Here is a 55,219-nt window from a genome sequence, read left to right on the forward strand (position 1 = left end):
CGTAGGTTGGCCCGAGCCTGCAAGGCCCAACACAACGAAGCTCCGGGCGGGCCTTATTTGCCTCCCCCCAACCCTCTCCCGCAAACGGGAGAGGGAGTCGTCCGTGCTGAGGCCTGACATGGGAACCATCCCTGTAGGAGCGAATTCATTCGCGATTGAAATCGCTCCCACAGGCCCCAGGGCGCTTTACAGCAAGGTCAGGGTGTAGCTCAGGATCAGCCGGTTCTCGTCCTGGTCGCGGGCTGCGTCGCTGCGCAGTGCGGCGTTGCGCCAGGACACGCCGAGCCCCTTCAGCGGACCGTCCTGCAGCACGTAGTCGAGGCGGAAGTCGCGCTCCCACTCGCCCTGGTCGCTGCCCTGGGTCTCGATGTTGCTGCCCTTCAGGTAGGTGCCCACCGCCTTCAGCCCCGGCACGCCGAGCTTGGCGAAGTCGTAGCCGTATTCGGCCACCCAGGTGCGCTCGCCGGCGCTGAGGAACTTGCCGATCTGGCGGTCGGTGATCAGGTAGGCGGTGGCGCCATCCCCCTGGTTGAGGAAGGGGAAGGCACTGTCGCCGGAGACCTGCTGGTAGCCCAGGCTGGCCGCGTGGCCGCCGAGGGTGTAGGTGAACAGCGCGCTCCAGGTGCGGTTGTCCACTTCATAGCGGTCCGGGTCGTTGGCCGCCCAGTTGCCCGAGCTGCGGAAGCCTTCGCGGCGGCCGGCCACGCTGGCGTTCTTGCCGTCGGAATCGCTGTAGAAGTAGCGCAGGTCGGACTTCAGCGCGCCCACCGGCAGCGCCCAGTTGTGGGTCAGGCCGAGGAAGTGCTGGTTATAGAAGTCTTCCAGGTTGCCGTAGTAGTACTGCGCGAGCAGGTTGTCGCTGACCTTGTAGTCGCCCCCGGCGAAGTAGAACTTGTTGACGAACTGGCCGCTGCGGGCGTTGTTCGCGCCGGCGATCGACAGGCCACGGGCGTCGCTGGAGTTACGCCCCTTGGCGTGTTCCAGCTGGCCACCGACCAGGGTCAGGCCGGCGATCTCGCTGGAGGTCACCTGGCCACCCTCGAAGGTCTGCGGCAGCAGGCGGCCGTCGTTGTAGGTCACCACCGGCAGCTTCGGCAGCAGGGTGCCGATACGCGCTTCGGTCTTGGAAATGCGCACCTTGCCGGTCACGCCGAGGCTGCCGAAATCGTCCTTGGCGCGGCCGTCGTTGTCGGTCGGGAACACGGTGCCGCCGTAGCTGGCGCTGGTCGGGTTGTAGTGGCGGCCCTTGCCGGAATCCAGCTTCACGCCCAACAGGCCGAGGGCATCGACGCCAACCCCGACGGTGCCTTCGGTGTAGCCGGAGGCGTAGTTGAAGAGGAAGCCCTGGCCCCACTCTTCCTGCTTGGACGGCGCGTCGGCGAACTGGCGGTTGTCCGAGTTGATGTAGAAGTTGCGCAGGGTCAGGCTGGCCTTGCTGTCTTCGATGAAACCGCCAGCGGCGGCTTGCTGGGCCAGCACGCCGAGGGCGACAGCCAGGGCGAGGGACGACTTGTTCATGCTCGATGCTCCATTGCGATCTTGTAAGGGTGTGAGATGCCCGGAGCAGGAGCAGACGCGAAGCGCCGCTGCGTGACCTTCGAAGCCACTGTCTTTTTCACAGGCTCCGGTGCAAGTGCGATGCGGCGGTCCGCTTTCGGCAGGCCGCCACTCTAGAAGGCGAAGGCTAATTTCTAAAAAGAATTATTTTTCAGATACAAATAACTTTCAGCAATAAGCAATTTTACGGAGACCACCCCCGCCTCCGATCCAGCTGACCTAAGCTAATGCTAAAAAATTATTTATTTCCGCTTTTTTAGATCATTTAGATTCTCTCCACCGGACCACCGGACATCCCAGAACGCACCACCCTGTCCCGTGGACCGGCCTCCGAGACCGGCCCCCAAGCCCGTTGAGGAGCGCACCATGATTCCGATCCTGTTCCCCCGTCGCCTGCTGGCGGCCCTGACCCTTGGCGGCCTGGCACTGAGCGCCCAGGCTGCGGACTTCACCGTCGCCTACCAGACCACTGTCGACCCGGCCAAGGTGGCCCAGGCCGATGGTGCCTATGAGAAAGCCAGCAAATCCGAGATCGACTGGCGCAAGTTCGACAGCGGCGCTGAAGTCATCACCGCCGTCGCCTCCGGTGACGTGCAGATCGGCTATGTCGGCTCCAGCCCCCTGGCAGCCGCCGCCACTCGCCAGCTACCAATCCAGACCTTCCTCATCGCCACCCAGATCGGCGATGCCGAAGCCCTGGTGGCACGTAACGGTGCCGGCATCACCAAGCCCGAAGACCTGATCGGCAAGAAGATCGCCGTGCCCTTCGTTTCCACCGGCCACTACAGCCTGCTGGCGGCCCTCAAGCACTGGCAGATCGATCCCACCAAAGTGACCATCCTCAACCTCGCGCCGCCGGCCATCGTCGCTGCCTGGCAGCGCGGCGACATCGATGCCACCTATGTCTGGGACCCGGCGCTGGGCGTCGCCAAATCCAGCGGCAAGGTCCTCATCAGCTCTGCCGAACTGAGCAAGCTGGGCGCCCCCACCTTCGACGCCTGGATCGTGCGCAAGGACTTCGCCGAGAAGCACCCTGAAGTCGTCCGCGCCTTCGCCAAGGTGACGCTCGACGCCTACGCCGACTACCGCAAGGACCCGCAAGCCTGGCTGGCCGACAAGGGTAATATCGACAAGCTGGTGAAGCTCTCCGGCGCCAAGGCCGAAGACATTCCGCTGCTGCTGCAAGGCAACGTCTTCCCGCTGGCCGCCGACCAGGCGACCGCCCTGGGTGCCCCCACCACCCAGGCCATCAGCGAGACCGCGCGCTTCCTCAAGGAGCAAGGCAAGGTCGACGCCGTACTGCCTGACTACGCGCCCTACGTCAGCGCCAAGTACGTCACCAATTGATCCGCGGCGCATCGGCGGGGCGCTCTTGAAAACGACGCCCCGTCAGCGCTTGTTCGATCAGAAACCCTTGCAGAAGAGCGTTAGAAAAATGGCCTTACTCCAGCTGGAGCGCATCAGCGCACAGTACCCAGGCGCGGCCGAGCCGGTACTGACGGACATATCCTTCGACCTCGGCCCCGGCGAACTGCTGGTAGCCCTCGGCCCATCCGGCAGCGGCAAGACCACCCTGCTCAATCTCATGGCCGGTTTCGTCAGCCCCAGCGCCGGACGCATCAGCCTCGACGGGGCGCCCGTCAGCGGCCCCAGCGCCGAGCGTGGCGTGGTGTTCCAGGACGATGCCCTACTGCCCTGGCAAGACGTGCTCGGCAATGTCGCCTTCGGTCTCGAACTGGCCGGCGTGCCCCGTACCGAGCGTGAGGCGCGTGCCCGTGAAATGCTCGCCCTGGTGGACCTGGCCGGCTTCGACAAGCGCCGCATCTGGGAGCTTTCCGGCGGACAGAAACAACGCGTCGGTATCGCTCGTGCCCTGGCGGCCGATCCGCGCGTGCTGCTGATGGACGAGCCATTCGGCGCCCTCGATGCCTTCACCCGCGAGCAGATGCAGGAGTTGTTGCTGCAGGTCTGGCGACGCGCCGCGAAGCCGGTATTCCTGATCACCCACGACATCGAGGAAGCGGTCTTCCTCGCCACCGAACTCATCCTGCTGTCGCCTAATCCGGGACGCATCAGCGAACGCCTGCGCCTGGACTTCGGCCAGCGTTACGCCGCCGGAGAAAGCGCACGGGCGATCAAGTCCGATCCGCAGTTCATCGAGACGCGCGAGCACGTGCTCGCCCAGGTCTTCGCCGAACGCCAGAGGAGAAGCGCATGAGCAGCCTCGAACTCCCCGTGGCCAGCAAGCTCGTCCCGACCGTGAATCCACGCCAGCGCCGCCCGCTGAGCACCCTGTCGATCAGCCTGCTGACCCTCGGCAGCCTGCTGCTGGCCTGGTGGGCCGTGACCACCGCCGGCTTGATCGAACCCCTGTTCCTGCCCAGTCCGCAGGCCATCGCCCGCAAGGGCTGGGTGCTGCTGACCCAGGGCTACATGGACGCCAGCCTCTGGCAGCACCTGGGCGCAAGCCTCGGGCGCATCGGCCTGGCTCTGCTGGCAGCGGCACTGACTGCCGTTCCGCTCGGCATCGCCATCGGCCGCAACCGTATCGCTCGCGGCATCTTCGACCCCCTGATCGAGTTCTACCGACCCATTCCACCGCTGGCCTATCTGCCCCTGATCGTCATCTGGTGCGGCATCGGCGAGCTGTCGAAGGTGCTGCTGATCTTCCTTGCGATCTTCGCTCCCATCGCCATCGCCACTGCCACCGGTGTGCGCAACGTCGACCCGGCGCGGTTGCGGGCGGCGCAGTCGCTGGGAGCAAGCCAGGCGCAACTGATCCGTCATGTGATCCTGCCCAGCGCCCTGCCGGACATCCTCACCGGCGTGCGCATCGGTCTCGGTGTCGGCTGGTCCACCCTGGTGGCCGCCGAACTGGTGGCCGCCACCCGTGGACTGGGTTTCATGGTGCAGTCGGCAGCGCAGTTCCTCGTTACCGACGTGGTGATCCTCGGCATCCTCGTCATCGCCCTGATCGCCTTCGCCCTCGAACTCGGCCTGCGCGCCCTGCAACGCAAGCTCGTGCCCTGGCATGGGCAGAGCCACTGAACAACTTTCGTTGGGCTTCGCGCAGCTCGCGGAACTCCGCCCGCCCCAACCTACGCACCGGTAGGTTGGCCAGAGCGCAGCGAAGCCCAACAACTCCGGACTCCGAGACACAGCCATGACCCTGCACATCACCCCGCTCTCCCCCGCCCTCGGCGCCGTGGTCGAAGGGCTCGACCTCAGCAAGCCGCTCGACGCCTCGCTGCGCGCTGCGGTGGAGCAAGCCCTGCTCAACCACCAGGTACTGTTCTTCCGCGACCAGCCGCTGAACCCGCAGCAGCAGGCCGCCTTCGCCCGCAACTTCGGCGACCTGCACATCCACCCGATCTACCCGAACATCCCCGATCAGCCGGAAGTGCTGGTACTGGATACCGCCGTGACCGACGTGCGCGACAACGCCCTCTGGCACACCGACGTGACCTTCCTGGAAACACCGGCACTCGGTGCGGTGCTTGCCGCCAAGCAGCTCCCGCCCTACGGCGGTGACACGCTCTGGGCGAGCAGCAGCGCGGCCTATGACGCGCTGTCGAAACCCATCCAGCAATTGCTCGAAGGCCTCACCGCCACCCACGATCTGTCTCGTTCCTTCCCCGAGGAGCGTTTCAGCCTCACCGCTGAAGAACACGAGCGCCTGGAAGACGCCAAGCGCAGGCACCCACCGCGCAGTCATCCGGTGGTGCGCACCCACCCGGTCACCGGACGCAAGGGACTGTTCGTCAACGAAGGCTTCACCACCCGCATCAACGAACTGTCGGCGGCAGAAAGCGATGCACTGCTGCGCCTTCTCTTCGCCCACGCCACCCGCCCGGAGTTCACCATTCGCTGGCGTTGGCAGGCCAACGACGTGGCCTTCTGGGACAACCGCATCACTCAGCATTTCGCGGTGGACGACTACCGCCCCCAGCGCCGCGTGATGCACCGCGCGACCATCCTGGGTGATAGGCCGTTCTGATCGGGCGGCGCCCTGTGGTCTAGGCTTTCCGTGCCGGCGCCACGCCGCCAGCGTGTTCTCAGGAGAGCAGCATGACGGACCGCGTCCCCGACCACCTCGACTTGCCCGAACTCACCCTGCGCGGATTGATCCTGGGTGCGCTGATCACGCTGGTGTTCACCGCATCCAATGTCTATCTCGGCCTCAAGGTCGGCCTGACTTTCGCGTCGTCGATACCCGCTGCCGTGATCTCCATGGCGGTGCTGCGCTATTTCAAGGGTTCGAACATCCTCGAGAACAACATGGTGCAGACCCAGGCGTCGGCGGCCGGCACCCTGTCCTCGATCATCTTCATCCTTCCCGGCCTGTTGATGATCGGTTACTGGGCGGGCTTCCCCTTCTGGCAGACCGCGATGATCTGCGCCATCGGCGGCATCCTCGGCGTGCTCTACACCATCCCCCTGCGCCGCGTGATGGTGGTGCAGAGCGAACTGCCCTACCCCGAAGGTGTGGCGGCGGCGGAGATTCTCCGGGTCGGCAGCAGTGACGACGGCGACGACAAGGACGCGGCACAACGCCGGGGCGAGCCGGGCCTGCGCGACATCCTCGGCGGCGGCCTGGTAGCAGCGGCCTTCAGCCTGTGCAGCAGCGGCTTCAAGGTGCTCGGCGAGAGCATCAGCCTGTGGGTCGGCGCCGGGCAGGCGGCTTTCCGTTTCTCCACCGGTTTCTCCTTCGCCCTGGTCGGTGCGGGCTACCTGATGGGCATCACTGCGGGCATCGCCATCCTCATCGGCGTGCTGATCTGCTGGGGCGTGGCGGTGCCACTGCTGACGTTCAATGCCACACCGGCCGAAGACCTGGGGCTGAGTGAACTGGCCACCCAGCTCTGGAGTTCACAGGTACGTTTCCTCGGCGCAGGCACCATCGGCATTGCTGCACTCTGGACCCTGGCCACCCTGTTCAAACCCATGGCGCAAGGCGTGTGGACATCTCTGCGCGCCGTTCGCGGCAAGGGTGGGACGAGCACCGCGCGCACCGAGCGCGACATGCCGCCCAACGCCCTCCTGCTGCTGTCCGGCCTGCTCCTGCTGGCCCTGCTCGGTGTCTTCGCGACCTTCCTCCACGAGGCAGCGCCAGACCTGTCCGGACTGGGGTTCTGGAGCTTCGTGGCCGGCTGCGTGTTCTTCGCCTTCTTCTTCGGTTTCCTGATCGCCGCCGCCTGCGGCTACATGGCCGGACTCGTGGGTTCGTCCAGCAGTCCGATCTCCGGCATCGGCATCATCGCGGTGATCCTGGTATCGCTGCTGATCCTCGGCATGGGCAGCCTGGAGTCCGGCCTGCTGCAACTGGCCGGCGGCAAGGTTGCCATCGCCCTGGCCCTGTTCACCACGTCGGTGGTACTGGCCATCGCAGCCATCTCCAACGACAACCTGCAGGACCTCAAGACCGGTTACCTGGTCGGCGCCACACCCTGGCGTCAGCAAGTGGCGCTGATCGTCGGCTGCCTGGTCGGCGCGCTGGTGATCCCGCCGGTACTCGACCTGCTGTACAGCGCCTATGGCTTCTCCGGCGCCCTGCCCCGCGAAGGCATGGACCCGCAGCAGGCCCTGGCGGCGCCGCAGGCGACCCTGCTCACCGCCATCGCCAGCGGCATTTTCAAGAACGCGCTGAACTGGAACATGATCCTGATCGGCGTCGTGCTGGGTATCGCGCTGATCCTCGTCGACCTGGCCCTGCGCCGTACCAGCAAGGCGAGCCTGCCGGTACTGGCGGTGGGTCTGGGCATCTACCTGCCACCGACCATCGGCATGACCCTGGTGATCGGTGCCGCGCTGGGCTGGCTGATCGACAGCCGCCTGGCCAGGCGCACTCAGGCCACGGGGCAGGAGCTGGACCGCTATGCCGAAGTGCCGCGTCGCCGTGGTGTGTTGCTGGCCTCGGGGCTGATCGTCGGCGAGAGTCTGATGGGCATCCTGCTCGCCAGTCTGATCGGCACCACCGGCAAGGATGCACCGCTGGCCCTCGTCGGACCCGGTTTCAGTGGTACGGCCGAATGGCTCGGCCTCGTCGTCTTCGCCCTGGTCTGCGCCGCGTTCTGCCGGCATGTGCTGGGTACGCAACGAGGGAGCGAGCTCATTCGCGAATGAATTCGCACAATCCAACATATAGGAGCGAGCTTGCTCGCGAACGGTCCGTGCACAACCTTTCGCGAGCAAGCTCGCTCCTACAGGTCAGTGCCCGCTCCGCCTAAATCACGCAGGTACTCCCAGGGATAGATCCCGCGCTCGTGCCCATCGCTGAACACCAGCTGCACGCCATAGCCCTGCAGCGCGATGCGTTCCAGGCGCACGTCTTGATCCACCAGCCCGATCACCCCACGCAGCCGCGCCGCCTTGCACTGCGAGCAAGGGCAGGCGCCGCGCAGGCGTGTATGGCTGATCTGCTGCTCGCCGTCATCCCACTCCAGGCTCAGGCGCGCCTGGCTACGGGAGTTGCGCAGGGCTCTGGGGGCACCCATCAGGCGGCTCCCTGCAGTTGCGCCAGGGCGATACGCACGGCCTTGCGCACTTCCGGATCGCTGTCAGCTTCCGCGGCGCGCAGTGCAGGCAGCCCGGCGGCGTCACCCAGTTCCCCCAGGGCCAGTGCCGCCTCCTTGCGCAGGTTGGCAATGCCATGGCCGAGCAGTCCGGCCAGTTCGCCCAGGGCTTGCCGATAACGCAGGCGCCCCAGGGCACGGGCAGCGCGCAGGCGGACCTGCCAGTAATCGTCCTCCAGGGCCAGCACCAGCGCCGAACCGGCTTCAGCCAGGCCGACCTTGCCGAGGGTGGTGGCGGCTTCCTCACGGACCTGCCAAGTGCTATCACGCAGCGCTGCGTACAGGGCCGGCAACACGCCGGCATCACGGGCAAGACCAAGGGCTCCGGTGGCGGCGCGGCGCACTTCGAAGTCGGCATCGTCACTGGCCACGCGCGCCAGTTGTGGCAGCGCAGCTTCGTGCTTGAGCCAGCCAAGGATGCCCACCGCCTCGCGGCGCACTGCGGCGTCGGCATCGGCCAGTGCCAGCAGCGCCGGGCCGGCTGCGTCCTCCAGGCGCAGTTCGCGCAAGGCACGCAATGCGCTACTGCGCACGAAGGCATCGGCATGGGTCACCCAGGGCAGAATCAACTGCCCAGCCTCCAGGCTCTTCAGCTCGCTCAGGCTCTGGGCGGCGGCCAGGCGCACGGGGTCGGCGGCGTCCGCCAGTGCGGCACAAAGCGCCTGCACCACTTCGGGTTCTTCCCAGGCCTCCAGCAGGCGCGCGGCCTCGGCGCGCACCTCGGCGGCCGGGTCCACCACCAGCGCATCGGTGAGCCAGGGCAGGCCCTCCGGGTCTTCCAGGTCGGCGAGTTCGATCAGGGCAATGCGGCGCACACCAGCATCGTCATCCACCAGGCGTGGCAGCAGCTCGAGGATCTCAGGGTTGTCGGTCTCACGATTGGTCATAGGGCGACTCGCAATGGCGGGTGGTCGGTGGGCAGTCCCAGCGGCGTCAGGCGTGGCAGCTCGCGGCCTTCTTCATGACGCAGCAGTTCCAGGCAATGACGCTTCAGGTGGGTGAAGCCAGGGCTGGTAAGCAGGCTGGCACGGCGAGGCCGGGGGAAGTCCAGGCGCAGGTCTTCGATGAAGCGCCCGGGGCGCGGGCTCATTACCAGGATGCGATCGGCGAGGAACAGTGCTTCGTCGATGTCGTGGGTAACGAACACCACGGTGGTGCGGATGCGCGTCCAGATATCCAGCAGCAGCTCCTGCATGCGCGAGCGGGTCTGCGCGTCCAGGGCGCCGAAGGGCTCGTCCATCAACAAAAGCCGTGGGCGGTTGATCAGCACGCGAGCGATCTCGGCGCGCTGCTGCATGCCGCCGGAGAGCTGGCTGGGCCAGCGTCCGGCGAAGTCGCCCAGCCCCACCAGGCCGAGGAACTCTGCGGCACGACGCTGCCTTTCGAGCTTGCCGATGCCCTGCATCTTCAGGCCGAAGGCGACGTTGTCGAGCACGCTGCGCCAGGGCAGAAGCGTGTGATGCTGGAACACCATGCCGCGCTCGGGAGAAGGTCCCTCAACCGGCTGGCCATCCACCTCCAGGCTTCCGGCGCAGGGCTTGAGGTGGCCCGCCAGGGCGCCGAGCAAGGTGGACTTGCCGCAGCCGGAGGGGCCGAGGATGCAGACGAACTCTCCCGGCGCGATGGCGAAATCCAGGGCCTGCACCGCCTCGAAGGCATCGCGGCCCTGTCCCAGGCGGATGGAGACGCCCCGAGCCTCGATGCGGCCGGGTTCCACTGCGCGTTCGAAGCTGCTCATCAGGCGTTCCTCCGCGCGTGGTACCAAGGGGTGGCGAGCGCGCCCAGGCGTTTGACCAGGGCGCTGCTGCCCATGCCGAGCAGGCCGATCAGCAGCATGCCGACGACGATGTCGGCGTAGTTCTGCACCACGTAGGACTCCCAGGTGTAATAACCGATGCCGAACTGCCCGGAGATCATCTCCGCGGTGACCAGGCAGAACCACGACGTGCCCATGCCGATGGCAAGGCCGGTGACGATGCTCGGCGCCGCGCCGGGCAGGATCACCTCGCGCAGGATCGCCAGTCGCCCGGCCCCCAGGCTGCGCGCCGAGGCGATCAGGCGCGGGTCCACCGCTTCCACGCCATGCACGGTGTTGAGCAGGATCGGAAACAGCGCGCCGGTGAAGGTGATGAACACCATCGACAGTTCGGACGAGGGGAACATCAGGATGGCCAGGGGAATCCAGGCCACCGCGGGAATCGGCCGCAATACTTCCAGCGGCGGCAACAGGCTGTCCTCGGCCCATTTCGAGCGGCCGATGACCAGCCCCAGCAGCACACCCAGCAGGGCCGCGGCGAGGTAGCCGGCGAAGACTCGCGACAGGCTGCTGGCGAGGTGCGGCAGCAGCTTGCTGGAGTGCGCCAGCTGCCAGGCCGCGTCGAGCACGGCTGCGGGCGTGGGCACGTAGGTGAAGGTGAACAGCCCGAGGTCCAGTCGCGCATTGGCAGCCAGCTGCCAGAACAGCAGGCAGGCGGCCAATGAGGCGAGGCGCAGGGGCCAGCGGTAAAGGTTGGTCATGGAGCTCCTCCGATTCCCGCAGGGTGCGCCGTGTGCACCGGGAAGTCCGCATTGGGATTCCGGTGCGCGCAGCGCACCCTACGTTGGCATCAGCGCTGGGCTAGCAGCTTCTGGTTGGCACTGACGAAATCGAGCGCGGTGCCGCCATGCTGCTGGGCGTACTGCTCGGCCTGCGACTTGAGCAGGAAGGCGCTCAATTCACCCTTGTCGCTGCGCACGAACCAGGCCTGGTTGGCCAGCAGCTTGATGCCGCTGTCGGTGGCCTGGGCGTAGATGGCACGAATGTCCTTGCCCTCCTGCTCCAGCTGCGCCAGCGCGGTCAGTGCCGCTTCCGGCGAGGCGTAATGGCGCACCTTGTCTTCGCCGCGCACCCAGATCTGCGCCAGGCGCTTGAAGTCGGTAATGGGCTTGCCGGTGGCGGCGTCGTTGGCCTTGAGCGGCAGCGGGGCGTAATCCTTCAGGGCCTTGTCGTAGTCCTGACCCGCCGCCTTGAACGCCGCACGGATGTACTGGTCGTCGATGAACTTGGCGGTATCCAGGCCACGGTCGGTTTTTTTCAGGAGCTTCAGGGTATCGATGGAGGTGGCCACAGCCTTGCGGTACTCGGGCTTCCAGGTGAGGTCACGGGTCTGCAGGCCGAGCGGACCGTGGAACAGGTAGTTCACCTCGGCCTCGATGCCGGTGACCTTCTCGATCAGCTCGCTGTACTTCTCCGGTTCGGCGGCGAACAGGCGGTCGGCCTCCAGGCTGGCGCGCAGATAGGCGGTGACGATTTGCGGGTATTTCTTCGCATAGGCCGCATCCACCAGCGCCCCGTGGAAGGTAGGCGCCTCGGCCTGGGAGCCGTCGTAGATCTTGCGGGCGAAGCCACGGTTGGGGAACAGCTCGGCGAAGGGCACGAAGTCGGCGTGGGCCTCGATGCGGTTGCTGCGCAGGGCCGAGCCGGCGATCTCCGGCGGCTGGGCGATGATGCGCACGTCTTTCTCCGGGTCCCAGCCCTGGGCGGCAACGGCGCGCAGCAACATGCCGTGGGCAGTGGAGGCGAAGGGTACGGAAATGGTCTTGCCCTTGAGCTCGGCCAGCGATTGAACCGGCGACGAAGCCGGCACCACGATGCCGTTGCCGCTGCCCCGGGTGCTGCCCGACAGCACGCTGATGAACAGGCTCTGCTTGCCGGCATCCAGGTGGGCGACGCCGTTGAACGAGCCGGGGAAGTCGGCCATGGCGCCGAAGTCCAGCTTGCCGGCGACCATCTCGTTGGTCAGCGGCGCGCCGCTGGTGAAGTTCTTCCACTCCACCTGGTAGTGGGCGTCCTTGTACTTGCCGTCATGGGGCAGGTACTTCTCCAGCAGGCCCAGCTCACGGATGAGCAGGCCGCCGGTGGCGCAGTTGATGGTGGTGTCCTGGGTGCCGATGGCGATACGGATGGTTTCCGCGGACGCGGACAGGCTGGAGATGGCCAGCGCGAGGCCGGCGAAGGTTGCACGAAGACGCATGGGTTTTCCCCTCGAATCATGAGTGTTGGAATCGTCTCCGCCACGCGGTTGGGTGGTGGGAAACGAGGGGCTTTCAGGTTGGGCGTCCGGGGGTTGGCCGGATGGCGGATTGCGTTTCAGTAGGAGCCAGCTTGCTGGCGAAGCTCTTGCCTGCAGGTCCGTTGTTCGCTCCTACAGGCTTCTCACGCTCGGTCAGCGCAGCAGGTAAGGAATCTCCACCTTCACCGCGCCGGTCGGGCAGTCCTTTTCGCAAGGCATGCAGTACCAGCACTCGTCGAAGGCCATGTAAGCCTTCTGGGTAGCCGGGTTGATGGCCAAGAGGTCCATCGGGCAGACCTCGACGCAAACGGTGCAGCCCTTCTCGGCGATGCACTTGTCTTCGTCGATGGTCACCGGCGCGCTGCTGCGGAAGAAGATTTCCTGGGGTTGATGGGCCATTTCACGATTCCTTGGAGCCTGTGGCTCTCGGCTTTCTCTTTTGTGGGAGCGGCTGAAGCCGCTCCCACAGATACCTGCGTCATGCGGCGTCACTGCGGACCCGCAGGCGGTCATAGGCCTGCTGCTCCTCGGCATCCAGCGGGATCAGGTACGGCTCCACCGCTTTCTTGAAGCTGGTCATGCGGCCGTCCTCGCCCTTCTTCAGGTGACAGTGGCAGAACCACTCGGCGTCATTGCGTTCGGGGAAGTCCACGCGGTGGTGGTACAGGCCCCAGCGGCTCTCGGCGCGGAACAGCGAGGCGCGAGCGGCCATCTCGGCGCAGTCGCGGATTACCGCCACTTCCATCGCCCGCATCAGCTCATGGGGATCGCTGGCCTTCATCTGCGCCAGGTCCCGTTCGATCTCGGCGAAGCGCGCGAGACCGATCTCCATTTTCTTCGTCACCTTGGGCGGCTGCAGGTAGTCGTTGACCATGCGCCGCAGCTTGTATTCCACCTGCGCCGGCGGCAGGCCGTGCTCTCGCTCCAGCGGGGCGAAGACCCGCGCCCGCTCACGCGCCACCTGATCGGCATCGATCTCGGCGAAGTCGCGACCGGCCACGTAGTCCGCCGCGTTGACCCCGGCGAACCAGCCATAGGTGAAGGCGCCGAGCATGTAGTTGTGCGGCACCGCAGCCATGTCGCCCGCCGCGTACAGGCCTTTCACGGAAGTTTCGGCCTTCTCGTTGACCCACACGCCCGAGGCCGAATGGCCGGAGCAGAAGCCGATCTCGGAGATGTGCATCTCGACCATCTGCGAGCGGTAGTCGGTGCCCCGGTTGGCGTGGAACTGGCCACGACTGGGGCGCTCGTTGCTGTGCAGGATTTCCTCGATGGTCTGGATGGTTTCCTCGGCCAGGTGGTCGAGCTTGAGGAACACCGGGCCGTTGCCGCCTTCGAGTTCCTGGTGGAACTCCCACATCATCTGGCCGCTCCAGTAGTCGCACTCGATGAAGCGCTCGCCCTTGCTGTTGGTGGTGTAGCCGCCCAGCGGGCCGGTGACGTAGGCGCAGGCCGGGCCGTTGTAGTCCTTGATCAGCGGGTTGATCTGGAAGCACTCCAGGTTCGAAAGCTCCGCCCCGGCGTGATAGGCCATGGCGTAACCGTCGCCCGCATTGGTGGGGTTCTCGTACGTTCCCATCAGGTAACCGGAAGACGGCAGGCCGAGGCGGCCCGCAGCGCCGCAGGCGAGGATCACCGCCTTGGCGCGTATCACCCGGAATTCGCCACTGCGGCAGTCGAAGCCCATCACCCCGCAGGCCGCGCCTTCGCCATCCAGCAGCAGGCGGGTGCAGACGACGCGGTTGCTGATTTCCACACGCGCACGCTTGAGCTGGCGGTAAAGCACCTTCTTGATGTCGTGCCCTTCGGGCATCGGCAGCACGTAGGCGCCCATGTGGTGGACCTTCTTCACCGCGTAGTCGCCAGTCTCGTCCTTCTCGAACTTCACGCCCCAGCGGTCGAGTTGCTCGATGGTTTCGAAACTGTGGGTGGCATAGGCGTGCACGGTCGCCTGATTGACGATGCCGTCGTTGGCGACGGTGATTTCCTTGGTGTACTGCTCGGGCGTCGCGTGGCCGGGAATGATGGCGTTGTTCAGGCCGTCCATGCCCATGCTGATGGCGCCACTGCGCTTGACGTTGGCCTTGTCCAGCAACAGCACGCGCAGCTCGCGATTCTTTTCCTTGGCTTTGATCGCGGCCATCGGGCCGGCGGTGCCACCGCCGATGACGACGATGTCGTATTCCTGTTCTCGGGTGCTCATGCCTGGGGCCCCTTCTGACGGTCGATGCGCAGGCGGTACTGGAAGGCGTCGCCGCGGTAGTAGAGATGTTCGAAGTCCAGCGGCGTGCCGTCGGCAGCGTGGGTCAGGCGCTCGATGCGCATGATCGGCGAGCCCTCCTCCACTTCCAGCGCCTGGGTCAGGTCGCCGTCGGCAAGCACCGCGTCGATGGCGAGATCGGCGTGACCCAAGGGAATGCCGCAATCGTTCTCGAGGATGAGGAAAATGTCGCGGGTGGCGAGGTCGGCCTTTTCCAGCTTCTCGCCCACCGCCTTCGGCAACCAGGTGATTTCCAGGGAGACCGGCTCGCGATTGATCAGGCGCACACGGCGGATTTCGGTCACCGGGCTGCCTTCCTCCACCTGCAGGCGCGCGGCGACCGTAGCGCTGGCCGGTACGTGCTTGAAACTGCGCAGGCGGTTGAGGACTTCGTAGCCCATCTGGGTCATGGACTCGGCAAGGCCCTGCAACGTGCTGACGTTCTGGAAGGCCTTGGGCTTGGCAACGAAGGTGCCCTTGCCGTGGATCTTGAAGATCAGGCCTTCCTTCTGCAGGTCGCCCAGCGCCTGGCGCACGGTAATGCGGCTGACGCCGAACGCCTTGCCCAGCTCGCTTTCCGAAGGCATGCGGCTGTGAGGCGGGTAGGTACCGTCGAGAATGCGTCCGCGCAGCAGCTCCTTGAGCTGGCTGTAGAGCGGTACCGGGGAGAGGGGTAGCAATTCGGCCATGTCGTTGTTCGCTCGTGATCCTGACTTGTTATAACAAGTTGTGGCGAGAGCATAGCGAGCATAAGAACGCGCCGTGAAATACCGATAACGAATAAGGTTAGAAGCGTGCCCGGGTGAGTTCCTGCAGGGGCGATTTCAGTCGCCCCTGCAGGATTCGACGTCGCCTGACACGAGGGGGGATCAGAGGCTATCCAGCGCCTGCACGAAGTCCGCGACGATGTCGGCCGCATCCTCGATACCCACCGACACACGGATGGTGCCGTCGTGAATATCCAGTTCGGCCAGCGCCTCCGGAGAGAGCGCGCGGTGGGAGGTCTTGCCGGGGTGGGTGATGCTGCTGGCGACCCCAGCGAGCGACGGCGCGAATGCCGTGTTCTTAAGGGCGCGGATCAGTGCATCCACCTCGGCCAGGCCGCCGTGCAGGGTGAAGCTGAGCATGCCCGAGGCGCCCTTGGGGAACAGCCGTTGTGCCAGGGCGTGGTCCGGATGCGACGGCAGGCCGGGGTAGAACACCTGGGCCACCTTCGGATGGGCTTCCAGGGCTTCGGCCAGGGCCTGGGCGTTGGCCGAATGGGCCTTCATGCGCAAGGCAAGGGTCTTGGCGCCACGGAAGGTCAGCCAGGCTTCGAAGGGGCTGGCGCTGCCGCCAGCGTTGATCTGGAAGCGGCGCGCCTGGGCGATCCATTCGGCATCGCCGACGAGGATGCCGCCGGTGGCGTCGCTGTGGCCGTTGAGGTACTTGGTGGTGCTGTGCAGCACCAGGTCGGCGCCCTCGGCCAACGGGTTGTAGAGCGCAGGGGACAGGAAAGTGTTGTCCACCAGCAACTTCAGGCCGCGTGCCCTGGCGAGCCTTGCCAGCGCCGGCACATTGCTGACCCGCACCAGCGGGTTGGAGGCGGTTTCTGTGTAGATGAGTTTCGTCGCCGGGGTAATGGCCGCTTCCACCGCCGCCAGGTCGTTGATCTCCACCAGGGTGGCCGTGATGCCGAAGCGCACCAGCTCCTTCTCGATCAGACTCTGGGTGGTACCGTACAGCTCACGACTGGCGATCAGGTGGTCACCGGCACTCAGCCTCCCCAATAGTGCCGCGCTCACCGAGGCCATGCCGGACGCGGAGAACAGGGCCGCCGAACCACCTTCCAGCTGGCACACCAAGTCTTCCACCGCCGCCTGGTTGGGGTTGGCGATACGCGTGTACATGTAGTTGTCGGGGTTGCCGGCGAGGAAGTCGTCCACCTGCTCCAGCGAGTCGTAGACGAATACCGAAGATTCGTAGATGGGCAGGCTCTTGGGCCGGGTGACCATCCTGCGGTCGACATCGTTGCCGCTGTGGACCGAACGGGTGGAAAGGCCGGGTTTGGGGGTGAACATGGTGGGCTCCAGGGCGGGCAAGGGTTCCTGTAGGGGCGAATTCATTCGCCAAGGACCGCGAAGCGGGCCCCGACTCTGCAGGACAGGCCTTCGGCCTGCTTGGCGAATGAATTCGCCCCTACAAGTTTCCTCGCCCCTGCAGAGCCGCTGCAGAAAAAAAAGAACGCCGACGATAGTCGAGACTCGTCGGCGTGAGGAGGGGCGCACTGGCCAGTGCGCCACCGTGGCTAGCAGGTGATCAGAACGCCGGCACCACTGCGCCGGAGTACTTCTGCTCGATGAAGGCTTTCACTTCCGGGCTGGTCAGCGCGGCGGAGAGTTTCTTGATGGCGTCGCTGTCCTTGTTGTCCGGACGGGCCACCAGGTAGTTCACGTAGGGCGAGGTGCGGTCTTCCAGCACCAGCGCGTCCTTGGCCGGGTTCAGCTTGGCTTCCAGCGCGTAGTTGGTGTTGATCAGGGCCAGGTCGACCTGGTCCAGCACGCGCGGCAGCAGGGCCGCTTCCAGTTCCTTGAACTTGAAGTTGTGCGGGTTCTCGGCGATGTCCTTCGGCGTGGCCAGGGCGTTTTTCGGGTCTTTCAGCTTGAGCAGGCCGGACTTCTGCAGCAGGAGCAGGGCGCGACCGCTGTTGCTGCCTTCGTTGGGGATGGCGATGGTGGCGCCGTCCGGCAGCTCTTTCAGGGACTTGTGCTTGCTGGAGTAACCGCCGAAGGGTTCGACATGGACGCCCTTGACGATCACCAGGTGGGTGCCTTTGCCGCTATTGAAGTTGTCCAGATAGGGCTTGGTCTGGAAGTAGTTGGCGTCCAGGTGCTTCTGGTCGACTTGCAGGTTGGGCTGCACGTAGTCGGTGAAGACCTTCACTTCCAGGTCCACGCCTTCCTTGGCCAGCTGAGGTTTGACCAGCTCGAGGATTTCGGCGTGCGGTACCGGGGTGGCGGCAACTACGAGCTTCTCGCCGGCCTGGGCGAGGGTGACGGAGAGGGCAGCGGCCAGGGCGGTCAACAGCAAGGTCTTCTTCATGGTGGTCCTTTTCGAATCTGCGGCTCCGGCTGGATCTTCAGCCGCGAGCGAATGTTGGGATGCCCCGGTCTGGGTGTGCCGGGTTGAAGGCGACACTACGGTGATTTTTTATAGCCAACAAATACTGTTTTCTTATTCTGATATTCCATTTTTGACATATAAACGAGTCACCCCGACAGCGCTCACAACCTGACCGGCCGGTACTTTCATGTCGCGTCTGCGAATTGCCTGCGAGGCCCCGGCTCACTAGAGTGGCAGCCTTCGCAACCGCCTATCGGAACCACACCATGCTCGATGCAGCCCTCGCCCGCTTTTCCCGCCTGGAACTGGTTCCCTTGCCCACCCCGCTGGAGAAGCTTGCGCACCTGTCGCAGAAGCTCGGCCGTGGCGTCTACGTGAAGCGAGACGACCTCACGCCCTTCGCCCTTGGCGGCAACAAGGTGCGCAAGCTGGAGTTCCTCGCCGCCGATGCCCTGGCCCAGGGCGCAGACACTCTGGTCACCGCCGGCGCCATCCAGTCCAACCACGTTCGCCAGACTGCCGCCCTCGCCGCGCGCCTTGGCCTGGGTTGCGTAGCGTTGCTGGAAAACCCCATTGGTACCGCCGACAGCAACTACCTCGGCAATGGCAACCGCCTGCTGCTGGACCTGTTCGGCACCGAGTGCGAGCTGGTACCCAACCTCGACAACGCCGACGAACTACTGGCCGCCGCGGCTGAGCGCCTGCGCGCCGCTGGCAAGAAGCCCTACCTGGTGCCCATCGGTGGCTCCAACGCCCTGGGTGCGCTGGGTTATGTACGCGCTGGCCTGGAACTGGCCGAGCAGATCAAGGCCAGCGGCGAGCACTTCTCCGCCGTGGTCCTGGCCTCCGGTAGCGCCGGTACCCATGCGGGCCTCGCCCTGGCACTGGAATACGCCCTGCCCGGCACGCGCGTGGTCGGCGTCACCGTCTCACGCCCGGACGCCACCCAACGCCCGAAAGTGGAAGGCCTGCTGCAGCGCACCGCCGAACTGCTCGGCGTGCCGGTCCCGGACGGACTCAAGGTTGAGCTGTGGGACCAGTATTTCTTCCCACGCTATGGCGAGCCGAATGCCGGCACCCTGGACGCCGTGCGCCAGGTCGCCAGCCTGGAAGGTCTGCTGCTGGACCCGGTGTACACCGGCAAGGCCTTCGCCGGCCTGCTCGATGGCATCGCCAATGCCGCCTTCAGCGGCAATGGCCCGGTGCTGTTCCTGCACACCGGTGGCTCACCCGCGCTGTTCGCCTATCATCCTGCGGGTACCCCGTGACATCTACTTATGCTCTATTTGCAGCAATAGATAATTTTTAATTATTTTATTGCATATAACCAAATCCCTAGAGTTGCGACACCTTTAGCCACCCTGCCCCGTGAGGCTCATATGACATTTGCAACCCTGCGTCGCCAGTTCATCCTCGGTAGCCTGAGCCTGGTGCTCGGCGCGAGCTTCGTCGGCACCAGCTCCGCCGCCGACCTGCTCCAGGACATCCAGCAGAAAGGCGCGATCAAGGTCGGCCTGGAAGGCACCTACCCGCCCTTCAACTACCAGGACGAGAGCGGCAAGCTGACCGGCTTCGAAGTGGAACTGGCCGAGGCCCTGGCCAAGGAGCTGGGCGTGAAGGCCGAGTTCCAGCCGACCAAGTGGGACGGCATCCTCGCTGCGCTGGAGTCCAAGCGCCTGGACGTGGTGATCAACCAGGTGACCATCTCCGACGAGCGCAAGAAGAAGTACGACTTCTCCACCCCTTACACCGTCTCCGGTATCCAGGCGCTGGTGCGCAAGGGCACCGAGGGTGACATCAAGACCTCCGCGGACCTGGCCGGCAAGAAGGTTGGCGTGGGCCTGGGCACCAACTACGAACAGTGGCTGAAGGAAAACGTCCCGCAGGCCGACATCCGCACCTACGATGACGACCCCACCAAGTTCCAGGACCTCAACGTCGGCCGCATCGACGCCATCCTGGTGGACCGCCTGGCCGCCTTCGAAATGGTCGAGAAAACCGGTGGCAAGCTGGCCGTGACCGGCGAACCCTTCTCCCGTCAGGAAGCCGGCATCGCACTGCGCAAGGGCAACCCCGAACTGCTGGCCGCCATCGACAAGGCCCTTGCCAAGCTGAAAGCCGACGGCACCCTGAAAAAACTCTCCGAGAAATGGTTCAAGGCTGACGTGACCCAATGATTGACGCAAGCCTTCAACTTGCGCTGGATTCCGCGCCCTTCCTGTTGAAGGGCGCGGTCTTTACGGTAGTACTGAGCCTCGGCGGCATGTTCTTCGGACTGCTGCTGGGCTTCGTCCTCGCCCTGATGCGCCTATACGGTTTCACCGCCCTGCAATGGCTGTCGCGGATCTACGTGTCGTTCTTCCGCGGCACGCCACTGCTGGTGCAGTTGTTCATGATCTATTACGGCCTGCCGCAGCTGGGTATCCAGCTCGAACCGCTACCCGCGGCGCTGATCGGCTTCTCGCTGAACATGGCCGCCTACACCTCGGAGATCCTCCGCGCTGCCATTGCCTCCATCGACCGGGGCCAATGGGAAGCCGCCGCCAGCATCGGCATGAGCCGTACCCAGACGCTGGTCCGCGCCATCCTGCCGCAGGCTGCGCGCACCGCCCTGCCGCCACTGGGCAACAGCTTCATCTCGCTGGTCAAGGACACCGCCCTGGCCGCCACCATCCAGGTGCCGGAACTGTTCCGCCAGGCGCAGTTGATCACCGCGCGCACCTTCGAAATCTTCACCATGTATCTGGCCGCCGCGCTGATCTACTGGGTGCTGGCCACCGTGCTGTCGCATTTCCAGAGTCGCCTAGAGGCGCGGGTCAACCAGCATGAGCAGGACAGCTGATGATCACCGTCCGTAACCTGACCAAATCCTTCAAAGGCCAGGAGGTGCTCAAGGGCATCGACCTGACCATCGAGCCGGGCGAAGTGGTGGCCATCATCGGCCCCAGCGGCTCGGGCAAGACCACCTTGCTGCGCTGCCTCAACCTGCTGGAAGTGCCCAGTGGCGGCTTGATTAAGGTGGGCGACATCGAAATCGACGCGAGCAAGCCGCTGAAACAGCAGCAGACGCTGATCCGCAAGCTGCGTCAGCACGTCGGCTTCGTCTTCCAGAACTTCAACCTCTTCCCCCATCGCACCGCGCTGGAGAACGTCATCGAAGGTCCGGTGGTGGTGAAGAAGGAACCCCGCGAGCGCGCCGTCGAGAAGGCACGCAAGCTGCTGGCCAAGGTTGGCCTGGCAGGCAAGGAAGACGCCTACCCCAAGCGCCTCTCCGGCGGCCAGCAACAGCGTGTGGCCATCGCCCGCGCCCTGGCCATGGAGCCTGACGTGATCCTCTTCGACGAACCCACCTCGGCGCTCGACCCGGAGCTGGTGGGCGAGGTGCTCGCCACCATTCGCGGCCTGGCCGAAGAGAACCGCACCATGGTCATCGTCACCCACGAAATGAGCTTCGCTCGTGACGTGGCCAACCGCGCGATCTTCATCGACAAGGGCGTGATCGTCGAACAGGGCGACGCCAAGGCTCTGTTCAGTGCGCCGAAGGAAGAACGTACCAAGCAGTTCCTGAGCAAGTTCCTCGGCAGCTGATGCGGCGGGTCCTTGTCGGGGCGAATAAATTGGATATGTCTGCACGACGTGTTGTAGGCAGCTGCATTGCCTGTAGGAGCTGGCTTGCCAGCGAATGGCGGCGTTTCACTGGCATGCCAGCTCCTACAAGGCGCTTGGCCCGAGGGTAAATCTCTCGCAACAGCTCACGCAGACATAGCCAATTCATTCGCCAAGCAGGCCTGCCATTCGAGCATTCATGGGGCAGCTACGCTGCCCTTGGCGAATGAGTTCGCCACTACAGGATTCGCGCCCCATCCGTTCCATCGGTAAGCCCCCTGCAAGGAAATGCGCGTAGAATCCGCGCCCCTCGCAATACAGCCCCTCCACCGGAACACGCATGAACCCGAGCACCCTCCTCTCTCTGCCGCTGCTGGCCCTCGCCCTGGGCGGCTTCGTCGTTGGCAGCAGCGAATTCATCATCATGGGCCTGCTGCCCGAAGTGGCCAGCGACCTCCAGGTCAGCCTTTCCGACGCCGGCTTGCTGGTCAGCGCCTACGCCATGGGGGTGGTGATCGGTGCGCCATTGCTGGGTCCGCTGCTCGGCCGCCTGCCGCGCCGCCAGGCGCTGCTCTGGCTGATGGGTGCCTACGCCCTGGGCAACCTCGGCTGCGCCCTGGCACCCAACTACGAGTGGCTGTTGGCGATGCGCATGTTCACCGCCTTCAGCCACGCCGGCTTCTTCGGCTGCGCCACCCTGCTCGCCGCCGAACTGGCACCCCCGCACCGCCGGGCTTCGGCCATGGCCCTGGTGCTCAGCGGCCTTACCATCGCCAACGTGCTCGGCGTTCCTGCCGGCGCCTGGCTGGGCCAGGCCACCAGTTGGCGGGTGACCTTCATGGTGGTAGCGGCCCTCGGTTTCCTCACCCTGCTGGCGCAAGCACTCTGGCTTCCCGCCACGCCCAAGCCACAAACCAATGCCGCCGGCGCCTGGGACGGCATCTTGCGGCGCCCGGTGCTGCATGCGCTGTTCGTCTGCAGCCTCTCTTCGGTGGCGCTGTTCGGCGTGTTCACCTACATCAGCCCGCTGCTGCGCGATGTCTCGGGCTTCAGCCCGGAACACGCCAACTTCGCCCTGCTGCTGTTCGGCATCGGCTTGACCGTGGGCAACCTGCTGGGCGGGCGCCTGGCCGACAAGGGATTCCGCTATGCACTGCCGATGGCCTTCACCGTGAGCACGTTGTGCCTGCTGGGGCTGTTCGTCTTCGCGCAGATTCCGGTCCTCGCCCTGGGCTGCCTGTTCCTCTGGGGCGTGGCCAGCTTCGCCATTTCCTCGCCGCTGCAATTGCTGCTGGTCGAGCAGGCTGGCGAATCGGCGAGCCTCGCCGCCACCCTCAGCCACGCAGCATTCAACCTGGGCAACGCCAGCGGCGCCTTCCTCGGTGGCCTCTGGCTGAGCAGCATGGGGCTGTCCAATCTGCCGCTGATGGGCGTGGGGGTGCTGGCATTGACCATCCTCGTCTGCCTTCCACTGCCGCGCTTGCGCGCGGTACGTGATCGGCTCAAGGAAAGCGGACAGATTCACTGACGAGCGCGCGGAGATCGATTCGGAAGCACTCCCCACGCGCTTATTCGCAATGGATCGCTCGCGCCGCACCGGGCGAACTAGCATTCGGCTTGGCTGATTCGCCGATATCAACGGAGCGCGCGAAATGACTGCCCACGAGACTGACCAAGACGCCATCCACCGCGTCGTGCGCGACTATGTCGAAGGCATGGTGTTCGCCGACGAACACCGTCTGCGCCGTGCCTTTCACCCGCAGAGCCGCATCATCGGCCACTTCCAGGGCGAGCTCGAATGGCTCTCGGTAGACGACTTCGCGGGCGCCATCCTCGACGCCGGCCCGGTGCTGGCTGAAGACGAAACGCCCGTCTGGACTATCCAGGCGCTGGACATCACCGGCGACGCCGCCTCGGCGAAGGTAGTCGACGACTACGCCGACATGTGCTTCACCGACTTCCTCTCGCTGCTGAAAATCGGCGGTCGCTGGAGCATCATCAACAAGCTCTACTACCTGCACGAGTAGCGCCCGCCGCAATCTCGAACGGTGGACCGGTGAAGCATGGCTACCCTGCCAGCACCTCGGCGAAAAGCTGGCGCAGGTGATCGCGCTCTTCGTCGTTAGCCGCCAGCCGGCGCAGTTGCACGGCGAGCTGGGCGTAGCCCGGCAACGGTGGAAGGTTGAGGTGCTCGGGGAGAATCTCGACGCCTTCGCTCACCAGCAGGGCGAAGTGCACGCTGTTCTCCAGCTCACGGGTATTGCCCGGCCAGGGGTAGGCCTCGAGCGCTGACTGGGCTGCTGTGCTGATCAAGGGGAGAGGCAGGTCCAGCCGCTGGGCGTAGATACCGAGGAAATACTCGGCCAACGGCAGGATATCGTCCGGCCGTTCGCGCAATGGCGGCAGCTCCACCCGTCCCTCGTCCAGGTACTGATAGAGCCGCGCATTGAACTTGCCAACGCGCACCGCCTTGGCCAGGTCGATGCTGGTAGCGGCTACCAGACGCACGTCCACCGGGGTCGGCTGGTGGGCGCCGACGCGAATCACTTCGCGGCTTTCAAGCGCCGCCAACAACTTGGTCTGCAGGGGCAATGGCAGGTCGCCGATCTCATCCAGGTAAAGCGTTCCGCCATTGGCCGAACCGAACCAACCGGCGCGGCTGCTGGCCGAGCCGCTGTGAGCGCCGGCCGTGTGACCGAAGAGCTCGGCCTCGGCATAGGCCTTGCTGATGGCGCTGCAGCTCACCGCCACGAACAGGCCGGGACGGTCGCTGGAACGATGGATCTGTCGCGCCAGCAATTCCTTGCCGGTGCCGGTTTCACCCTGGATCAGCACGGGCAGGGTGCTCGGCGCGAGCTGATCGACCTCCTCGCGCAACCGCCGCGAGCGCTCGTCGACGAACACCAGCGCACGGGCGCGGATGCTGAGGGGGCTGCGGTCGGCATCGGCGAAAGTCAGCAGCGGTTGACCGGGGTTTTCCTTGCTCATGGCGAAATCTCCCGCCGGGCCCAGGCTGCGATGCAGCGGGCCCTGACGTATTGCTGAATTGGATTGGATCAGGCGCGTTTTCTGGACGATTGCTCGACGCGCGCTTGCAAGCGATAGAGGTGGGCGAAGCCTTGTTCCCAACGGTGATGCCCGGACTTCACATTGATGTGCCCGGCGCCGGTGAGGATCGCGGCTTCCGAGCCCCAGTCACGGGCTATTTCCAGCGCTCGCGCGGGGCTGGCCGCATGGTCGTTGTCCGAACCCACCAGCAGGCTGGGGAAGGGCAGCAGGTCACGCGGGATGGGCGCGAAGCCCTTGAGCGGCTCGGGGCAACCGGGGCGCTGTACATCCGCCGGGGCCACCAGCAGCGCACCACGCACGCGACGCAGTACATCCGGGTCGGACTGTGCGGCCCAGTGGGCCACGGTCACGCAGCCCAGGCTGTGGGCGATGAGGATCACCGGGGTACGCTCGGCATCGATGGCGCGCTCCAGCGCTTCCACCCAGGACGCACGGTCCGGGTTGTTCCAGTCGGCCTGCTCGACCCGGGTGGCATTGGGCAGGCTGCGTTGCCAGTGGCTTTGCCAATGCTCGTCGGGGGAGCCCTGCCATCCCGGCAGGATCAGGTAGCGAATGGCCTGGCTGCGCATGGCGAGCCCTCCTTGCTGAATTTCAATGCTGGGCAGTCTAGGTGCTCGCCATATATCTGTTAAGGAATAAGAATTTATTTGCTTATTCCTTATTAGCTTATTCACTTAAAGTCCCCCTCCGCAGCGCCACGGCCACTCTGTAGGATGGGTCGGGCGGCGCTCCGCGAACGGAGCGATACCCATCCACAAACGCGATGAAGGCAGCCGGGCGCCCATGCAGATCGACGAAGAACTGACCCTGAAGAAGCTGGAGACCTTCCTCGCCTTCATGCGCAGCGGCAACCTGTCCCGCGCAGCGGCCGAACTGAACACCAGCAACGTCAGCGTGCATCGCGCCATACATTCCCTGGAAAGCGCCCTGCGCTGCCCGCTGTTCAAGCATGAAGGCCGCAACCTGACGCCACTGGAAAGCGCCTATGTGCTGGAAGAGAAAGCGCAGAAGCTGATCCAGGACACCGTCGAAATGGTCCGTCTGACCCGCGAGGCGGCCGGCTTCTCTGCCGAACGCTTCAAGCTCGGCGCGCTCTATTCGCTGACCGTGAAGACCGTGCCGCAGCTGGTCATGGGCCTGAAGCTGCGACGCAGCGAGCTGAACATCGATCTCACCCTGGGCTCCAACGTCGACCTGCTCTACCGCCTGAAGAACATGGAACTGGACGCCATCCTGGTCTCCCTGGATGACAGCGTGAACGACCCGGATTGCGAGCAACTGCCGCTGTTCTCCGACGAGATCTTCCTCGCCGTCCCCACCGATTCGCCCTTCGCCGACCAGGACGAAGTGGACCTGGCGGACCTCGCCGACTCCACCTTCATCACCCTGACCCAGGGTTTCGCCACCCACCGCGACGGCGCAAGGGTGTTCCAGCAGGCCGGCTTCGAGCCCAAGGTGGCGATGCAGGTGAACGACATCTTCACCCTGCTCAGCATGGTCAGTTCCGGGGTCGGCTACGCGCTGCTGCCCGGGCGCATCGCGGCGGTCTACGAAAACAGGGTGAAGCTGATCCGCCTGCAGGCACGCTATCGCCTGCTGCAACACATCGGCGTGGTCTTCCTGAAAGCCCGCGAGCGCGACCCGAACCTGCTCGCGCTGATCGCCGAGTGCCGCATGTACAGCCTGCGCAACGAGGGCTGAAACGACAACGCCCCGGCACTGGCCGGGGCGTTGTCGGGCAGGGCGGGATCAGCCCGTGATGCCGCGCATGGCGAAGAACAGCAGTGACGGCCCGAGCAGACAGCCGAGCGCCGTGTAGAAGGCCGCGGTCAGGCAGCCATAGGGCACCAGTTTCGGATCGGTTGCGGCCAGGCCGCCCGCCACACCGCTGGAGGTGCCCATCAAGCCACCGAAGATGACCGCCGTGCGCGGGTTGTTCAGGCCGATCAATGGCGCCACGAAGGGTGTCACCACCATCACCAGGATGGCCTTCACCAGGCCGGCGGCAATGGACAGCGCCATGACCTCGGAGCTGGCGCCGATGGCCGCACCGGTCACTGGGCCGACGATGTAGGTGACTGCGCCAGCGCCGATGGTGGTCAGGCTCACCGCATCCGTGTAGCCGAAAGCCAGGGCCACGCCGACACCGGCAACGAACGAAGTACCGATGCCGAAGAACAGCGACACCACGCCCGACACGCCGGCACGCTTGAGTTCCTCGATATTCACCCCGAAGGCCGTGGCGACAATGGCGAAGTCCCGCAGCATCGCACCGCCCAGTAGGCCAATGCCGGACAGCAACGGGATATCCACAAGGCCCTTCTGCCCGCCCGTCATCACGCCGCCGACATAGGACAGCACCAGGCCGAGGAAGATGGCGATGGCCGAGCCGTGCAGGCGGCCACGGGTGAGCTTGTCGGAGAACCAGTAGGACAGCCACATGGTCACACCGATCACGGCGAAACCGCTGATCAGGCCGTAACCGTTGATCACTTTCAGCATGGATTCGTACATGGCGGTCACCGCTGGGCAGGGGTCAGGGATTCAGCGGCGGCCGCCAACGGCTTCTTTTGCCCGAGCCGGTCGAGCACCGGGACCATGGCGAAACCAAGCACCACCGCGGCGACGCCGGCGAGTATGGCCATGGGGCCGCCGGACAGCGCGCCAAGCACATTCTGCTGGGCAGCCATGGCGACGACGATGGGGATGTAGATGGCGCTCCAGAACTCCACGCCCACCTCGGACCTGGCACTCATGAGGCCGCGCTTGTGCAGGTAGCTGCCGACGAATATCAGCAGGAGCATGGCGATACCGACGCCGCCGACATTCGCCGGGACGCCCAGCAGTTTGCCCAGCAGCTCACCGATGAACAGGCCTGCCAGGGTGCACAGGGCCAGGAAGGCCACACCGTAGATGATCATTGTTGTTGTCCTCGCATTCGGGTCGAAGTTGCTTGTTCTTGTCCTTCGAAGTGCATGGCGGTTATCGGGTCCGGCTTACCTCCTCACGCAGCAAGGCGTCCAGCGTATCCAGACGGGCGCCCTGGAAGGCGATCACCGTACCTTGGTCGAAGACCCGCCGCGCCAGACCGCTGAGCACGGTGCCGGGCGGCAGTTCGATATGCAGGCGCACGCCGCGCTCATAGGCGGTGCGAAGGGTGGCGTGCCAGTCGATGACACGGCACATGTTGAAGGCGAGGTCGTCGCGCAGACGCTCCGGATCGAAGATCGGCCGCGCCGTGCTACCGCTGAGGTAGCGGATCGCGGGGCGGCGCAGTTCTACCCCGGCAAAGGCGTCGGCCAGTTCGCGGGCGGGTTGCCCCAGCAGTTCGCAGTGGGACGGCACGCTCATCGCCAGACGCTTCGCCGCACCGGCACCAAGCTTACGGGCACGCTCGGCGACGGCGGTCATGGCAGCCTCGCTACCGGCAATCACCAACTGGTTCTCGGCGTTGATGTTGGCGAGAAAGACCGGACCATCAGCCTCGGCCAGCAGGCGCTCCACGGTGCCCTGGTCAAGGCCGAGGATGGCAGTCATGCCGTAGCCCTGTGGATAAGCCCGCTGCATCAGTTCGCCACGCAGGGCCACCAGGCGCAGCGCATCGGCAAAGCCCAGCGAACCGGCGATCACCGCAGCGGCGTAGGCACCGATGGAGAGGCCCGCCACATAGTCCGGCGCCGGCCCGCGTTCGAGCAGCAAGCGCGCGCAAGAAACACCGGCCACCAACAGGCAGAGCTGCACCGCGCGAGTGGATTGCAACGCCTCTGCCGAATCCAGCGCCAGCACGTCCTCCCCCAGCACATCGCTGGCCTCTACCAGGCTGGCCGTAGCCTCCGGCGGCAGCTGGTGAAGCATGCCCGCCTGCTGCGCGCCCTGGCCTGGAAAGGCAAACAGGCTGCTCACGCGGCGTGCTCCAGGACGTGCCATGGGTTATCCACAAGACGGGCGCCTTCAGCGCATTTCAGCAGCACGCGGCGCGCCTCGCCGGCCCACTCGCGCAGGGCCACGGCGCCGTTGGGGGTTTCCAGTTGCAGGTCGATACGGCAAGGCGCGTCGGCCAGTACCTCCAGCAGCGCGCGAGCATGCTGGCGGCTGAAAGGCATCGACGTACGCAGGATCAGGTCGAGGTCGCTGGCCTCGTGCAGCACAGCAATGCCGGTGGCGAGCTGGAATCCGACGCTGCCGGTGGGGCCCCAGGGCAGGCTGGTGGCAGCGAGTATCGGGGCGACGGCTTCCAGCGACCGAAGCGCTGGGTATTGGGCGGCAGAACGAGGCCGCAGTTGTTCGGGGCTGAGCGCACGCTGGATGGCACGGATCGGCATCATCGCGGCGAAGCGCTGGTCACGTGTGGCGCCACGAATGCCGACGGCAATCAGGCCGGGCTCGCAGAGCGCACGACGCACCACCACGGGATGGCCGGCGGCCAGTGCCTGCCGCGCCCAGGCAGGGGCTTCAGCAGGCAGGTGGTCGAGGGTCATGCCCCAGAGCAGATCGTGGGGTTTTGGAGTCTTGTTCATTCGTGGCTCCTTGGTATCTGGGTGCCAGGGATTCCCCCTCTCCCCCGGCCCCTCTCCCTTCAGGGAGACGGGTGGGGGAGAGGGGCAGCGAACTACCACTGCGCCCGCAACATCTCCCTCACACGCGAAGACGCGGCTCGGTTCTCCGCACCCAGTCGCCCGGACAGGTCGGTACTCGAACCGATGTCGTCCACCGCCCGCAGCAGGCATTCGCGCACCCGACCAACATCGGCTTCGTTCGGCTGCTGCGCGTCGCCCACCGCAACCCGCTCCCACAGCAACCCAAGGGAGGCGTAGTTCTCCAGGTCGTAGGCCATGGGCGGCACCCTGGCGGCGAGGGCTTCCAGTTCCTCCACGCTGCGCAGGGTGATGCGCGCGGCGGCGGCCTTGCCCATGGCGTGGACCATCACCCCGCCGTCATCCAGCGCTATCAGGCGCTGGGCCTGGTAGCCGTGGGCGAGGAAGGCACCGGACATGGCCTTGCCCACCAGCAGCCCGATCACTGGGTGGCCGGCGTGGCGGGCACGAGCGTATGCGTCCACCGCTCCCGCCAGTGCCTGGTGAATGCCAAGGGCTTCCTCACGGCGGCCATAGGCCTGGCTGGGGACATCCACCAACGCCACGATCACGCGCTGGGTGCCGCCCTTGTCGGCCTCGATCGCCTCATCCACCGCCTTGGCCAGGCCCCATCCCTCCAGCAAGCCGACCTCACCATTGCGGGCACGGGGGAAAGGATTCTGTGGATCGGACACAACGGCGATGAAGCGCGCGGCGCGATTGCCCAGCTCCCCGTCGATCACCTTCACCGAAGCCGGGAAGCCTTGCAGGGTTGCGCCACCGGCAAGGCCGTGCAGCCAGTTCAGTCCACGGCTCATGTCCGTTCTCCTTGGTAAAGGGCACGCACAGCGGCAGCGTCCAGTTGTTCGCACTCTTCGCCCAGCTGCGCCAGGCGCTCGAGGAACCAGGCGTGCCGGCGACTGCGCGGCAGGCCCTGTTCCGGTTGGGCCAGCAGGCCTTGCAGGGTTTCGCGGATGGCCTCGATATCGTCAGCGACATAGGCGTCCACCAGGCCGCTGGCCATGCGCTGCTCGCCACCAGTGAGGCTCCAGATGAAGGGACGGTCGCGGGAGTCATATTCGTCGATGCCCGCCTCCTGCTCGATCACCTGCGGGCCGTTGAGACCCAGGCGCGCTTCGCGGGTGACGATCAGGTGGCTGCACAGACCGGCAGCGATGGACATGCCGCCGAAGCAACCCACCGGACCGGCAACCAGGCCGATCACCGGCTGAAACTCCCGCAGCGCGACGATGGCCGCCTGGATTTCGGCGATGGCAGCCAGCCCGAGATTGGCTTCCTGCAGGCGCACGCCGCCGGTTTCCAGCAGCAGCACGGCGCAGGTAGGAATGCCCTGGCGGTTGTCTTCAGCCGCCAGTTCCAACGCACCGGCGATCTTGGCACCCCCGACTTCGCCCATGCTGCCGCCCTGGAAAGCACCTTCGATGGCGGCAATCACCGCTGGCTGGCCCTTGATGCTGCCCTTGGCGACCACCACACCGTCGTCGGCCTGGGGCACGATGCCCTGCTGCGGCAGCCAGGGGGAAATGACCCGGTCGAAGGGACCGACGAGTTCGCGGAAGCTACCGGCATCCAGCAGCTCGCGGGCGCGCTGGCGGGCGCCGAGTTCGACGAAACTGCGCGCTTCGAGCAGGCGTGCGATATCAGTCATGTGCGGGCTCCTCTTGAGAAGAAAGGGCCTCCAGCCCCTGCTCCAGGCGCAGGCGCACCACGCCGGGCGTGGCGCCGAAGTCGTGGATGTCGATGTTCAGGGCCGGCAGCGACTGACCGTCGAACAGGCGCTGGAACAGCTGCTGCCAACGCGGGCCGCTGCCATTCACCGAGGTCACCACCTGGATCGACAGGGTGCCGGCGCTGCCGGGCTCCAGCAGCACTTCGAGGTCGCCGGAGCCGACGCAGCCGACCAGGGCGCGGCCTCGGGCCGGTTGCCCGGCGGGGAATTGGAAGGACAGGGTTTCCATGGTCACAGGCTCCCGGCTTTATCGAGGAACAGGCAGGCGGCCAGCAGATCGGCGGCACCACCCGGCGAGGCGTTGAGTTGCAGCAGGCGGGCGTCCAGCGCGCGCAGTTGGCGGCGGCCGGCAAGGCTGGCACTGCCACCGGCGTCGAGTACGGCACGGGCGCCCTGCTGCATGGCGGCGAGACCTTCCAGGCCGGCGCGCCAGAGCACGCAGGTGTCAGCCAGGGTGGCCATGATCGCCAGCAGCGCATCGAGGCGGGCGTTCTGCTCGCCGGCGCCCGCTGCACGGCTGCGGGCCAGTTGCGGCAGGCCCTGTTCGATCACAGCGGGGAAGCCGAGCTGGGCTTCCTCCCGCGCGCCACGGGCACCGTAGCGACGGGCGACCTGGGCGCCGTGACTGTCGCTGTGGAGCACCGCACGGTCATCGATCAGGGCGATGCGCGCAGCGCGCAGGGCGATGGCGTGGGCGTCGCGGCTTTCAGGTTTCAGCGCCTGTGCCGCCACCAACAGGCCGAGGGCCCAGATGGCACCCCGGTGGGTATTCACCCCGCCGGTGATGCTGAGCATCGCCGCTTCACCTTCGCGGCCAATCCGGCCGAGGGCTTCGCGCAGCGGTTGACCGACGTCGCCAAGCTCCAGCGCCGCCTCGGCCATCTGCTTGAAGCAGGGCCAGAGAGACAACGCAGAGGCATGCATCAGGCCCAGGTGCAGGTCGCTGTGCGCGCCACTGCCGCGACGGTCCACCAGTGCCGGCTTGGGCGAGAGGTCGGCTTCGTCGATCAGGGCGTCCACCGCCAGGTCCGCCAGCCGGTCGGCCAGGGGCAGGTCGGTATTGCGGGCAATCAGTGCGCTCATCACCAACTCCTGAAGCGGGCTGGGGGGTTGTAAAGGCCGCCGGACCACTCCACCAGTTCGGCGATGCTCTTCGCCGCCAGCAGTTCCCGCGTGGCTTGTGTACGGCGGATGCCGAGGTCTTCCGGCAATGCGATCAGCCCTTCGCGACGCATGCGCAGGGTCTCTTTCGGGTCATGGCGCAGGCCGATGGCGGTGACGCCGGCGACCGCGGCGATCATCGCGCGGCGCTCTTCGAGGCTGCGCGCCTTGTAGAGGTAGGCGATGCCTTCTTCAGTGAGCAGGTGAGTGACGTCATCGCCGTAGATCATCACCGGCGCCAGGGGCATGCCGGCCTTCTTCGCCACGTCGACGGCGTCCAGCGTTTCGACGAAGGTGGGTTTGCCGCCTTCCTGGTAGGTCTCGACCATCTGCACCACCAGCTTCTTGCCGCGTTCGAGCATCGTCACCGGCTCGGTCATGTCGAGCCAGGCCGGGGTCGCATGGCGGCGGCCGCGGGGGTCGTGGCCCATGTTCGGCGCGCCGCCGAAGCCGGCCAGGCGGCCACGGGTGACGGTGGAGGAGTGGCCGTCGCCGTCCACCTGCAGGGTGGCGCCGATGAACAGGTCCACGGCGTACTGCCCGGCCAGCTGGCACATCATGCGGTTGGAACGCATGGAGCCGTCGCGGCCGGTGAAGAACACGTCCGGGCGCTGGGCGATGTAGTCCTCCATGCCCAGTTCGGTGCCGAAGCAGTGCACGCTCTCCACCCAGCCGGTCTCGATGGCGGGGATCAGGGTCGGATGCGGGTTGAGCGTCCAGTTGCGGCAGATCTTGCCCTTCAGGCCGAGGGATTCGCCGTAGGTGGGCAGGATCAGTTCGATGGCGGCGGTGTTGAAGCCGATGCCGTGGTTGAGCGACTGGACCTTGTGTTTTTCATAGATGCCGCGGATCGCCATCATCGCCATCAGCACGTGCACCGGCTTGATGTGGCGCGGGTCGCGGGTGAACAGCGGCTCGATGTAGAACGGCTTGTCGGCGACCACCACGAAGTCGACCCAGGAGGCGGGGATGTCCACGCGCGGCAGGTCGCGCACATCGTCCACCAGCTCGTTGACCTGGACGATGACGATGCCGTCGCTGAACGCGATGGGTTCCACCAGGGCCGGCGTGTCTTCGGTACTGGGGCCGGTGTAGATGTTGCCTTCGCGGTCGGCCATGAAGCCGGCCACCAGGGCGACGTTGGGGATGAGGTCAACCAGCAGGCGCGAGTAGAGCTCGATGTAGGTATGGATGGCGCCGACTTCCAGCAGGCCGTCTTCGAGCAACTGGCCGATGCGCAGGCTCTGCGGGCCAGCGAAGGAGAAGTCGAGCTTGCGGGCGATGCCGCGTTCATAGAGATCGAGGTGCTCGGCGCGGCTGACGCTGGGCATGATCATGTGCAGGTCGTGCAGACGACCGGGATCGGCCTTGGCCAGGGAGCGGGAGAGGAAATCCGCCTGCTTCTGGTTGTTGCCTTCGAGCACCACACGGTCGCCAGGGGCGATCAGTGCTTCGAGGGCTTCGACGATCCGTTCGCTGGGCAGCACGACGCCATCGGCGAGGTTGCGTACCTGGTCGAGACGGCGCTGCTTTTCAGCGCGCCGACGCGACCACTGCGGCGGGGGAGAGGGTCTTGTTGTCATGGTGGCTCCACGAGTTCCGCTGTCGTGGAGCGAACCTTAGGAGCGCGACCGGTGGGTCATCAATCAAGCCCGGGGAGCAATCGTTACGATGAAGTTAATGATCGGCCCGGCCACCCTCCACCTGACGGGACGGAGTTGATCGGAGTCCAAGAATGACACCGCGCGCGTTCCCGTAGGTCGTTGCGAATAAAAAGGCCACCTTCCCCCTGCCTGAAGAAAGGTGACCAAAACTTGTCAGCGCGCAGTAATCACCGCGAGCTTGGTGATCCCCGCCCGCTCGATGGAGGCCATGGCACGGGCCACGGCGCCGTAGTCCACCTGGTCGTCGGCCTGCAGTTGCACGCGCAGTTCCGGGTCCTTGGTCTTGGCCGCTTCCAGGCTGGTCTGCAGCAGGTCGGGCTGGATCTCGTCCTTGTTGATGAACAGCTTGCCGGTGCCGTCGATGCTCACCACCAGCGGGTCCTTCTGCTCGGGCGGGGCCACGGCCTCGGTTTTCGGCAGGTTGATCGGGATGGCGTTGGTCAGCAGCGGCGCGGTGACGATGAACACCACCAGCAGCACCAGCATCACGTCCACCAGCGGGGTGACGTTGATCTCGGAAAGGACTTCGTCGTTGTCCTGGGTGGAGAAGGCCATGTCAGGACGCCTCCTTCACGGCGCCCGCGGCACGCGCCGGGGCGGGATTGACGAGCAGCTTGAAGGCGCTCTTCTGCGCCAGCAGGTAGAAGTCGTGGGCGAAGTCGTCGAGGTCGGCGGCGGTGAGCTTGAGGCTGCGCAGGAAGTAGTTGTAAACCAGCACCGCCGGCACCGCGACGGCGATGCCCACGCCGGTGGCGACCAGCGCCGCGCCGATCGGCCCGGCCACGGTTTCCAGGCTGGCCGAGCCGGCTGCGCTGATGCCCTTGAGGGCTTCCATGATGCCCCAGACGGTGCCGAACAGGCCGATGAAGGGCGAGGTGGAGCCGATCGAGGCGAGCACCGCCAGGCCCGACTCCAGGGAGCGGCGTTCCCGCTGGATCTGCTGGCGCAGGGCGCGTTCCAGACGGTCCTGATGGTTGATTGCCTGGCTCAGGTCGCCTGGTTGGCCCCCCTGCACCTGGATCGCGGCGAAACCGGCCTGGGCCACGTGAGCGGCGGCACCGGCATGCTGCTGCAGCTGTTCGGCGGCGCTGTCCAGGCTGGTGGCGCTCCAGAAGCGCTTCTGGAACTGGCGGTCGCGGCGCTTCAGGCGGGCGAACTGGATGCCCTTGACCAGGGCCAGGCCCCAGGTGACGACGGAGAAGCCGATGAGCAGCCAGATCACCAGGTGCTCGATGGAGGCGAAGGGGTTGGTTAGCAGGTCCATGGTGAATTCCTCTCTACAGGCAAAGTCGCTGAATCAGTTCAATTTGAAATCGATGGGCACGCTGACCCAGCCGTCGCGGGCGACTTCGCCCTGCTTGGCCGGCACGAAGGTCCAGCGCTTGACCGCGCGCACCGCGGCCTCGTCGAGCAGTTCGCGGCCGCTGCTCTTCTGCACCTGGACCTCGCTTGGCAGTCCCGTGGCGAGCACATGCACGCGCAGCAGCACGGTGCCCTCCCAGCCGCGCCGCTGGGCGAAGGCGGGGTACTCGGGCGCCGGGTTCTTCAGGTAGCCGGCGTTGGCCGAGGGTGGCGTCACCGGGGCCGGCGCCGGCGGAGCCGGTGGCGCGGGCGGGGCTTCGGCCTTGGGCGGTGCGGGCGGCGGTTCGACCGGCTTGGCCACGGGCTTCGGCGCGGGCTTGGGCGGCTGCGGTTTCGGCTTGGGTTTGGGTTTGGGCACCGGCTTGGGTGGCGGCGGCTTCACGGCCAGTTCCTCCACCACCGGGGGCGGCGGCTCGATCACGGGCGGCGGCGGCTCCGGCGGCGGCGGTTCCACCACCGGCGGGGCCGGGGCGGTGAACTCGATGGTCATGGGCGGAATCTGCGGCGGCACTTCCGGCAGCGGCGGGGTGGGCTTCTGGCTCAGCCAGTGCAGCACGGCGCCGTGCAGGACCAGGGCGAAGGCGCCCAGCAGCCAGGCCTCGCGGCGGCTGAGCACGCGGGTGGCGCCAGGGCTACGGAAGACCGTGCGGTCCAGCGCCTGGCGCACCGGTACGCCGAGGTCGCGGACCTCGCCTGGGCGGCGTACTTCCTGCCAGTGCAGTTCGCGGCCGCTATCGGCTTCGAGGACAGTGCCCATCGGCAAGACTCCTGGAGTTGAAAAGCCCGGCTGTGCCGCCGGGCGTGTTGAACAGGCAACCGGCCAGTGACCGGCGAGATGGCCGAGCTAGAGCGGTCGGCCATGGGGAGATGATTGGCTGAACGACTTATCTCTAAAAGTAATTTTTAATGATTTACTAATTACCTTTAGAGATATGTGATTCATAAGTCGTTGAAAATAAAAGATAAAAATTAATCGATGCTTTAGGGGCATTGAATATATGCCCGGCAGGCATCTAGCCCTCGCAAGGTGCGCTGCACGCACAACGCCTCTGGCGCAGGGATATCGGTGCGCGCAGCGCACCCTACAAAAGCAAAAAGCCCCCAGCGGATCGTTCCGGTGGGGGCTTGCTGGTGGGGGAATCAGCTCTTGCGAATGGTCTGGCTGTGCTGCCCGTCGATACTCACCGGTACGTCACCGGCCAGGGTCACGCGGCGGACGATGCGCGGCTGGGTGTCGTAGTCGTCGACTGCGTAATGCTGGGTCGCGCGGTTATCCCAGATCGCCACATCGCCAGCCTGCCAGCGCCAGCGCACGGTGTTTTCCAGGCGGGTGACATGCCCCTGGAGCACGGCGAACAGATGCGCTGAATCCGGCTGGGAGAGGCCCTTGATGCGTTTGACGAAGTGCCCCAGCACCAGCGTGCGCTCGCCGCTCACCGGATGCACCCGCACCACTGGGTGTTCGGTCTCATAGACGGTGGAAGTGAAGACCTTGCGGTACGCCTCCAGCTTCTCGGCGCTGACCTGGGGGCGCGTGGCGGCGTAGTCGTATTCGTTGCTGTGCACGGCCCAGAGCTTGTCGGCCAGCTCACGCAACGCCACCGGCAGGTCCTGGTAAGCGGTCGCGGTGTTGGCCCAGACAGTGTCGCCACCGGCGGCTGGAGCGGTCACGCTGCGCAGGATGGAAGCCTTGGGATAGGCGTCGACGAAGGTGACGTCTGTGTGCCAGGAGTTGGCGCGCTGCCCCTCGGCGCCGTCCAACTGCAGCAGGTAATGGGTACCCTCGCGCACTGGCACGGTGGGGTGCGCCACCGGCTCGCCAAGCAATTTGGCAAAGGCTTCCTGACCTTGGTCGTCCAGCTGGGTCTGGCCCCGGAAGAAGATCACCTTGTACTGAACCAGGGCTGCCTGGATGGCTTCGAGGATAGCGGCATCCAGATTGCCGGACAGCGTCACGCCCCGGATTTCGGCGCCGATTCGGCCGGCAACGGGATGGATATCGAGTTCGATGGCCTGCTGTTGGGCCAGTGCGGCATTGCTCATGGTGCGGTCCTCACGGTCAGGGAGATGAGCCATATGCTTATTCGATATACATCTAATAAATTATCGAATACTCATTTGACGGAATAAGAGCCTGCATTTAAAACCCCACGCAATGCCGCGACAAATGCCTTCGCCCTATATTTTCGATGCCGGAAAAGCACCATGGACCTGCGCCAGCTCCGTTACTTCATCGCCCTGCTCGAACACCGCAGCTTCGTCCGTGCGGCCGACGCCATGGGGATAACCCAACCGGCCTTCAGCCGCAGCATCCAGGGCCTGGAGCAGGATTTCGGCTGCCAGCTGGTGGACCGGGGCAGCAAGGACCTACGCCCCACGCCCGAAGGCCAGGTGGTGCTGCAGCACGCCCTGCGCCTGGTTCAGGGCGCGAGCAACCTGGCGCGCGAAATCGACCAGATGACCAAGCTGGATGCCGGCGAGTTGTACTTCGGCAGCGGCCCCGCGCCGGCCGCCAGGCTGGTGCCGGACGCCCTGGCCGATTTCATGCGGCGCTATCCGCGTATCCGCACCCATTTCGAGGTGAACAACTGGGAAGTACTGGGGCGCCGCCTGGCCAGGGACGAGATCGAGTTCTTCATCGCCGACGTGCGCCAGTTCGAGGCCGACCCGAGCTTCCAGACCCAGCCGCTGACGCCGCGCTATGGCCGGTTCTTCTGCCGCCAGGGGCACCCGCTGCTGCTCAAGGAGAGCCTGTCGACCAATGACATGTTCGACTACCCGCTGGCCGCTACGCGGATGCCGGCAGGCATCCGCAAGCTGCTGGCAAGCTACAGCGGCCTGGCGGATTTCCAGCTCAACCTGGAGTGCGACCATGTGCCCACGCTGGTACAGGTGGTGCGCCAGACCGATGCCATCGGCATCGCCCAGCAGGAAACCATCGCCCCGCTGCTGGAGTGCGGTGCACTGGCCCTGCTGCACTGGCGCAACCTGCCCGACCGGATGGACAGCCTGGCCGCGCGCTGCGGCATCGTCACCCGCACAGGTTATCGCCTGTCACCGGCGGCGCGAGCGCTGATCGAAGTGCTGGTGGAGCTGGACTCGCTGGAGCAGGCGGCGTAAGGAGCGATCCGCCCTCCCCCCAACCCTCTGAGCTGTCTGTGCAGGTATTCAGGCCTGAGCGCCCCTGTAGGGGCGAATTCATTCGCCAGGCGGGTCGCAGGTTCGCGCATACATCGTCCGCCCTCTCCCTGAAGGGAGAGGGGGTTGTCTATGCAAGGATTCAGGCCTGTGCGCTGCTTGTGGGAGCGAATTCATTCGCGATGCCCTGTGGATAAAAAAGCCGCCTTGCGGCGGCCTCCACGACTTCCCTGTAAATGACTTCCTTGTCAGCGACTCCCTGTCAGCGCGAGGCCTGTCCCGGCCCCTGCAATGCCGCGTCGAGGAAACGCGGCTCCACCCAGTCGGAAACCTGGAAACCACGGCGGATCAGGCGTTCCTTGACAGCCAGGTCCACGCCCTGTTGCAGCAGGCCGACAAATTCAGCGTCAAGGTGTGGATCGAAATAGCGACTCAGGCTTTCCTGGGCCAGATCGCTGGCGAGGATGCCCGGCGGATAGCTGGCCAGGCCCGAAACCAGTTCGACGTAGGCACCTTTGTTGGCGTCGTCGCGCAGCCAGTTCACTGCCTTCTGTTGGGCCTTCACCAGGCGCCCCACCACATCCGGGTACTGGCGGATGAAGTCACCGGTAGCCACCAGCACCGCCTGGGTGCTGCCCGCGCCAGCGAGGTCTCGGGAGCTCAGCGGCAGTTCCGCGAGACCGCGCTCGCACAGGGCGATCAAGTTGGAGAGACCCCAGGTCGCGTCGATCTGCTTGGCGGCCAGGGCCGCACTGGCGGCATTGAAATCGAGGTTGATCACTTTCAAGTCACGCTCGCTGAGACCCTGGCTGGCCAGGGCGCTGGCGAAGGAGAGCTGGAGGGCAGTGCCACGAAACACCGCCACGCGTTTGCCCTTGAGATCCTGCAGGGTCTTGATGCCCGAGCCCGGCACCACGCCGAGGTAACTCTTCACGCCACGGGTATTGGCGCTGATCACCCGGGTGTCCAGCCCATTGGCCTTGCCGACGATTGCCGCCAGGTCGCCCAGGTAGGCGAAGTCCACCTGGCCGTTGGCCAGGGCCTCGTTCACCACCGGCCCCGCGCCCTTGAAGAAGCGCCACTCGACACGGATTCCGTCCTTGGCGAATTCCTCTTCGAAGACCTTCTGGTCACGCAGTACGTCCACCACGCCACCGGCGCTGTGCTGCGTACCGGCACTGAGGTCGGGCACAGCGATGCGGATAGCTTCCGGCTTGGCCGCTTCGGCGTGGGCAGCCAGGGGGAACGCCCCGAGCACGCCGATCAGCAAGGGTGAGGCGAATGCCCCGAGTATTTGGTTGAGCAGGATTTTCATGGCGTGCGGGCTCCTTCACGGGCTGCCGCCGGCAGTGGCCGGCGCTGTGGGACGGAAGCTAGGCGCGACGCCATAGGCCAAACAAATATTAAAAAATCATTCTTTAATAATTTTTTTGCCTAAGTCAGGCACGACGCGGCCTGCACCGTGGCATGCAGAACCCGCATAAAAAATATGAGGAAAACGCATCGGCCTATCCCTTCCCGACGCTATCGACTCATGCTCTTATCCATTTAAGGAATCAATCATTAGTTTATTATTCTTTTTAAGAATAATCTAAGAACCACCGTTCGGGAGATGGACATGAGCCGAACCTTTGCCTGGACGCCCGCCGCACTCGCTCCAAGCGGCTGGTGGCGCGGCCATTCCGATGCCTTTCTGCCGTGGCTGCTGCCCCTTGGCCTGGCGCTGCTCTGGGTGCTGGCGAGCCACTACCATTGGATGAGCGCTCAGATACTGCCAGCGCCGTTACTGGTCTGGCAGAGCAGCCTCGAGTTCGGCTCCGGCGAGCTCTGGAGCCATCTGTGGATAAGTCTTCAGCGACTGTTCTGGGGGCTGTTGGCCGGGGTTGCCGGCGGGCTACTACTAGGCACCTGGCTGGGGGCTTCGAGGCGCGCCGAGGCGTTGGTCTATCCAACCTTCGTGGCCCTGGCGCAGATTCCCACCCTGGCGTGGATTCCTTTGTTCATGCTGTTCTTCGGCATCGGCGAGCTGCTCAAGCTGGTGGTGCTGATCAAGGCGGTGGTGGTGCCGGTGACCCTGCACACCCTGGTCGGCGTGCGCGATGCCCAGCCCAAGCTTCGTGAGGCCGCCGCCGTATTACGCCTGCCGCGCCACCTGCTGTTCCTGCGCCTGTTGCTGCCGGCTGCCCTGCCCGCCTTCCTCACCGGTTTCCGTCTGGCGCTGGCGACCGGCTGGACTTCGCTGCTGGCAGTAGAACTGCTGGCCTCCAGCGAAGGCCTGGGCTACCTGATGGTCTGGGGACGCCAGCTGTTCATGCTGGACCTGGTCTTCCTCTGCATCCTGCTCATCGGCCTGGTAGGCGCTCTGATGGATCGTGGCTTCGGGCTCGTCGAGCGGCGCTTGCTGCACTGGCCGCAACCGGCCACAGGGGAACAACGCCAGCACAGCGATGCACGGGGTTGGCGTCGCCTGCAGGGGGTCCTGCTGCCCACAGCGTTGCTGATTCTCTGGCAGGCCAGCAGCAGCCTCGGCTGGGTCGACCGCAATATCCTGGCGTCGCCGCTGGACGTGCTGCGCAGCCTGGCGGATGGCTTCGATGATGGTTCCCTGCCACATGCCATGAAGCTCAGCCTGCAGCGTGCCCTGGCTGGCCTGGTTGTCGGCGGTGGCGCCGGACTCCTGCTGGGATTGCTGCTGGGGCTTTCCAGCCACGCCGAGCGGGTGCTCGGGCCAAGCCTGTCGGCGTTGCGCCAGGTTGCGCTGTTCGCCTGGGTGCCGCTGCTCACTGCCTGGTTCGGCCTGGGCGAGGCGGCCAAGGTGGTGTTCGTCAGCCTGGCAGCCTTCTTCCCCCTGTTCATCGCGACCCAGCGCGGCATCGCCAGCCTGTCGCCGCAACTGGGCGAAGTGGCCCGCACCCTGCGTCTGGACCTGGCCAGACGTCTGCGCCTGCTGATCCTTCCCGGCGCGGCCCCGGCAATCTTCGCCGGCCTGCGGCTTTCGCTGATCTACGCCTGGCTGGGGACCATTGGCGCCGAGTACTTCATGCCATCCGACGGCGGCATCGCAAGCCTGATGCTCGGCGCCCAGCAGATGTTCCGCATGGACCAGGTAATGGCAGCCATGCTCCTGGTGGGCCTGGTCGGCGCCTTGCTCGGCGCTCTCGGACAACGCATCGAAACGCGCGCGACGCGCTGGAGAAACGCATGAACGCCTTCAACCCCTCGGCCCGGGATGCGGCCAACCAACCCCACGCCATCGCGCCGCTGGTCAGCTTCGACCGGGTCGGCAAGGTCTTCTCCGTGGATGGCCAGGCCTTCGAGGCCATCCAGGACTTCAGCCTGGCGATCAACGAAGGCGAGTTCATCGCCATCGTCGGTTCCAGTGGGTGCGGCAAGTCGACCCTGCTGCGCCTGCTGGTCGGTCTGGATACCGAATACAACGGCGAGATCCGCGTGGACGGCGCGCCGGTCCGGGGCATCGGTGGCGAGCGCGGCATTGTGTTCCAGGAGCACCGGCTGTTCCCCTGGTTGACCGTGGCGCAGAACATCGGCCTGGGGTTGGTGAACGAAAAACTGACCCAGGGCGAACGCGCTCGACGGGTACACGAGTTCGTGCAGCTGGTGGGGCTGACAGGCTTCGAGTCGGCCTACCCCCATCAGCTTTCCGGCGGCATGGCCCAGCGCGTGGCCATCGCCCGCGGCTTGGTAGCCAGCCCACGCATCCTGCTGCTGGATGAACCCTTCGGCGCCCTCGATGCGCTGACCCGCCAGCAGCTGCAGGACGAGCTGCTGGCCATCCGCGAACGCTCCGGCATCACGACCTTGCTGGTCACCCACGACGCCGAAGAGGCGATCTACCTGGCCGACCGCGTGGTGGTGATGGCGCCGCGGCCCGGACGGATCAAGTCGGTGGTGGAGATCGACCTGCCGCACCCGCGCCAGCGCACCGGCGCGGATTTCCACAGGTTGCGCGAACGCCTGCTCCACCAGCTCACCGGTGACGGCGATTACCTGCCGCCTGTGCTGCAGCGAGTGGAAGGCATGCGGCCAGAGTTCATTGCACTGTAGGTGCAGCCGCACCTGGGGGAGCGAAGTCATTCGCGATTGAAATCGCGCCCACAAGGTGGGATCGGGGTCAGTCGGCGAGGACGATCTGATTCTTCCCGCCGCGCTTGGCCTGGTACATGGCCGCGTCGGCGCGGGCGTAGAGGCTGTCGAGGTTGCCGTCGTCACGAAGGTTCGCCAGGCCCTGGCTGACGGTGACGCCGAAGCTCTTGCCGTCGACGGTGAAGCCCATCCGCTGGATTTCCCGCTGCAGGCGTTCGGCGATCTGCCACGCCAGTTCCGGCGGGCAACCGGGCAGGACGGCGGCGAACTCCTCGCCGCCGATACGGCCGAACAGGTCGCCCCGACGCAAGGTATTGCCGCCGCATTGGGCAATGCGTTGCAGCACCTGGTCCCCGATCTGGTGGCCATGGGTGTCGTTGATCTTCTTGAAGTCATCGACGTCCAGCAGGATGAACGCCAGCGGGCTGCCGAACTGCACCGAGTGCTCGAACTCGCGCTGGGCGCATTCGAAGAAGTGCCGTCGGTTACTGCTCTTGGTCAGCACGTCGGTGGTCGCCAGGCGATGCAGTTCACCCTCCAGTTGCTTCTTCTCGGTGATGTCTTCGGCGATGCCGACAACGATGGTCGGCTGGCCTTCCCCGCCGCCCTGGCTGATGAAGCATTTGTCGCTGATCCAGCGCAGCTGGCCGTCGGCGCGGATGATGCGGTACTCGCGGGCCTCGATGGCCCCCTTCTCCAGCACTTCGGCGAAACTCTGCGCAGCGTATTCCAGGTCATCCGGGTAGATGCAGTTGCGCCACTCGCTGTAGTCCGCCAGCAGCAGCGCGGCGGAGCGCCCGAACATGGTCTCGTAGGCAGGGCTGACGTAGATGATCCGTTGCGCCTCCCAGTCGAAGGCCCAGAGCACGGCGTTCACGCTGCCCAGAAGGCTGCTGAAGATGGCCTCGCGTTCGCGCAGCCGTTCGACTTCGCCCCGGCTGTGAAGAAGGGCAAGGGTGAGTTTTTCCAGTTCGCTTGGAGATTCGAGGGACGTTTCCATTCGGCCGCTACCTTCATAGGACCTGCCTTCGACAGATTAGGCAGGCAAAAGTGCGGACGGCACGCGAGCCGACGGTCAGGCATGACTGGCATGACGGAAGGCAACGAAACGGTTGAGCAACCGGTGCAGGACGAACACCGCGACCAGGGTGAGGAACACCGACACGCACACCGAGCTCAGGCGATAGGCGATGGAGTACACCACGTCGTGCTGCGGCGTGAGGTACTGGCCGAAGACGATGGCCAGGGTGGTCAGTGCGCCGAAACCAATGCCCTGCGCGCCTTCCAGCACATGCAGGCGAGCGCAGCAGAGGGCGGCGGTCCAGTACATCAGGGTCACCAGGGGCAGCACGTCGTAATGGCTGTAGAGCACCAGCTGCAGCACCAGCCCAATGGCGCAGCCCAGCAGGGTGCCGAGGGCGCGAATGCGGCCGGCGAAGCGGATGCCGTTCCAGTGCATGGGGAACAGGACCAGGATCGACGCCACCTGGGCCGACAGCGAATCTTTCAGGTCGAAGCTCTGGAACAGCATGAAGGACAGGGTGGCGATAGTCGCCCCGAGGATCGCCTCGTGGCGCTGGCTGGGCACGTCCTTGGCCGGTATCCGCTTCAGCGGACGCGGCTCGGCATCGGGGAAGAGGAAGAACATAAGCCAGGCGATCAGGACCGTCAGCCCCGCCGCCACCAGGTTGCTGGTGACCAGGTCGTAGAGGTGGGTTTCCGGGTAACTGGCGAAGTGAAGCTGGATGGAGAGGAACACGCTGCCCAGCGCGCCGAACATGAAGAGCGCCCCCTGGGCCATCAGACGGAAGCGCCAGAAGAAGGCCAGGAAAGCCAGCGGCACTATCATCTGCGGTCGGTCGCCAAACAGGCCGTAGATCACCAGTACCTCGACACTCACCACCACGGCCTGGAGCAGGAACTGCCGCACGATGTGGGCGTTGATGACCGGCGTGAGGCCGAGCAGGAGCATGGGATAGACGCAGAAGAACGAGCCGTTGTCCCAGCCCATCAACTTGCAGATGAACAGCCCGAGGGTGCCGCCCCCAGCGAGACGCAGGCATTGCCTCAGGTCGTTCTCGGTCAGAGCTGTCCTGCGGTTCATCAATACACGTAGTGCAGGATGCTGATCGCGGCGATCTGCAGACGGCCGAACAGGTCCGCCAGGTGCGAGTCGCCCGGGTAGAGCTGGACCGTCGCCTTGGCGCCGCTGGGCAGCGTATAGGGCAGGGTTTCGGTCAGGCTGACGTGCAGGCGCTGGCGCTGAGCGTCACGCACCCAGCGGTCGGAGATCGCCGGAGCGGCCAGATCGCCATTGGCGTCGAGCTGCCCCTCCTTCACGCCGGCGTCGATGGCGCTGACCCTGGCCGCAAAAATGTGGCCGGGGAGCGCGTCGAACACCACCGCAGCACCATCCTCCAGGCGCACATAGCGCAGGGCCTTCTCGCGGAAGTCGGCACTGATGTCCGCTTCATCCGCCACCAACGCGGCCACCGGACTGCCGGCATGCAGGAATGCGCCGGGGGACAGCTGCAGGTTGCTCAAGGTGCCGGCGCGCTCGGCACGCACTTCGCTGTATTCCAGTTGCAGGTGCGCCTGCTCCAGCGCGTTACGGGCCTGGCGCAGTCGCAGGTTGTCGTCGCCGACGGCGCCACGCTGGGCCACGAGCTCGCGAATGCGCGCACCGGCGGCACTCAGCTTGGCCTGGGCGGCCTGACGCTGCGCTTCGGTCTGCTCGAACAGCTGGCGCGATACGTGCTGGCTCTGCACCAGACGCCCGAGGCGCGCAGCCTCGCGTTGCAACTCACTGGCAGAAGCCTGGGCGGCGACCTGGTCGGCACGGGCCGCAGCGATAGCGGCGTCGAGTTGGCGGTTGTCCTGCCCGGCCTGTTCAAGCGCCAGCTCGGCGGCACGCACGGCCAGGCGGAAGGGTTCGGGGTCGAGACGGAACAGGACCTGGCCGGCCTCGACGTGCTGATTGTTGCTGACGGCGACGTCCAGCACCTGGCCGTCCACGCGTGGGGCGATGCGCAGCACCGGACGGGTCAGTTGCGCCTGGGGCGTGATGGGCATCCACAGGTCCGCCGCCAGGAAGTAGGCGAACAGCAGGACGAACAGGATGATGGCCGCCTGGACCCGCCGGGCGAATCTTTGATCCGGAGTCATGCGTACCTCGAAGGGACCCGCAGCGGATGCGGGTGGGGGAAAGACGGGAACGGCACGACCTCGGCCATTACCGCCCATGGGGACAAAGTATATTTAGCTGGGATTCGAGGATAATCTCCCACTTGCGAGAAGCAGCCTTACACAAGGGGTAACAATGGATACGCTCCACAGCATGCGGGTTTTCGTGCGGGTGATAGACACCGGCAGTTTTACCGCCGCAGCCCAGGCCATGGACCTGTCCACCGCGCAGGTATCAAGGCTGGTATCGGAGCTGGAACAGCAGCTCCAGGCCCGCCTGCTGCATCGCACCACCCGCCGTCTCGCGCTGACCGAAGTGGGCGAGCGCTACCTGCAACGCTGCCGGCAAATCCTCGGTGAAGTGGACGAGGCCGCCGCCGAGGCACGCGGTGCCCATCTCAAGCCCCATGGCCGCCTGCGCGTACACACCATGACCGGCCTGGGCCTGCAGCACCTCACCCCCCTGGTGGCACGCTACAGCGAGCTCTATCCGGAAGTGGTGGTGGAACTGACCCTGTCGCAGCGCACCCCCGACCTGCTGGAAGATGGCCACGACGTCATCATCACCTTCGCCCGCGAGCTGCCCGATTCGCAGATGGTCGCCCAGGTACTGGGGCCGATGTTCAGCGCGCTCTGCGCAGCCCCCGGTTATCTGAAGAAGCACGGCGTACCCCTCAGCCCGGTGGACCTGCAGCAGCATCGCTATCTGCGGCTGCTGGACCCGCTGTATGAGGACAGCTGGGTGTTCAATGGCGAGCAGGGTGAATTCAACGTACTCCCCGCCGAGAGCTTCCAGGTGAACGTGGCCGAGTCGTTGGCCAAGGCCGCGCAGGCCGGCATGGGCATCTGCCTGCTGCCCTCTTTCGTCGCCTGCCCGCCCGTGCGTGAAGGCAAGCTGCTGCGGCTCCTGCCGGATTACCGCCTGCGCGAGCGCAACATCTACGCCATCTACCCGTCGCGGCGTTTCCTCGACGCCAAGATCAAAACCTGGGTCGAGTTCCTCAAGGCCGAATTGCCGCCGCTACTGACCCAGGACGAAGCCCTGCTCGAAGATCCGAATCGCTGGGCGATCAACGCGAAACTATTGCGCAAAGAGAAATAGTTCTTCACTGAAACCGCTATTTTTCCCCTTTCCTGACCTCCCTAAGATGGCGCCATGTTTCGCAAGAAACCATCTGAGAGGTTCAAGATATGCAACGCAACGCGATTTTTACTGCCGTTTTCGCCGTATTTTCTCTATTTTTCTCGCAATTGACCCTGGCCGAAGAATCCAACGCCTTTGTTGCACGCAACGCAGCTCTGGCCGAGCAGCGCGCCGACGCGGCCCAGCAGGAAGCCATCGCCAAGCAAGGCGCTGAGCAACAGAAGCAGTCCGACGCCCACCAGGACAGCTGATCCCTGTCACTCCCTGTTCTCCACCTCCTGACGTTGATGCGTGACAGCTCCTATATCGACGTCCTGTTCAGGCCGCTCATGACGAGCGGCCTTTTTTTGCCTACAGGAAATGCCGGTGGCGACGGGCGACTTGAGGGGCAGTTGCGCTACCCTTGGCGATTGAAATCGCCCCTACAGGAACAGCCTGTCCCCGCCTTGTACGGGCGAATACATTCGCCAACCGAACCACCGGTTCGGCCTGCGATGCGTCCGCAGAAAGCAAAAAGGCCGGCATCTCTGCCGGCCTTTCTCATGGGCTCGCAAGCGTCAGGCGGCGGCCGGACGCAGGGAGTAGGTCTTCAACTGCTCGGCGAAATCGCGCAGGGACTGGATACCGCTGGCTTCGGCCTCGTGAATCCATTCCTTGATGGCGGCGAGCATGTCGTGGCCATTGGCGCTGGTCTTCACCCAGATCTGCTGCAGCGCCAGGCGCTTCTCGTAGATCACCTTGAGGGCCTGGCTCTGTTCCAGCATGGCGGCGATGCGCGCCTGGTGGCCTTCGTCGAGCAGGCTGGTCTCGCGGGAAAGCAGGCGTTTGGCGCGGCGGAACAGGTGGCGTACCGACTCGTCGGCCTTGGCCAGTTCCTGCTTCACCAGCGGAGCGATCACCAGCTTGCGGTACTGGGCCATGATCTGGAAACGGTTGTTGAGGATGGCCATGGCGGTGTCCATGTCCAGGTTGCCCTTGCCTTCGACGCGGTGGGCGATCGGTGCCACGCGCTGCACCTTGGCCATGCCGAGGATGCTGAACAGCTTGATCCAGGCCCAGCCCATGTCGAACTCCCACTTCTTCACCGACAGCTTGGCGGAGTTCGGATAGGTGTGGTGGTTGTTGTGCAGCTCTTCACCGCCAATCAGGATGCCCCAGGGCACCAGGTTGGTGGCGGCATCACGGCACTCGAAGTTACGGTAGCCGATGGCATGGCCCAGGCCATTTACGACGCCTGCGGCCCAGACCGGTATCCACATCATCTGCACAGCCCAGATGGTGATGCCGCCCGCGCCGAACAGCGCCAGGTCGATCAGAGCCATAAGGGTGACACCACCGATGGGGTAGCGGCTGTAGACGTTGCGCTCCATCCAGTCATCCGGGCAGTTCTTGCCGTAGATGCGCAACGTCTCTTCATTTTTCGCCTCTTCCGCGTACAGTTCCGCGCCTTGGCGCAGTACGGTCCACAGGCCTTTGACCACCGGGCTGTGGGGGTCGTCAGCAGTTTCGCACTTGGCGTGGTGCTTGCGGTGGATGGCGGTCCACTCGCGGGTATTCATGGCGGTGGTCAGCCACAACCAGAAACGGAAGAAATGCTTGAGCGCCGGATGCAGTTCCAGCGAGCGGTGCGCCGAGTAGCGGTGCAGATAGACAGTGACGCTGACGATGGTGATGTGGGTCATCACCAGGGTGACAGCCACCAGCTGCCACAGCGACAGGTCGAGAAAGCCGTTGTACCACATGGATGGTGTTGCCTCGGGTAAAGTGAGCGGGGCTTATCGCGTATAGCTCCTCGGATTATCACAAAGCGCCCGGAGAAAACCATCCTGTCTTTTAGATAGAAGCCCTCCGGTCGTCGGTTGCTTCTATAATCCGCAATTGCCCGTTTCACCCATGCCAGGAAGGCCGCACCCATGCGTTTCAAGTTCAGTGCCCTGCGATTGGTGCTGCCCTACTTCATTCTCGCTAGCCTGTGGGTGCTGTTCAGTGACCGCGCACTCTATTCCCTGGTGGGCGACCGTGTACTGCTGGCCGAGCTGCAGACCACCAAGGGACTGCTCTTCGTGCTGGTTACCAGCCTCCTGTTGTTCACCCTTGTCTGCCTGCACCTGCACCGCCTGAAGGACTATCTGGATGCCCGCCGCGAACACGAAAGCAGCCTGCGCCAGGCCGCCGCTGTGTTCGACAGCACCCAGGAGGGCGTGCTGGTCACAGATGCCGAAAGCCGCATCGTCCACGTCAACCGTGCCTTTTCCCGCATCACCGGCTTCGATGAAGCACAAGTGCTGGGCAAGAATCCGCGCATCTTTAGCTCCGGCCGCCACGCCCCGGGCTTCTACAAGGCCATGTGGAATGCCCTGGACAACCGCCGCGAATGGAGCGGTGAAGTGTGGAACCGGCGCAAGAACGGCGAGATCTATCCGCTCTGGCAGAACATCCGCGCCATCCATGACGAAGACGGTCAGCTGACTCACTATGTGGCGGTATTCTCCGACGTCAGTGCGATCAAGCGCTCGCAGCACGAACTGGACTTCCTCGCCCACCACGATCCGCTGACCAACCTGCCCAACCGCCTGCTCTTCACCGAGCGTGTAGAACAGGCGCTGGAACGTGCCCACCGTGAGAAGCAGAACGGTGCAGTGCTGTTGCTGGACCTCGATCACTTCAAGCACATCAATGAAAGCTTCGGCCACTCCCATGGCGACCTGCTGCTGAAGATGGCCGGTGTGCGCCTCCAGGGGCTGATGGAAGGCGGCATGACCCTGGCGCGCCTGGGCGGCGACGAGTTCGGCGTGTTGTGGGAAAACTGCCCTCAGGCCGACCAGGCCGCAGCCCTGGCCGAGCGCATCCGCAGCGAACTGGCGACCCCCTTCCGACTGGACGGCCATGACCTGTTCATCAGCACAAGCCTGGGCATCAGCCTGTTCCCGAACGTCGACGCCAATGTCGAACAGGTGATGCGCAATGCCGACTCGGCCCTGTTCAAGGCCAAGAGCTCGGGCCGCGATTCCTATGCCTTCTACAGCCAGGAACTGACCGAGCAGGCGCGCCAGCGCGTCGAGTTGTTCAGCGCCCTGCGCCAGGCGATGGAGCTGGGTCAGTTGCAAGTCCACTACCAGCCCATCCAGCGCCTGGCCGACGGCCAACTGGTCGGTTTCGAGGCACTGGTGCGCTGGGCGCATCCCGAGCGTGGCCTGGTACCACCTGGTGAGTTCCTGCCAATCGCCGAGCAGAGTGGGTTGATCGCCAGCATCGACGTCTGGGTACTGGAACAGGCCTGCCGGCAGATGCGGTGCTGGCTGGAGCAGGGTCACGCATTGTCTTTCGTGGCGGTGAACCTGTCCTGCCGGCTGTTCCACCGCACCGAGCTGGATAGTGAAGTGGCCCGGGTGCTGGCCACCACGGGCCTTGCACCGGAGCGGCTGGAGCTGGAAATCACCGAAAGCGCGGTGATGGAGGACCCGGACGCCGCCGAGGCCCTGCTTGCTCGTCTGCGTGAACTGGGCGTGCGTCTGGCCATCGACGACTTCGGTACGGGCTACTCCTCGCTGCAGCGCCTCAAGCACCTGCCGGTGCAGAAGCTGAAGCTCGACCAGAGCTTCGTTCGTGGCCTGCCGGACGACAAGAACGATATCGCCATCGCTCGTGCCGTCACCGCCTTGGGCCACAGCCTGGGCATCAGCGTGCTGGCCGAAGGTATCGAGGTGGACGCCCAGGCCGGGTTCCTCCGTGAGCTGGGCTGCGACTACGGCCAGGGGTACCTGTTCAGCCGGCCCTTACCGGTGGAAGAACTCGAGCAGCTCTGGCCGGTAGCCTGAAGACGGCAGATTCGGCTTCGCCAGGCGTTGGCCCCCCCTGTCGGCAGCATCTGCGTCGCTCGAAAGCAATTTCGGTTATATAAAAATTCTTAAATAGTATTTTTAAGAATATTACCCGCTTGCTTAAGATTCGCTCCACGCCACGCGGAATACCTTCCTGAACCATGCCGCGGGCCCCATTTCTAGGAGCACGACCATGAGCGCAACCCTTCGTAGCGTGGAAGGCCAGGACGAGGCCAGCATCCTGCGTGAAATCCAGAGTGCCCTGCACGGCCTGCGTTTCGGCTCGGTGGAAATCACCGTGCACAACGGCCAGGTAGTGCAAATCGAACGCAAGGAAAAATTCCGCCTGCAGCAACCGAACCAGCGCGGTAACTGATTCACAGGACACCGTTCAAGCCTCACGAGGCTTGAAGCCCGACCGGACTGCCGGAGGGCGTTTCGACGAACACCAGTAAACAGCCCTAGCCAACACCTAAAAAAATTCCAGTTCCAGGAGCTTGATAATGTCGATTCGCCGCTTCGCCCTCGCCGCCCTCGCCAGCGCCCTGATCGCCGGTCCGGCCGCCGCCGCCACCGAACTGCTCAACGTGTCCTACGACCCGACCCGCGAGCTCTACCAGGAATACAACGCCGCCTTCGCCAAGCACTGGAAGGCCGAAGGTGGCGACGATCTGAAGATCCAGCAATCCCATGGCGGCTCCGGCAAACAGGCCCGCGCCGTGATCGACGGCCTGAAGGCCGACGTGGTGACCCTGGCCCTGGCCGGCGACATCGACGAACTGCAGAAGCTCGGCAAGCTGATCCCGGAAAACTGGCAGGCTCGCCTGCCGCAGAACAGCACTCCCTACACCTCGACCATCGTGTTCCTGGTGCGCAAGGGCAACCCCAAAGGCATCAAGGACTGGGGCGACCTGACCAAGCAGGGCGTTGAAGTCATCACCCCGAACCCGAAGACCTCCGGCGGTGCACGCTGGAACTTCCTGGCCGCCTGGGCATGGGCCAAGAAGGAGTACGGCAGCGACGCCAAGGCACAGGAATACGTGAAGGAGCTGTACAAGCACGTACCGGTGCTGGATACCGGCGCCCGTGGCTCGACCATCACCTTCGTCAACAACCAGATCGGCGACGTGCTGCTGGCCTGGGAAAACGAAGCCTTCCTGGCTCTGAAAGAACAAGGCGGCGAGAACTTCGAGATCATTGCGCCGAGCCTGTCGATCCTGGCCGAACCGCCGGTATCGGTGGTCGACAAGAACGTCGACAAGAAGGGCACCCGCAAGGTTGCCGAAGCCTACCTGCAGTACCTGTACAGCGAGGAAGGCCAGCGCATCGCGGCGAAGAACTTCTACCGCCCGCGTAACGAGAAGGTCGCGGCCGAGTTCGCCAAGCAATTCCCGAAACTGGACCTCGTGACCGTGGACAAGGACTTCAACGGCTGGAAAGAAGCCCAACCCAAGTTCTTCAACGACGGCGGCATCTTCGACCAGATCTACCAGGCGCAGTAAGCGCGGAAGACGCCCCCTCTCCCCAACCCTCTCCCTGAAGGGAGAGGGGGCTCGAAGGCCTGATCTCCGGATCGGGCCTCTTTGCTGTCAGCGGGAGAGAAACCAAGCGTTCCAACGCAGAGTAAGGACAGAACATGTCGCGACGCATCTCCCCGGTCATACCCGGCTTCGGGCTGACCCTGGGATACACCCTGGTGTATCTCAGCCTCCTGGTCCTGATTCCCCTGGGTGCCCTGTTCCTCAAGACCACCGAGCTGACCTGGGTCCAGTTCTGGACCATCATCAGCGCCCCCCGCGTGATCGCCGCCCTCAAGCTCAGTTTCGGTACCGCCCTGGCGGCCGCCGTGATCAATGGCATCATCGGCACCCTGCTGGCCTGGGTGCTGGTGCGCTACGACTTCTTCGGCCGCAAGGTCATCGACGCCATGGTCGACCTGCCCTTCGCGCTGCCCACCGCGGTCGCCGGTATCGCCCTCACCGCGCTCTATGCGCCCGCGGGCCTGGTGGGCCAGTTCGCCACCGACCTCGGTTTCAAGATTGCCTACACCCCGCTCGGCATCACCCTGGCGCTGACGTTCGTGACCCTGCCCTTCGTGGTGCGGACGGTGCAGCCAGTACTGGCCGATATCCCCCGCGAGGTTGAGGAGGCCGCCGCCTGCCTGGGCGCCAAACCGCTGCAGATTTTCCGCCACGTGCTGGTGCCGGCGCTGCTGCCGGCCTGGCTGACCGGTTTCGCCCTGGCCTTCGCCCGTGGCGTGGGCGAGTACGGCTCGGTGATCTTCATCGCCGGCAACATGCCGATGAAAACCGAAATCCTGCCGCTGCTGATCATGGTCAAGCTGGACCAGTACGACTACACCGGCGCCACCGCCATCGGCGTGCTGATGCTGGTCGTCGCCTTCGTCCTGCTGTTGCTGATCAACCTGCTGCAACGCCGCATCGAAACCCCGTGAGGAGAGCGCCATGAGTTCCGCAAGCCTGACCGCCGCGTCCTCCGCCAACGCCGCCCGCCGGGGCAGCGCACTGGGTCGCCGTATCCTGATCGCCTTCGCCTGGCTGGCTTTCGCCCTGTTCCTTCTGCTGCCACTGCTAGTGGTCCTGAGCGAGGCGTTGAAGCAGGGCCTGGGTACCTTCTTCGAAGCGATTTTCGAGCCGGACGCCCTTTCCGCACTGAAACTGACCCTGATCGCCGTTTTCATCTCGGTGCCGCTCAACCTGGTGTTCGGCGTTGCCGCCGCCTGGTGCGTGAGCAAATACGAGTTTCGTGGCAAGAGCCTGCTGGTCACCCTGATCGACCTGCCGTTCTCGGTGTCGCCGGTCATCGCCGGCCTGATCTACGTGCTGCTGTTCGGCGCCCAGGGCTACTTCGGTGAATGGCTGCAGGACCGCGACATCCAGATCGTCTTCGCCGTGCCCGGCATCGTCCTGGCCACGATCTTCGTGACCTTCCCCTTCGTCGCCCGTGAGCTGATCCCGCTGATGCAGGAACAGGGCACGCAGGAGGAAGAAGCCGCACGCCTGCTCGGCGCCAACGGCTGGCAGATGTTCTGGCACGTGACCCTGCCGAACATCAAATGGGGCCTGATCTACGGCGTGGTGCTCTGCACCGCGCGGGCGATGGGCGAGTTCGGGGCGGTATCGGTGGTGTCCGGTCACATTCGTGGCGTCACCAACACCCTGCCGCTGCACGTCGAAATTCTCTACAACGAGTACAACCACGTCGCCGCCTTCAGCGTCGCCAGCCTGCTGCTGGTGCTCGCCCTGTGCATCCTCCTGCTCAAGCAGTGGAGCGAGTCGCGCCTGTCCCGTCTCAAGTCGAATGCTGATGAGGAGTAACCACCGTGAGCATTGAAATCCGCAACGTCAGCAAGAACTTCAACGCCTTCAAGGCGCTCAACGAAATCAACCTGGATATCCACAGCGGCGAACTGGTGGCGCTGCTTGGCCCGTCCGGCTGCGGCAAGACCACCCTGCTGCGGATCATCGCCGGTCTGGAAACCCCGGACCTGGGCAGCATCGTGTTCCACGGCGAAGACGTCTCCCAGCACGACGTACGCGATCGCAACGTCGGCTTCGTGTTTCAGCACTACGCGCTGTTCCGCCACATGACGGTGTTCGACAACGTCGCCTTCGGCCTGCGCATGAAGCCCAAGCGCGAACGTCCGAGCGAAAAGCAGATCGCCGAGAAGGTCCACGAGCTGCTGAACATGGTGCAGCTCGACTGGCTATCCGACCGTTACCCGGAACAACTCTCCGGTGGCCAGCGCCAGCGTATCGCCCTGGCCCGCGCTCTGGCGGTGGAGCCGAAGATCCTGCTGCTCGACGAACCCTTCGGTGCCCTCGACGCCAAGGTGCGCAAGGAGCTGCGCCGCTGGCTGGCGCGCCTGCACGAAGAGATCAACCTGACTTCCGTGTTCGTCACCCACGACCAGGAAGAAGCCATGGAAGTGGCCGACCGCATCGTGGTGATGAACAAGGGGGTGATCGAGCAGATCGGCGCACCGGGCGAGGTCTACGAGAATCCGGCCAGCGACTTCGTCTACCACTTCCTCGGCGACTCCAACCGCCTGCACCTGGGCGACGACCAGCACCTGCTGTTCCGCCCGCACGAAGTCTCGCTGTCGCGCTCCGAAGTGGCCGAGCATCGCGCCGCCGAAGTCCGCGACATCCGCCCCCTGGGCGCCATCACCCGGGTGACCCTGAAGGTGGACGGCCAGGACGAGCTGATCGAGGCCGAAGTGGTGAAGGACCACGACAGCCTGATCGGCCTGGTGCGTGGCGAAACGCTGTTCTTCAAGCCCAAGGCCTGGCAGAAGGCGGTGGGGTTCTGACCGAGCGGAGCCCCTCTCCCCCAGCCCCTCGCCCTTCAGGGAGAGGGGACGGGGAGAGGGCAGCCGGCGCACCAAACCTCCCCCTGCATTCCATATTTCACTCCACCCCGAATCGTCCCGATTCAGCGGCCCGGATACTGGCCACGTATCCATTGGCGCTATCCTGCGCCCCGACACAAGGAGTGAAACCGTGGCCGATTCCCTGATTACCTACCTGCCCCTGATTGCCGCCACCTTCCTGCTCGCCGGCACGGTGAAGGGCGTGGTCGGCCTGGGCCTGCCAACCATTTCCGTGGGCCTGCTGGGGCTGGTCATGCCTCCGATGCAGGCCGCCGCGCTGCTAATCGTGCCGTCCATGGTCACCAATATCTGGCAGCTCGCCGCCGGCAGCAGCCCCCTGGCGATGCTGCGCCGACTTTGGCCGATGCTCGCCGGGATCTTCGCCGGCACCTGGGCCATGACCTGGGTGGTGAATGCCGCTGACTTGCCCGGCGCGACCTCAATCCTCGGTGTCGCCCTGGTGATCTACGCGCTGCTCGGACTCGCTTCGGTGCGCTTCAGCGTGGCCCCAGCCAACGAAGACTGGCTGGGCCCGGTGATCGGCGCGGTAACCGGCGCCCTGACCGCACTGACCGGAGTTTTCGTGATTCCCGCCGTGCCTTACTTGCAGGCCATCGGCCTGGAGAAAGATGAACTGGTGCAGGCCCTTGGGCTGTCCTTCAGCGCCTCCACCATCGCCCTGGCAGTGAGCCTCGGACACAGCGGCG

The 55,219-nt window shown here is 65.1% G+C and carries 54 protein-coding genes and 1 pseudogene (1 of these 55 cut by a window edge); 24 read left to right on the forward strand and 31 right to left on the reverse strand.

The genetic code is table 11. The features are described from left to right. Positions 1–186 precede the first annotated feature (186 nt). Positions 187–1,518 carry an OprD family porin gene (locus E8E75_RS02455; protein WP_280357925.1) on the reverse strand — a complete coding sequence of 444 codons (1,332 nt, stop codon included), beginning with the start codon at positions 1,516–1,518 and terminating at the stop codon, positions 187–189. A gap of 408 nt (positions 1,519–1,926) precedes the next feature. Here E8E75_RS02455 and tauA point away from each other — a divergent pair, with 408 nt between their 5' ends. The 5 genes from tauA to E8E75_RS02480 all read left to right on the forward strand — a co-directional run bounded on the left by tauA (position 1,927) and on the right by E8E75_RS02480 (position 7,680). Beyond that, the gene (gene tauA / locus E8E75_RS02460) at positions 1,927–2,904 is read left to right on the forward strand and encodes a taurine ABC transporter substrate-binding protein (protein ID WP_120655308.1); all 978 of its coding nucleotides are present in this window, start codon (positions 1,927–1,929) and stop codon (positions 2,902–2,904) included. 88 nt (positions 2,905–2,992) lie between these two features. Next, positions 2,993–3,775: a taurine ABC transporter ATP-binding subunit gene (gene tauB / locus E8E75_RS02465; protein ID WP_120653650.1), complete on the forward strand. Its 783-nt coding sequence runs from the start codon at positions 2,993–2,995 to the stop codon at positions 3,773–3,775. Then, positions 3,772–4,605 (forward strand): taurine ABC transporter permease TauC, encoded by an 834-nt coding sequence (tauC, locus tag E8E75_RS02470; RefSeq protein WP_120653651.1) that lies wholly within the window; start codon positions 3,772–3,774, stop codon positions 4,603–4,605. Before tauB ends, tauC begins: the two co-directional genes overlap by 4 nt. A gap of 115 nt (positions 4,606–4,720) precedes the next feature. Further along, positions 4,721–5,554 carry a taurine dioxygenase gene (tauD, locus tag E8E75_RS02475; RefSeq protein WP_153919582.1) on the forward strand — a complete coding sequence of 278 codons (834 nt, stop codon included), beginning with the start codon at positions 4,721–4,723 and terminating at the stop codon, positions 5,552–5,554. Between the two features lie 71 nt (positions 5,555–5,625). Further along, entirely contained in the window at positions 5,626–7,680 is a 2,055-nt protein-coding gene (locus E8E75_RS02480; RefSeq protein WP_153919579.1) for an oligopeptide transporter, OPT family, read from the forward strand. 77 nt (positions 7,681–7,757) lie between these two features. Here the strand turns inward: E8E75_RS02480 and E8E75_RS02485 are convergent, their stop codons facing one another. The 10 genes from E8E75_RS02485 to E8E75_RS02530 all read right to left on the reverse strand — a co-directional run bounded on the left by E8E75_RS02485 (position 7,758) and on the right by E8E75_RS02530 (position 17,522). Next, entirely contained in the window at positions 7,758–8,051 is a 294-nt protein-coding gene (locus tag E8E75_RS02485) for a gamma-butyrobetaine hydroxylase-like domain-containing protein (RefSeq protein WP_153919577.1), read from the reverse strand. Further along, positions 8,051–9,016 (reverse strand): HEAT repeat domain-containing protein, encoded by a 966-nt coding sequence (locus E8E75_RS02490; protein WP_153919575.1) that lies wholly within the window; start codon positions 9,014–9,016, stop codon positions 8,051–8,053. The genes E8E75_RS02485 and E8E75_RS02490 overlap by 1 nt, the downstream gene beginning before the upstream one ends. Next, positions 9,013–9,867: an ABC transporter ATP-binding protein gene (locus E8E75_RS02495; protein ID WP_153919572.1), complete on the reverse strand. Its 855-nt coding sequence runs from the start codon at positions 9,865–9,867 to the stop codon at positions 9,013–9,015. The genes E8E75_RS02490 and E8E75_RS02495 overlap by 4 nt, the downstream gene beginning before the upstream one ends. Continuing rightward, on the reverse strand, positions 9,867–10,646 hold the full coding sequence (locus E8E75_RS02500) for an ABC transporter permease (RefSeq protein ID WP_153919569.1): 780 nt from the start codon (positions 10,644–10,646) through the stop codon (positions 9,867–9,869). Before E8E75_RS02500 ends, E8E75_RS02495 begins: the two co-directional genes overlap by 1 nt. Positions 10,647–10,735: 89 nt before the next feature. Continuing rightward, complete coding sequence (locus tag E8E75_RS02505) at positions 10,736–12,142, reverse strand: ABC transporter substrate-binding protein (RefSeq protein ID WP_153919566.1); 1,407 nt, start codon at positions 12,140–12,142, stop codon at positions 10,736–10,738. 192 nt (positions 12,143–12,334) lie between these two features. Next, a complete protein-coding gene (locus E8E75_RS02510; protein ID WP_028629110.1) occupies positions 12,335–12,580 on the reverse strand; it encodes a ferredoxin family protein in 246 nt (81 codons plus the stop codon). A gap of 79 nt (positions 12,581–12,659) precedes the next feature. Next, on the reverse strand, positions 12,660–14,384 hold the full coding sequence (locus E8E75_RS02515; protein ID WP_153919563.1) for a fumarate reductase/succinate dehydrogenase flavoprotein subunit: 1,725 nt from the start codon (positions 14,382–14,384) through the stop codon (positions 12,660–12,662). Next, positions 14,381–15,130, reverse strand: a complete 750-nt coding sequence (locus tag E8E75_RS02520; RefSeq protein WP_153919560.1) for a GntR family transcriptional regulator — start codon at positions 15,128–15,130, stop codon at positions 14,381–14,383. Before E8E75_RS02520 ends, E8E75_RS02515 begins: the two co-directional genes overlap by 4 nt. Positions 15,131–15,310: 180 nt before the next feature. Beyond that, positions 15,311–16,501, reverse strand: coding sequence for a PLP-dependent aspartate aminotransferase family protein (locus E8E75_RS02525; RefSeq protein WP_153919557.1), 1,191 nt, complete (start codon positions 16,499–16,501; stop codon positions 15,311–15,313). Positions 16,502–16,739: 238 nt separating this feature from the next. Then, a complete protein-coding gene (locus E8E75_RS02530) occupies positions 16,740–17,522 on the reverse strand; it encodes a MetQ/NlpA family ABC transporter substrate-binding protein (RefSeq protein ID WP_280357935.1) in 783 nt (260 codons plus the stop codon). A gap of 287 nt (positions 17,523–17,809) precedes the next feature. On the opposite strand from E8E75_RS02530, the gene E8E75_RS02535 reads away from it, so the two are divergent. The 6 genes from E8E75_RS02535 (at position 17,810) to E8E75_RS02560 (ending at position 23,176) form a co-directional block, all read left to right on the forward strand. After that, the gene (locus E8E75_RS02535; RefSeq protein WP_280357936.1) at positions 17,810–18,811 is read left to right on the forward strand and encodes a D-cysteine desulfhydrase; all 1,002 of its coding nucleotides are present in this window, start codon (positions 17,810–17,812) and stop codon (positions 18,809–18,811) included. A 111-nt stretch (positions 18,812–18,922) separates the two neighbouring features. Continuing rightward, complete coding sequence (gene tcyJ, locus E8E75_RS02540) at positions 18,923–19,720, forward strand: cystine ABC transporter substrate-binding protein (RefSeq protein WP_077521555.1); 798 nt, start codon at positions 18,923–18,925, stop codon at positions 19,718–19,720. Then, positions 19,717–20,385, forward strand: coding sequence for a cystine ABC transporter permease (gene tcyL / locus E8E75_RS02545; protein WP_077521557.1), 669 nt, complete (start codon positions 19,717–19,719; stop codon positions 20,383–20,385). The genes tcyJ and tcyL overlap by 4 nt, the downstream gene beginning before the upstream one ends. Next, entirely contained in the window at positions 20,385–21,131 is a 747-nt protein-coding gene (tcyN, locus tag E8E75_RS02550) for an L-cystine ABC transporter ATP-binding protein TcyN (RefSeq protein WP_120653666.1), read from the forward strand. The genes tcyL and tcyN overlap by 1 nt, the downstream gene beginning before the upstream one ends. A 358-nt stretch (positions 21,132–21,489) precedes the next feature. Beyond that, positions 21,490–22,677, forward strand: coding sequence for an MFS transporter (locus E8E75_RS02555; protein WP_120653667.1), 1,188 nt, complete (start codon positions 21,490–21,492; stop codon positions 22,675–22,677). 124 nt (positions 22,678–22,801) lie between these two features. Further along, a complete protein-coding gene (locus E8E75_RS02560; RefSeq protein ID WP_153919551.1) occupies positions 22,802–23,176 on the forward strand; it encodes a nuclear transport factor 2 family protein in 375 nt (124 codons plus the stop codon). A 40-nt stretch (positions 23,177–23,216) separates the two neighbouring features. Here E8E75_RS02560 and E8E75_RS02565 read toward each other — a convergent pair whose 3' ends face one another. Together E8E75_RS02565 and E8E75_RS02570 are read right to left on the reverse strand one after the other, a co-directional pair. Continuing rightward, entirely contained in the window at positions 23,217–24,137 is a 921-nt protein-coding gene (locus tag E8E75_RS02565; protein WP_120653669.1) for a sigma-54-dependent transcriptional regulator, read from the reverse strand. A 68-nt stretch (positions 24,138–24,205) separates the two neighbouring features. After that, a complete protein-coding gene (locus E8E75_RS02570) occupies positions 24,206–24,787 on the reverse strand; it encodes an alpha/beta hydrolase (RefSeq protein ID WP_120653670.1) in 582 nt (193 codons plus the stop codon). Between the two features lie 214 nt (positions 24,788–25,001). On the opposite strand from E8E75_RS02570, the gene E8E75_RS02575 reads away from it, so the two are divergent. Further along, positions 25,002–25,919 (forward strand): LysR substrate-binding domain-containing protein, encoded by a 918-nt coding sequence (locus tag E8E75_RS02575; RefSeq protein WP_120653671.1) that lies wholly within the window; start codon positions 25,002–25,004, stop codon positions 25,917–25,919. 48 nt (positions 25,920–25,967) lie between these two features. Here E8E75_RS02575 and madM read toward each other — a convergent pair whose 3' ends face one another. The 13 genes from madM to E8E75_RS02640 all read right to left on the reverse strand — a co-directional run bounded on the left by madM (position 25,968) and on the right by E8E75_RS02640 (position 36,772). After that, complete coding sequence (gene madM, locus E8E75_RS02580; protein WP_120653672.1) at positions 25,968–26,732, reverse strand: malonate transporter subunit MadM; 765 nt, start codon at positions 26,730–26,732, stop codon at positions 25,968–25,970. Between the two features lie 5 nt (positions 26,733–26,737). Further along, on the reverse strand, positions 26,738–27,139 hold the full coding sequence (madL, locus tag E8E75_RS02585) for a malonate transporter subunit MadL (protein WP_153919548.1): 402 nt from the start codon (positions 27,137–27,139) through the stop codon (positions 26,738–26,740). A 61-nt stretch (positions 27,140–27,200) separates the two neighbouring features. Further along, on the reverse strand, positions 27,201–28,121 hold the full coding sequence (mdcH, locus tag E8E75_RS02590) for a malonate decarboxylase subunit epsilon (protein WP_280357944.1): 921 nt from the start codon (positions 28,119–28,121) through the stop codon (positions 27,201–27,203). Next, positions 28,118–28,735 (reverse strand): malonate decarboxylase holo-ACP synthase, encoded by a 618-nt coding sequence (locus tag E8E75_RS02595; protein ID WP_120653675.1) that lies wholly within the window; start codon positions 28,733–28,735, stop codon positions 28,118–28,120. Before E8E75_RS02595 ends, mdcH begins: the two co-directional genes overlap by 4 nt. A 92-nt stretch (positions 28,736–28,827) precedes the next feature. Then, complete coding sequence (gene mdcE / locus E8E75_RS02600) at positions 28,828–29,610, reverse strand: biotin-independent malonate decarboxylase subunit gamma (RefSeq protein ID WP_120653676.1); 783 nt, start codon at positions 29,608–29,610, stop codon at positions 28,828–28,830. Further along, complete coding sequence (locus E8E75_RS02605) at positions 29,607–30,461, reverse strand: biotin-independent malonate decarboxylase subunit beta (protein WP_153919543.1); 855 nt, start codon at positions 30,459–30,461, stop codon at positions 29,607–29,609. Before E8E75_RS02605 ends, mdcE begins: the two co-directional genes overlap by 4 nt. Then, positions 30,454–30,771: a malonate decarboxylase subunit delta gene (locus tag E8E75_RS02610; RefSeq protein WP_120653678.1), complete on the reverse strand. Its 318-nt coding sequence runs from the start codon at positions 30,769–30,771 to the stop codon at positions 30,454–30,456. The genes E8E75_RS02605 and E8E75_RS02610 overlap by 8 nt, the downstream gene beginning before the upstream one ends. A gap of 2 nt (positions 30,772–30,773) precedes the next feature. Then, a complete protein-coding gene (locus E8E75_RS02615; protein ID WP_120653679.1) occupies positions 30,774–31,625 on the reverse strand; it encodes a triphosphoribosyl-dephospho-CoA synthase in 852 nt (283 codons plus the stop codon). After that, positions 31,625–33,286, reverse strand: a complete 1,662-nt coding sequence (gene mdcA / locus E8E75_RS02620) for a malonate decarboxylase subunit alpha (protein WP_153919540.1) — start codon at positions 33,284–33,286, stop codon at positions 31,625–31,627. Before mdcA ends, E8E75_RS02615 begins: the two co-directional genes overlap by 1 nt. 234 nt (positions 33,287–33,520) lie before the next feature. Beyond that, positions 33,521–33,922 (reverse strand): biopolymer transporter ExbD, encoded by a 402-nt coding sequence (locus E8E75_RS02625; protein ID WP_120653681.1) that lies wholly within the window; start codon positions 33,920–33,922, stop codon positions 33,521–33,523. 1 nt (position 33,923) lies between these two features. Beyond that, the gene (locus E8E75_RS02630) at positions 33,924–34,631 is read right to left on the reverse strand and encodes a MotA/TolQ/ExbB proton channel family protein (protein ID WP_120653682.1); all 708 of its coding nucleotides are present in this window, start codon (positions 34,629–34,631) and stop codon (positions 33,924–33,926) included. 33 nt (positions 34,632–34,664) lie between these two features. Continuing rightward, positions 34,665–35,486: an energy transducer TonB gene (locus E8E75_RS02635; RefSeq protein WP_153919537.1), complete on the reverse strand. Its 822-nt coding sequence runs from the start codon at positions 35,484–35,486 to the stop codon at positions 34,665–34,667. Between the two features lie 383 nt (positions 35,487–35,869). Beyond that, on the reverse strand, positions 35,870–36,772 hold the full coding sequence (locus E8E75_RS02640; RefSeq protein WP_120655309.1) for a TauD/TfdA family dioxygenase: 903 nt from the start codon (positions 36,770–36,772) through the stop codon (positions 35,870–35,872). A 162-nt stretch (positions 36,773–36,934) separates the two neighbouring features. Between E8E75_RS02640 and E8E75_RS02645 the strand changes: the two genes are divergently transcribed. Next, complete coding sequence (locus E8E75_RS02645) at positions 36,935–37,849, forward strand: LysR family transcriptional regulator (RefSeq protein ID WP_120653684.1); 915 nt, start codon at positions 36,935–36,937, stop codon at positions 37,847–37,849. A 280-nt stretch (positions 37,850–38,129) separates the two neighbouring features. On the opposite strand, the gene E8E75_RS02650 is transcribed toward E8E75_RS02645, so the two are convergent. Next, on the reverse strand, positions 38,130–39,182 hold the full coding sequence (locus E8E75_RS02650) for an ABC transporter substrate-binding protein (protein WP_153919534.1): 1,053 nt from the start codon (positions 39,180–39,182) through the stop codon (positions 38,130–38,132). 378 nt (positions 39,183–39,560) lie between these two features. On the opposite strand from E8E75_RS02650, the pseudogene E8E75_RS02655 reads away from it, so the two are divergent. Then, positions 39,561–41,072 (forward strand): annotated as a pseudogene (locus E8E75_RS02655) (ABC transporter permease subunit); the annotation flags it as partial. Then, positions 41,069–41,932, forward strand: a complete 864-nt coding sequence (locus tag E8E75_RS02660; protein WP_120653687.1) for an ABC transporter ATP-binding protein — start codon at positions 41,069–41,071, stop codon at positions 41,930–41,932. The pseudogene E8E75_RS02655 and the gene E8E75_RS02660, both read left to right, overlap by 4 nt. A 67-nt stretch (positions 41,933–41,999) precedes the next feature. Here the strand turns inward: E8E75_RS02660 and E8E75_RS02665 are convergent, their stop codons facing one another. The 3 genes from E8E75_RS02665 to E8E75_RS02675 form a co-directional block, all read right to left on the reverse strand. Beyond that, positions 42,000–42,971 (reverse strand): sensor domain-containing diguanylate cyclase, encoded by a 972-nt coding sequence (locus E8E75_RS02665; RefSeq protein ID WP_120653688.1) that lies wholly within the window; start codon positions 42,969–42,971, stop codon positions 42,000–42,002. Between the two features lie 75 nt (positions 42,972–43,046). Beyond that, on the reverse strand, positions 43,047–44,075 hold the full coding sequence (locus E8E75_RS02670; protein WP_120653689.1) for a DUF2955 domain-containing protein: 1,029 nt from the start codon (positions 44,073–44,075) through the stop codon (positions 43,047–43,049). Further along, a complete protein-coding gene (locus E8E75_RS02675) occupies positions 44,075–45,136 on the reverse strand; it encodes an HlyD family secretion protein (RefSeq protein WP_153919529.1) in 1,062 nt (353 codons plus the stop codon). Before E8E75_RS02675 ends, E8E75_RS02670 begins: the two co-directional genes overlap by 1 nt. Before the next feature lie 154 nt (positions 45,137–45,290). Between E8E75_RS02675 and E8E75_RS02680 the strand changes: the two genes are divergently transcribed. Together E8E75_RS02680 and E8E75_RS02685 are read left to right on the forward strand one after the other, a co-directional pair. Then, entirely contained in the window at positions 45,291–46,256 is a 966-nt protein-coding gene (locus tag E8E75_RS02680; protein WP_153919526.1) for a LysR family transcriptional regulator, read from the forward strand. A gap of 89 nt (positions 46,257–46,345) precedes the next feature. Beyond that, positions 46,346–46,549, forward strand: a complete 204-nt coding sequence (locus E8E75_RS02685; protein ID WP_153919523.1) for a hypothetical protein — start codon at positions 46,346–46,348, stop codon at positions 46,547–46,549. 306 nt (positions 46,550–46,855) lie between these two features. Here the strand turns inward: E8E75_RS02685 and desA are convergent, their stop codons facing one another. Further along, a complete protein-coding gene (desA, locus tag E8E75_RS02690) occupies positions 46,856–48,040 on the reverse strand; it encodes a delta-9 fatty acid desaturase DesA (RefSeq protein WP_120653693.1) in 1,185 nt (394 codons plus the stop codon). 171 nt (positions 48,041–48,211) lie between these two features. Between desA and dibA the strand changes: the two genes are divergently transcribed. The 7 genes from dibA to E8E75_RS02725 form a co-directional block, all read left to right on the forward strand. Further along, positions 48,212–50,116, forward strand: a complete 1,905-nt coding sequence (gene dibA, locus E8E75_RS02695) for a phosphodiesterase DibA (RefSeq protein WP_153919520.1) — start codon at positions 48,212–48,214, stop codon at positions 50,114–50,116. A 196-nt stretch (positions 50,117–50,312) separates the two neighbouring features. Beyond that, positions 50,313–50,495, forward strand: a complete 183-nt coding sequence (gene oscA / locus E8E75_RS02700; protein ID WP_077524552.1) for a sulfur starvation response protein OscA — start codon at positions 50,313–50,315, stop codon at positions 50,493–50,495. A 127-nt stretch (positions 50,496–50,622) separates the two neighbouring features. Continuing rightward, complete coding sequence (locus tag E8E75_RS02705; RefSeq protein WP_120653695.1) at positions 50,623–51,621, forward strand: sulfate ABC transporter substrate-binding protein; 999 nt, start codon at positions 50,623–50,625, stop codon at positions 51,619–51,621. 134 nt (positions 51,622–51,755) lie between these two features. Further along, positions 51,756–52,574 (forward strand): sulfate ABC transporter permease subunit CysT, encoded by an 819-nt coding sequence (cysT, locus tag E8E75_RS02710; protein WP_120653696.1) that lies wholly within the window; start codon positions 51,756–51,758, stop codon positions 52,572–52,574. Positions 52,575–52,584: 10 nt separating this feature from the next. After that, on the forward strand, positions 52,585–53,457 hold the full coding sequence (gene cysW / locus E8E75_RS02715) for a sulfate ABC transporter permease subunit CysW (protein WP_120653697.1): 873 nt from the start codon (positions 52,585–52,587) through the stop codon (positions 53,455–53,457). 5 nt (positions 53,458–53,462) lie between these two features. Beyond that, complete coding sequence (locus E8E75_RS02720; RefSeq protein WP_280357951.1) at positions 53,463–54,452, forward strand: sulfate ABC transporter ATP-binding protein; 990 nt, start codon at positions 53,463–53,465, stop codon at positions 54,450–54,452. 202 nt (positions 54,453–54,654) lie between these two features. Beyond that, positions 54,655–55,219 carry the 5' portion of a sulfite exporter TauE/SafE family protein gene (locus E8E75_RS02725; protein WP_153919591.1) on the forward strand. 176 nt of this gene lie beyond the right edge of the window, so the window shows 565 of its 741 coding nt (coding positions 1–565); the start codon lies at positions 54,655–54,657; its stop codon lies beyond the right edge, outside the window.

It is taken from the genome of Pseudomonas sp. BN606, assembly GCF_029873115.1.
In the GTDB taxonomy this organism is placed as follows: Bacteria; Pseudomonadota; Gammaproteobacteria; order Pseudomonadales; family Pseudomonadaceae; genus Metapseudomonas.

Excerpts from the sequence above, each read along its gene's own strand:
- E8E75_RS02675 (WP_153919529.1), bottom strand. The coding sequence starts at position 45,136 with ATGACTCCGGATCAAAGATTCGCCCGGCGGGTCCAGGCGGCCATCATC.
- E8E75_RS02610 (WP_120653678.1), bottom strand. The coding sequence starts at position 30,771 with ATGGAAACCCTGTCCTTCCAATTCCCCGCCGGGCAACCGGCCCGAGGC.
- E8E75_RS02455 (WP_280357925.1), bottom strand. The coding sequence starts at position 1,518 with ATGAACAAGTCGTCCCTCGCCCTGGCTGTCGCCCTCGGCGTGCTGGCC.
- oscA (WP_077524552.1), top strand. The coding sequence starts at position 50,313 with ATGAGCGCAACCCTTCGTAGCGTGGAAGGCCAGGACGAGGCCAGCATC.
- E8E75_RS02490 (WP_153919575.1), bottom strand. The coding sequence starts at position 9,016 with ATGACCAATCGTGAGACCGACAACCCTGAGATCCTCGAGCTGCTGCCA.
- E8E75_RS02640 (WP_120655309.1), bottom strand. The coding sequence starts at position 36,772 with ATGAGCAATGCCGCACTGGCCCAACAGCAGGCCATCGAACTCGATATC.
- E8E75_RS02530 (WP_280357935.1), bottom strand. The coding sequence starts at position 17,522 with ATGAAGAAGACCTTGCTGTTGACCGCCCTGGCCGCTGCCCTCTCCGTC.
- mdcA (WP_153919540.1), bottom strand. The coding sequence starts at position 33,286 with ATGACAACAAGACCCTCTCCCCCGCCGCAGTGGTCGCGTCGGCGCGCT.
- E8E75_RS02570 (WP_120653670.1), bottom strand. The coding sequence starts at position 24,787 with ATGCGCAGCCAGGCCATTCGCTACCTGATCCTGCCGGGATGGCAGGGC.
- tcyL (WP_077521557.1), top strand. The coding sequence starts at position 19,717 with ATGATTGACGCAAGCCTTCAACTTGCGCTGGATTCCGCGCCCTTCCTG.
- E8E75_RS02555 (WP_120653667.1), top strand. The coding sequence starts at position 21,490 with ATGAACCCGAGCACCCTCCTCTCTCTGCCGCTGCTGGCCCTCGCCCTG.
- E8E75_RS02535 (WP_280357936.1), top strand. The coding sequence starts at position 17,810 with ATGCTCGATGCAGCCCTCGCCCGCTTTTCCCGCCTGGAACTGGTTCCC.
- E8E75_RS02705 (WP_120653695.1), top strand. The coding sequence starts at position 50,623 with ATGTCGATTCGCCGCTTCGCCCTCGCCGCCCTCGCCAGCGCCCTGATC.
- tauB (WP_120653650.1), top strand. The coding sequence starts at position 2,993 with ATGGCCTTACTCCAGCTGGAGCGCATCAGCGCACAGTACCCAGGCGCG.
- E8E75_RS02625 (WP_120653681.1), bottom strand. The coding sequence starts at position 33,922 with ATGGCCTTCTCCACCCAGGACAACGACGAAGTCCTTTCCGAGATCAAC.
- E8E75_RS02595 (WP_120653675.1), bottom strand. The coding sequence starts at position 28,735 with ATGAACAAGACTCCAAAACCCCACGATCTGCTCTGGGGCATGACCCTC.
- dibA (WP_153919520.1), top strand. The coding sequence starts at position 48,212 with ATGCGTTTCAAGTTCAGTGCCCTGCGATTGGTGCTGCCCTACTTCATT.
- E8E75_RS02650 (WP_153919534.1), bottom strand. The coding sequence starts at position 39,182 with ATGAAAATCCTGCTCAACCAAATACTCGGGGCATTCGCCTCACCCTTG.
- E8E75_RS02520 (WP_153919560.1), bottom strand. The coding sequence starts at position 15,130 with ATGGCCGAATTGCTACCCCTCTCCCCGGTACCGCTCTACAGCCAGCTC.
- E8E75_RS02685 (WP_153919523.1), top strand. The coding sequence starts at position 46,346 with ATGCAACGCAACGCGATTTTTACTGCCGTTTTCGCCGTATTTTCTCTA.
- E8E75_RS02495 (WP_153919572.1), bottom strand. The coding sequence starts at position 9,867 with ATGAGCAGCTTCGAACGCGCAGTGGAACCCGGCCGCATCGAGGCTCGG.
- E8E75_RS02525 (WP_153919557.1), bottom strand. The coding sequence starts at position 16,501 with ATGTTCACCCCCAAACCCGGCCTTTCCACCCGTTCGGTCCACAGCGGC.
- mdcE (WP_120653676.1), bottom strand. The coding sequence starts at position 29,610 with ATGAGCCGTGGACTGAACTGGCTGCACGGCCTTGCCGGTGGCGCAACC.
- E8E75_RS02645 (WP_120653684.1), top strand. The coding sequence starts at position 36,935 with ATGGACCTGCGCCAGCTCCGTTACTTCATCGCCCTGCTCGAACACCGC.
- E8E75_RS02485 (WP_153919577.1), bottom strand. The coding sequence starts at position 8,051 with ATGGGTGCCCCCAGAGCCCTGCGCAACTCCCGTAGCCAGGCGCGCCTG.
- tauD (WP_153919582.1), top strand. The coding sequence starts at position 4,721 with ATGACCCTGCACATCACCCCGCTCTCCCCCGCCCTCGGCGCCGTGGTC.
- E8E75_RS02670 (WP_120653689.1), bottom strand. The coding sequence starts at position 44,075 with ATGAACCGCAGGACAGCTCTGACCGAGAACGACCTGAGGCAATGCCTG.
- E8E75_RS02615 (WP_120653679.1), bottom strand. The coding sequence starts at position 31,625 with ATGAGCGCACTGATTGCCCGCAATACCGACCTGCCCCTGGCCGACCGG.
- madL (WP_153919548.1), bottom strand. The coding sequence starts at position 27,139 with ATGATCATCTACGGTGTGGCCTTCCTGGCCCTGTGCACCCTGGCAGGC.
- E8E75_RS02665 (WP_120653688.1), bottom strand. The coding sequence starts at position 42,971 with ATGGAAACGTCCCTCGAATCTCCAAGCGAACTGGAAAAACTCACCCTT.
- cysW (WP_120653697.1), top strand. The coding sequence starts at position 52,585 with ATGAGTTCCGCAAGCCTGACCGCCGCGTCCTCCGCCAACGCCGCCCGC.
- cysT (WP_120653696.1), top strand. The coding sequence starts at position 51,756 with ATGTCGCGACGCATCTCCCCGGTCATACCCGGCTTCGGGCTGACCCTG.
- E8E75_RS02505 (WP_153919566.1), bottom strand. The coding sequence starts at position 12,142 with ATGCGTCTTCGTGCAACCTTCGCCGGCCTCGCGCTGGCCATCTCCAGC.
- madM (WP_120653672.1), bottom strand. The coding sequence starts at position 26,732 with ATGTACGAATCCATGCTGAAAGTGATCAACGGTTACGGCCTGATCAGC.
- tauC (WP_120653651.1), top strand. The coding sequence starts at position 3,772 with ATGAGCAGCCTCGAACTCCCCGTGGCCAGCAAGCTCGTCCCGACCGTG.
- tcyN (WP_120653666.1), top strand. The coding sequence starts at position 20,385 with ATGATCACCGTCCGTAACCTGACCAAATCCTTCAAAGGCCAGGAGGTG.
- E8E75_RS02630 (WP_120653682.1), bottom strand. The coding sequence starts at position 34,631 with ATGGACCTGCTAACCAACCCCTTCGCCTCCATCGAGCACCTGGTGATC.
- E8E75_RS02510 (WP_028629110.1), bottom strand. The coding sequence starts at position 12,580 with ATGGCCCATCAACCCCAGGAAATCTTCTTCCGCAGCAGCGCGCCGGTG.
- E8E75_RS02575 (WP_120653671.1), top strand. The coding sequence starts at position 25,002 with ATGCAGATCGACGAAGAACTGACCCTGAAGAAGCTGGAGACCTTCCTC.
- E8E75_RS02480 (WP_153919579.1), top strand. The coding sequence starts at position 5,626 with ATGACGGACCGCGTCCCCGACCACCTCGACTTGCCCGAACTCACCCTG.
- E8E75_RS02515 (WP_153919563.1), bottom strand. The coding sequence starts at position 14,384 with ATGAGCACCCGAGAACAGGAATACGACATCGTCGTCATCGGCGGTGGC.
- tcyJ (WP_077521555.1), top strand. The coding sequence starts at position 18,923 with ATGACATTTGCAACCCTGCGTCGCCAGTTCATCCTCGGTAGCCTGAGC.
- E8E75_RS02500 (WP_153919569.1), bottom strand. The coding sequence starts at position 10,646 with ATGACCAACCTTTACCGCTGGCCCCTGCGCCTCGCCTCATTGGCCGCC.
- E8E75_RS02565 (WP_120653669.1), bottom strand. The coding sequence starts at position 24,137 with ATGAGCAAGGAAAACCCCGGTCAACCGCTGCTGACTTTCGCCGATGCC.
- desA (WP_120653693.1), bottom strand. The coding sequence starts at position 48,040 with ATGTGGTACAACGGCTTTCTCGACCTGTCGCTGTGGCAGCTGGTGGCT.
- E8E75_RS02560 (WP_153919551.1), top strand. The coding sequence starts at position 22,802 with ATGACTGCCCACGAGACTGACCAAGACGCCATCCACCGCGTCGTGCGC.
- E8E75_RS02680 (WP_153919526.1), top strand. The coding sequence starts at position 45,291 with ATGGATACGCTCCACAGCATGCGGGTTTTCGTGCGGGTGATAGACACC.
- E8E75_RS02605 (WP_153919543.1), bottom strand. The coding sequence starts at position 30,461 with ATGACTGATATCGCACGCCTGCTCGAAGCGCGCAGTTTCGTCGAACTC.
- E8E75_RS02635 (WP_153919537.1), bottom strand. The coding sequence starts at position 35,486 with ATGGGCACTGTCCTCGAAGCCGATAGCGGCCGCGAACTGCACTGGCAG.
- E8E75_RS02660 (WP_120653687.1), top strand. The coding sequence starts at position 41,069 with ATGAACGCCTTCAACCCCTCGGCCCGGGATGCGGCCAACCAACCCCAC.